The sequence below is a fragment of the Vibrio sp. 10N.222.47.A9 genome, from assembly GCF_963872585.1.
GTDB lineage: Bacteria > Pseudomonadota > Gammaproteobacteria > Enterobacterales > Vibrionaceae > Vibrio > Vibrio splendidus.
On sequence record NZ_CAWNBB010000046.1, the window covers coordinates 119,007 to 176,677 of the forward strand.

Sequence of the window (57,671 nt, forward strand, 5' to 3'; positions counted from 1 at the left end):
GTCTATTGATGGCACACCTTCCACCATAAAAGTGACGATTAACGGCACTAACGATGCCGCTACTGTCAGCAGCGCGACCATTGCCATCGATGAAACTGACAAAGCGGTAACAACCTCAGGCACGCTAACCAGTACCGATGTTGATAACCCAGACAATACGTTTACGCCGGATTCTATTGCAGGCACCAACGGCGACCTAACTGTTGACGCCAATGGTCATTGGGTCTTCACGGCCAATAGCGCGTTTAATCAACTGAACGTCGGCGATAAAGTCGAAGAAACCTTCACGGTGTCGTCCATCGATGGCACACCTTCGACCATTAAAGTCACGATTAACGGCACTAACGACGCCGCTACTGTCAGCAGTGCGACCGTCGCCATCGATGAAACCGACAAAGCGGTAACGACATCAGGTACGCTAACCAGTACTGACGTGGATAATACAGATAATACCTTCACGCCGGATTCCGTTGTTGGATCTAATGGTGACCTGACTATTGATGCCAATGGTCATTGGACGTTCACTGCGAACAGTGCGTTTAACCAATTGAATGTCGGCGACAAAGTCGAAGAAACCTTTACCGTCACTTCCGTTGATGGCACACCTTCGACCATTAAAGTCACGATCAATGGCACTAATGACGCTGCTACTGTCAGCAGCGCGACCATTGCCATCGATGAAACCGACAAAGCAGTAACGACATCAGGTACGCTAACCAGTACTGACGTGGATAACCCAGACAATACCTTCACGCCAGGTTCCATTGCAGGCACAAATGGCGACCTCACCATTGATGTCAATGGTCATTGGGCGTTCACCGCGAACAGTGCGTTTAATCAATTGAACGTTGGCGATAAAGTCGAAGAGACTTTCACTGTCTCTTCCATCGATAGTACACCGTCGACCATAAAAGTGACGATTAATGGCACCAATGATAAAGCTACTGTCAGCAGTGCGACCGTTGCCATCGATGAGACTGACAAAGCGGTAACAACCTCAGGCACCCTAACCAGTATCGACGTGGATAACCCAGATAACGCATTCACACCGGATTCGATTACTGGCACCAACGGCAACCTCACCATTGGTGCTAATGGCCAATGGACCTTCACCGCCAACAGCGCGTTTAATCAACTAAACGTTGGCGATAAGGTCGAAGAAACCTTCACGGTGTCGTCTGTTGATGGCACACCCTCGACCATCAAAGTGACGATTAATGGCACTAATGACGCAGCTACTGTCAGCAGTGCGACCGTTGCCATCGATGAAACCGATAAAGCGGTAACTACCTCAGGCACGCTAACCAGTACTGACGTGGATAACCCAGACAATACCTTCACGCCAGATTCCATTTCAGGCACAAATGGTGACCTCACCATTGATGCCAATGGTCATTGGGTGTTCACCGCGAGCAGCTCGTTTAATCAGTTAAACGTCGGCGATAAGGTCGAAGAGACCTTCACTGTATCGTCTATTGATGGCACTGCGTCAACGATCAAAGTGACAATTAATGGCACCAATGATAAAGCGACGGTCAGTACCGCAACTGTAAGTGTGGATGAAATCGACAAAGCAGTAACTACCTCAGGCACGTTAACCAGTACTGACGTGGATAATACAGATAATACGTTTACGCCAGATTCCATTGCAGGCACAAATGGCGACTTGACTATTGATGCCAATGGTCATTGGATCTTCACCTCTAACAGCGCATTTAATCAATTGAACGTCGGCGATAAAGTCGAAGAGACCTTTACTGTATCGTCTGTTGATGGCACACCTTCGACCATTAAAGTCACGATTAATGGTACCAATGATAAAGCGACGGTCAGTACCGCGACGGTCAGTGTGGATGAAACGGACAGCGCTATAACAACTTCTGGAACCCTCACCAGTACCGATGTAGACAACCCAGACAACACGTTTACGCCGGATTCTATTTCAGGCACCAATGGCGACCTTATTATTGATGCCAATGGTCATTGGGCCTTCACAGCTAACAGCGCATTTAATCAATTAAACATCGGCGATAAAGTCGAAGAAACCTTCACTGTATCGTCTGTTGATGGCACACCTTCGACCATAAAAGTGACGATCAATGGCACCAATGACCAAGCCACGGTCAGCAGTGCGACCGTCGCCATTGATGAGACTGACAAAGCGGTGACAACCTCAGGCACCCTAACCAGTATCGATGTTGATAACCCAGACAATACGTTTACGCCGGATTCTATTGCAGGCACCAACGGCGACCTAACTGTTGACGCCAATGGTCATTGGGTCTTCACGGCCAATAGCGCGTTTAATCAATTAAACGTTGGCGACAAAGTCGAAGAAACCTTTACCGTCTCTTCCGTTGATGGCACACCATCGACCATCAAAATCACTATTAATGGTACCAATGACAAAGCCGTGATAAGCGGAACAAGTGCCGGCGCGGTCACCGAAGAATCTCAACTTCAAACCTCTGGCTTACTGACTGTAACTGATGTTGATGCCGGTCAAGCACACTTCTCCAATACCGATATTGCTGGGACTTTAGGCACCTTACACCTCACTAATTCGGGGACATGGACTTACGACTTAGATAACACCAACCCAACCGCTCAAGCGCTAGGTAAAGGAACAACCGCTACCGATACCATTACTGTTCATTCTGCTGACGGCACACCACATCAAATTACTATTACGGTTAATGGCACTAACGACAAGGCCATCATTGGCGGGACAAACTCTGGGGCAGTAACTGAAGAATCTCAACATCAGACGTCAGGTACACTGACTGTCACTGACGTAGATACTGGTGAAGCACACTTCTCCAACACTGATATTGCAGGCACATTAGGCACTTTACATTTAACTGATAACGGCACTTGGACTTACGATTTAGATAATACGAATCCACAAGTTCAAGCCTTAGGTAAAGGCGCGACAGCGACTGATACTATTACTGTCAACTCAGCAGATGGTACGCCGCATCAAATTACCATTACGGTGAATGGGACTAATGATACGGCTGTAATTGGTGGGACTTCTGCAGGCGCAGTGACCGAAGAAACGCAGTTACAAACCTCAGGCTCGCTGACTATTACAGATACCGATACCGGTGAAGCACACTTCTCAAATACAGATATTAAAGGCTCGCTTGGGACATTGCATTTAACCGATGCTGGGCAGTGGACTTACGATTTAGATAACACAAACCCAACGGTGCAAGCCCTAGGTAAAGGCGCTGCAACAACCGATACCATTACAGTTACTTCAGCAGATGGTACAACTCACCAAGTGACCATTGCCGTTAATGGAACTAATGACAAGGCTGTTATTACTGGTACAAATACGGGAGCAGTTACCGAAGATCAAGATTTAACAAATCAGTTGAATGTTCACCCAAACTACATGCTTACACAAGGCAAGCTATTCATTACCGATGTAGATACGAATGAAGCTACATTTCCGATGCAATCTGGCATTGTTGGCGACCACGGGATCGGCTCATTTACACTTATACCAAGTGGCATTTGGCTATTTTCCGCAGATTCAAAACAAGCGGCTGTTCAGGCTTTAGGTGTTGGTGAAACTTTAACAGAGTCGACAACAATAACCTCGGTTGATGGCACACAGAAAACTATTTTGGTAACCATCAATGGTACCAATGATGCACCTGTTATCACCCCTGTTGCGACGCAAACGGTAACCGAGGATGGCAGTAAAACCATTACCTTCCATGCAACGGATATTGATACGACGGATACGTTGACCCCGAGTGTGTCAGCGACACACGGTAGTGCCTCGCTGAATGCGCAAGGTGAAATCGTGTTTACGCCTGATGCTAATTACAATGGTCCTGCTACAGTTGTTCTTTCAGTGACTGATGGGCATACGACAACCAGTCAAACTATCAATGTTGATGTAACACCGGCAAACGATGCGCCTGTTATTAATTCGATTGTGCCAGTGAACGCCACTGAAGATGGTGCAGTAGTCACAGGTCAACTCACCTCAACGGATATTGATGCGGGTGATACTGCAACCTTCACAACCACATCAACACAGGGTGGATTTACACTCAATGCAGATGGTAGCTACAACCTAGACCCAACAGATGCAAGCTTCCAACACCTTAAAGCAGGTGAGATAAGCACGTTCACTATCCCTGTTACCGTGACCGATTCTGCAGGTGCAACAGATACTAAAGATTTAGTGATTACGGTGACGGGCACGAATGATACGCCGGTCATTAGTGGTGTCGATACGGGGGCATTAAAAGAAGATGTGAGCGCTAATCCTCAGAGTAATGAACTGACTGCGACAGGTAAGTTAGATATTGTCGATATAGATACAGGTGAAGGTAGCTTTGTATCCCATGGATTTAACAAAACGGCCCTACAAGGTCATTATGGTAAATTGGAGATCAGTCAAGATGGGAGCTGGAGTTACTCTGCCGATAATTCTCAAACAGCGATTCAATCCTTAGGCGAAGGTGAGCAGTTAACAGATACAATTAAAGTGACTTCGAAAGACGGTACAACGCATGATGTCGTGGTAACCATCAATGGCACTAATGATAAAGCCGTGATTGGTGGATCTAATACTGGCGCAGTAACAGAAGAATCTCAACTTCAGACCTCAGGCACACTGACTGTCACCGATGTCGATACAGGCGAAGCACACTTTGCGAATACTGATATCCAGGGCTCCTTAGGTACATTACATCTAACAGATAATGGCGCTTGGACGTACGACTTAGATAACACTAACCCAGCAGTTCAAGCGTTAAGTAATGGCGCAACCGCTACTGATACCATTACCGTTCATTCAGCCGATGGCACACCTCATCAAGTCACCATTACAGTGAACGGCACTAATGATAACGCTGTGGTCGGTGGAGTAGATACTGCAAGTGTCACTGAGAAAGCGGCTGGAGATAATATGTCGCCAGATCATGCTCAACCAGGTATGGCGACACTTCGAGTTAGTACACTCAACGCTAATGGACATTTATCTGTGGTTGATCCTGACTCTGGTCAGTCTGGCTTTGCTGATAATAATGTGGGGTATAATTATCACGGTACATATGGTGACTTAATATTAAATCCAAATGGCGATTGGAATTACTATGCCGATGCAGGAAGCCTCACTCAGATTGGTGGAAGGCCCACGACCAGAGGCTCCGCTATCGATAAATTAGGTGAGGGTGAAACACTCACAGACACTATCACCGTTCACACAAAAGATGGAACACCACATAATATAGTCATCACTATCAATGGTAGTAACGACAGGCCTTATTGCTCTTCAGAAGTACAACTCAACGCAGGTACTGAAGATACGAGACAAACCATTACAGCTGCACAACTGTTACAAAATTCAATAGATGTCGATAAAAATGACTCTGGACTGCTTACAGTAGCAAACCTTCATCCAGATCACGGCTCGATTTTAGATAACCAAAATGGTACATACACTTTCACACCAGAAAAAGACTATAACGGTAAAGTTCATTTCACCTATGATGTCAAAGATGCACATGGCGGTGTCACTCATACTGGAGCTACCAGCAGTTTAAGTGCAGTTGCTGATAAAGCGGTTATAAGCGGTAGTGATACCGGAACGATTATTGAAGATCATAATGTGGGTCACAGTTCATTACAGCCTGTCGTTGCATCGGGTTTGCTGAGTGTGACAGATCCTGATGCAGGGCAAGACCATTTTCAGGTCAATTTGTTATTAGGAGAACAGGCGATTTACGATCCCTTTGGTGGTTTTTTACGCATTACACCAAGTGGCGCTTGGGGATATGAAGTAGCCAATAGTCGCTTGCAATCATTAGCTGAAGGTGAAGTAGAAAAAGTTGTATATCGTGTTTACTCTGCAGACCACACTGCCCACGATATAACAATAACGGTGACAGGCACCAATGATAAGCCAACCATCACTGCGACGACACTGGCACATGGCACTGAAGATACACACTACCAAATACAAGCCAGTCAGTTTGGATTCAGTGATATCGACACAGGCGATACGTTACATTCCATAGCAATCACAGATCTACCATCAGCAACACAAGGTAAGTTTGTGCTTGATGGACACGATGTTACAACGGGACAACACATCCCTACAGCTGACATCAGTAAGCTTCAGTTCGTTCCTGCGCAAGATTTTAATGGCGATGTTCAGTTTAAATATACTGTTAACGATGGGCATACCGACTCTGCAGAGGCTACCAACACACTTCATATTGATGCGGTGGGAGATAAAGCCGTTATATCAGGTGTGGATACTGGCGATGTTTATGAAAACAGAAACCCTGATATGTCGCCAGACTTTGCCCAGTCAGGTATGGCGCATTTAACTAATAGTATGATTCATGTTGAGGGGCAACTAACAATCATCGATCCAGATACCGGCGAGAATAGTTTTGATTCTAAAGGTATTGGTTATACCTATCATGGAAAATATGGCCATTTGATTCTTAATACAGATGGTAAATGGTTTTATGGTGTTGCGACCGGCACTGCTGATGTAAATGGTGGATTAACAACAAATGTAGGATCGACGATTGATCAACTTGGTGCAAATGAGACACTCACTGATACGATAACGATACAAAGTAAAGACGGTACTACTCATGATATTGTTATCACCATTCATGGCGACAACGACCGTCCATACTGCTCTTCAGAAGTGCAGCTCAACAGCGGTAAAGAAGACCTCGCGCAAACCATCACGGCCACCGAACTCTTAGCAAACACTATAGACGTGGATAGCAACGACCTAGGCAAACTCACCGTTGCGAATCTTCACGCTGATCATGGTTCTATTCTAGATAATCAAGACGGAACATACACTTTTACCCCAACCAAAGACTATAACGGTCAGATTCATTTTAGCTATGATGTGACAGATGCGCATGGCGGAACGACTCATACAGGGGCGTCTACCACACTCACCGCTACCCCAGACGGCGCCATCATTTCAGAAGTGACAACTGACCACGTCACTGAAGATGGTTCACACAGCAGCCACAATGCAGGGGTTACAACTGAGCTCGCGAATGGAAGACTACAAGTTGTGGATCCAGATAGCGGGGAGAATAAATTCCAATACAGCCAGTTTGGTGAATCAGCAGTTCACGATCCGTTTGGTGGCATGTTACGTATTGATAGCATGGGCAATTGGGGGTACAGCGTTAATAATGCCAATTTGCAACACCTTGCTCAAGGGCAAACTGAAACCGTTATCTACCGTGTTCATAGTTATGATGGAACGGCATACGAGTTGCACATAGACGTTGTAGGCACCAATGATGCGCCAACCGTTACCCAAGTTGCGCTAAGTAACGGCACTGAAGACACGCATTATCAAATGCAAGCGAGTCAGTTTGGATTTACGGATGTTGATAGTGGCGATACGCTACATTCAGTTGCAATCACAGATCTACCACCAGTAACACAAGGTAAATTTGTGCTTGATGGACACGATGTTACAGCGGGGCAACACATCCCTACAGCTGACATCAGTAAACTTCAGTTCGTTCCTGCGCAAGATTTTAATGGCGATGTTCAGTTTAAATATACTGTTAACGATGGGCATGATGACTCACAAGAGGCTACTAACACTCTTCATATTGATGCGGTAGGTGACACAGCAGTAATCACTGGAACGACAACTGGCGATGTCGATGAAGGGCATGGTACCTATCATGATCGGTCACCAAACTACGCACAGCTTGGGATGGCTAAATTAACCAATGACCCTTTATATACTGATGGCAAGTTAGAGATTATTGACCCAGACGCTGGCGAAGCACAATTTGATACAAAAGGCATAGGCTACTCCTACCATGGCACTTATGGTCAATTAATACTAAATGCCGATGGTAATTGGCATTATAAGGTTACCGTTGGTAGTAACCAACAAAACGTAGCCACAAAGATCGATCAATTAGGCGATGGGCAAGAATTAACAGATACGATTACCATTTATTCTAAAGATGGTACTGCGCAAGACATAGTCATTACCATTCATGGTGATAATGATAGACCTTATATCAGTTCTGAAGTAACACTTTCCACAGGCACAGAAGATACAGCTCTTACTTTCACCATAGCTGATTTATTAGCCAATACTGTCGACGTGGATGCCAATGACGCAGGTAAGCTTTCCATTGAGAATCTGTTAGTCGATCACGGCTCTGTAGTCGATAACAAAGACGGCACCTACACTTTTACTCCAACCAAAGACTATAACGGCCAAGTTCATTTTAGCTATGACGTGACAGATGCGCATGGCGGAACGACTCATACAGGAGCAATCACAACCCTTGCAGCAGTTAATGATGCCGCCACATTTACCGGTGACTCAGGCAGCATAGGAGAAGATACAAACATTCACCACAACGCGCATATCACGGGGTCAGCAACTATTCCAGATGCCCTTTCTTGCCATGGGCACCTGATTGTTTCTGACGCTGATGGTCATGGCGAAGCTGCATTAGATCTTAAGGGGCAACCGAAAATATCTCTGGATGGAACCTATGGTCATTTCGACATCACTAGTACTGGGACATGGGTTTATAAAGCAGACAACAAGAGTACGTCGATTCAAGACTTAGACAATGGACAAACACTCACAGATAGCATTGAAGTCACATCAAAAGACGGTACCAAGCATTCAATTACCGTCACTATTAACGGGACTACTGACGCTCCTACTCTACACAGCCTCAGTGATTCTGGTGTTCAACATAGTGGTCCAGTTGAAGGGAATCTACTTACTGGCTCTGGGATGGATCAAGGATTGAGTGGTGCAGCAACAGACACCGATTCCAACGCACATCTGGTGTTGCAAGATATTCAAATAAAGGACCCCGTGTCAGGCTATGTCGCAGTAAGGCCTGGGCAACCACATACTATGGCCGGTATCGGTACACTCGCGATCGAAGCGAATGGTCATTATACCTTCACCCCGGAAGCTGGCTTTACAGGTAAAGTGCCAAGTATGGTTTATCGTGTCGGTGATGATGGGGGTAACCCAATAGGAGATTCTTCTCAAAACTCTCTCTCTATTGAAGTCACCCCTCCTCTACAACATGCGCCAACGGTGACAGGGCAAACCGTTTCTACAAATGAAGACATCACCAGAACCTTTACGACCAGTGAATTTGGTTACAGTGATCAAGATGGCGATGCGTTACAGTTCGTGACTATTAGCAGCATACCGAGTCATGGATTATTACTTCTAAACGGTAACGCCGTAACCGCCAACCAGCAAATCAGCAAGGCTGACTTAGACGCAGGCCATTTAACTTTCACGCCGAACAATAATGAAAACGGCGCCAACTATGCGCAATTTACATTTACTGCGAATGATGGCCATAAAAATTCGGCAGGCGCAACGATGGTAGTGGATGTCAATGCAGTCAATGATGCACCTATCGTTGGATCGAGTTTTATTAGTTCTTTAGAAGATAAACCTCATGCGTTCACCACCGCAGACTTTAAATATTCTGATATTGATGGAGATGCGTTAAACCACATCACGATTACCAATGTCGCCCATGGCGTGTTATCGCTGAATGGCACCACAGTGAATGTTGGTGATGACGTCAGCGCCTCCGACGTTTCATCACTCATCTTCACCCCAACTCACAACTACTTTAGTTCTGGTGTCAGCGGATTAGGAGGGGTGCAATTTACCGCAAACGATGGTCATCTTGATTCAAAAGAAGGGTCAATACTCATTAATATAGCGAGTGTCGCTGACCCTGCAACATTCAGTGGAGACTCCACAGGAGTGGCAAAAGAAGACATAACACTTCAAGCTTCAGGTACGTTGACGGCGAGTGACCCTGATGGAACAGCAGGGTTTACCGCGGTACAGGGTGGAGCTGGAATAGCCGGAAGCAAAGGCTATGGGCACGCTCATATCGATGTAAATGGTCACTGGACTTACGATCTTGACAACAACCATCCTATAGTTCAACAGCTTGGCGAAGGTCAGACAGACACTGAAACCATCACGGTTCAATCTGCAGATGGCACGCACCATGATATCGTGGTCACTATTACGGGAACCAACGACCTACCGACAGTTTCAGAGAAGCCACAAACAAGTCATGTTGTCGGCCAACACTCGGTCGATGAAGATTCAGGTCTTAACCCTGCGGGCCAACTGATCATCAATGATGTCGATGGTGATACCACCACCATAGCTCTAGATCCAGCTCACAGCGCCGCGTATGGCCATGTTGTTTTTGATTCGCATAGTGGCACTTGGGTTTATCACTTAGATAACAACAACCCCTCTGTAAATGCCCTTAACGATAACGACACGCTGCAAGACAAGTTCACTTTGCTTGTTGATGACGGGCACGGCCAAAAAGTACCACAAGAAATTACGATGACCATCAATGGCCATACCGATGCGATACCTCACGCAACATTACTTAACCCACCAAAAATATCAGGAGGTGCCGGACATCAAGATCTCCATGCAACCCTTGGTATACCACCCATTATTCATCAAGGCACACCAAGCTTGCTCACTGGTTGGGGGATTTCTGATGGGCATGGCCATTCCCTGTCTCACCTACAAGGCCAATTTGGAACGCTGAATGTGAATCCTGCAACTGGTGAACTCCATTATGACTATGCTCCGAGTTCTGGTGTCATCAAAACACATAGCGGGGGAAACTATGGTGGTACTGATGAAACTGACACATTTGTGCTAACACTCGGTGGCTCTCAAAACTCCCATGTTGAAGTTCATCTACATTTACACTCTCAATCGGTACACGGTCACAGTGGTCATCATATCGATCAAACAACCCTGACAGGAATGGATTTATCACCAATTTCGACTGCTCACCCTGCTCCCCCACCACCGCCTCCTGTTCAACATGACGAGCCAGACATGGCTTCGCAAGCCGACTTTACGGTCACACTAAGCGATGATAGCAATCTAGATTTAACCCAGCAGACCCATCAAGAACCCGATCAGAAAAGCAGTCACCATGGTGCAGCCGCTTATCTGGATGCATTGGGCATTAAACCCGATGCGACATCGACAACGGTTCACGATCAACCTGCGGATATGGATATCGTACTTGCACAAGTCGACCAACCAGATGCAGCAACACATGACCAAGCGCACTTGGATATGTCAGACGCGCTGGAACACCATGATGCAAACATCAACCATAACCAAGATGATGAGCACCACCACCACAACGATATCGATGGGTTACCGGACATAGATCCTAACTCATGACTTCAAGTGTAAGGTGCCTAATGCCTAGTGCTTAGTGCTTAGTGCTTAGTGCTAGTAACTTACCGCTTAAACTCTAGGCAAGCACAATCGGGAGCATTAATTGCTCCCGATTGTTTCTCTCTAAAGAACATACAAACTTGAAAAAACGACAATCAAAAAGGGAGCACATGATGTGCTCCCTTTTTATTATTTGCTGTTGTTATTCGTATACTCTCATCGACTAGTTAACGTAGCTACCTTTCACCAAATGCGACGCTCACGTTCGTGTAAATTGGCTTCCACAGGTATTGGAAAACGGACTTCTCACCGGTTGTAATATCTACCTCGCCCGTCATACCTGGCAAGATAGAAAAGCTCTCCGGATTATCACGGAAATAGGGAACATCCACCGAGACGACTACTTCATAATAGATTTCACCGCGTTCACTTTGACTTGTGGTCGGTGAAATACTCTCCACCGCCCCTTTTAGCGCCCCAAAGCGGCTGTAATCAAACGCATCAATCTTGATACGAGTCGGCTGCCCTACACTCACAAAACCAATATCTCTTGGCGACAAACGAGCTTTAAAGTCGGCTTTCCCACCAACAGGAACAATTTCAACCACTGTCCCACCCGGCTGAATAACACCTCCGTTCTGTGTACTTGGCAGGCTTTGCACCAAACCTTGTAGCGGCGACACCAACATGGTGTTGGTCAATTTAGCTTGGCTTGAACGAACTCTAGCATTCAATGCTGATAAGTCAGATACGGCTTTAGAACGATCATCGCTCACTTTAGCTTTCGCTTCCGCCAGAAGCTGTATGATTTTTTGGTCATTACTGTCAGCTTGTCTAATCAATACCGACTTCTTACCACGAGCTTCTTCGATTTTCTGTTCGATACTGGCCAATTTTTGTCGCATTTCAAGCACACGTAAACGTGAAATGTTACCCGCTTTGTAACCCTTCTCCAGTATGTTCAACTCTTGCTTAGTCGCATTTAACTCTTTCTCATAACTCGGCAAGGCCTTTTCTACGCTACGAAGCTGCTCTGCAATTTGCTCGCTCTCTTTCTCAAGCACCACACGCTTTTGGAAGTAGAGGGCTTTTTGCGCGTTCAGCTGCGCTTTTTGTTGGCTGACGATCTCTGGGTAATCGACCTCAAACTCAGCAAGGTTAGGCTCACGCTGCTCAAGCAGCGCATTCATACGTTCCACACTGGCTAGAAGCGTCACTTGTTGGGACTTTAGCTCTTCAAGGGCGGTACGCTGGAAAGTGGCATCAAACTCAACAAGCGGCTGGCCTTTCTCAACCAACTGCCCTTCTTTAACGAGAATTTGCTTTAACTTACCGCCAATCGCACTTTGTAATACTTGCTTCTCGCCTTCTGGAATCACAGCACCTTTGGCTTTGGCGATTTCATCAACTTGAGTGACTACAGACCAAGTGGCAAAAGCAATAACACATAAGGCAACCGACCATGTGGCCAGTGCCAATGTACGAGCCGTATTTTGTGATTCAACAAGTTCACCGTAGCGCTTGCCCTTCTCGATAGATTGTTTAGTCATTAGCGACTCCTTGCTTAGACTTTGATTGTTCTTGTTGGGCTGCATTTTGTTGAGCAGACGCCTCTTGAGTTGACGGCTGTAGCACTTGAGATAACGGTTGCTCAGATAACTGCGGTTCTTGAGAAACTTGAGGCTCTGAAGGCTGTTCCTGCTTCGAAGACTGCTCCGGCTCTACTGGGCCTGCATAAACTACAGCTCCTTCATTTAACACCACCACTTTATCGGCAAGCTTGATTAAATCCGGATCGTGGGACGTGTAGATCACCGTTGCTTTTCCTTTTTTCGACTGCACAAACTCACCAAATATACGTTTAGCATTTGGGTGAGCATCAGGCACAGGATTATCCATTAAGAACATTGGGTAGTCATAAACCAGCGCTTTTGCATCAATGAGGATCTGCGCGACGCTGCCAGACAACATGTCAAAAAGGCTGTCCGGTTGAATACTACTGATGGAGGTGTCTAGCCCACCTGACAATGTCTCGAACCAACGCTTTCCGCCGACCATTTCAATTGCAGAGATCATTTTCTGATCTTCGACTTTGTGACCGTCGTTTAGCCACTCTCGAATACTCAGCGTAAGCAAATCAGGATATGCGGCTCGAATGAAACACCAGTGGCGATAAAGCTGCGGATCGTATTGAACGAGGTTAACGCCTTCAAGCTCAACCATGCCGTTTTGGATAGGCTGCAAGCCAGACAGCACTTCAATTAATGTTGATTTACCGCTCCCAGAAGGGCCGGTAATCGCGACAATTTCACCGGCTTCAATATCAAAACTCACACCATTCAAGGCAGGGCGACTCTGTTTGGGATAGCGCAGTGTCACTTGGTCTAATTTCAAGTTAGGCGCTACCACAGGTAACGGGTGATGCTGGTAACTGAATTCACGCTCAGACGGCTGAGACAAAATACGGTTCACTTGCAGCTTGGATTGATTAAAGCTATTAAAACGCATCGCGCTGTTTGCCAACACCTGAGCTGGGCCAGTCACCTTAGATATCAACATCATTGAAGCAATCAAACCACCGGGCGTCATCACTTGTTCAAAAATAAGTCCTATTCCTAACCCCATCACGGCGAGTGTCGACCCCACACCAATGAAATAGTAAATCGAGGTGTACCGGCTCTGGAGAACCGATTGATTAAAGGTCACTGTTGAAGCAAGAAGATTGGCCTTTTTGAAACGTTGAATCCAGTGCTCTGAGAATCCAGCACTGCGAATAAAGGCAAGCTTGGATGACAGCTCATTAGTCATGTTTTGACGATTCGTACCTGCCACTGTCGATTGCATAGAGCGCTTGCTGCTAGAGCGTATCGAGCGTTTTGCTAGCAAGTAATAAAGGATTAAAGAGACGACTGGAACCAGTACCAACCATCCGCCTAAAACACCTATCGCAAGTACAAAAATAAGAATGAATGGTAGGTCAAACAGCGCATTTCCTAATGGCCCCGATAGCACACCTGAAATACGCTCCGACAGCATCACTTGGTTTTGCTGACTAGAAGAAGCTGTTTGCTGATTTTGAGCATAGCTATTACGAAGCAGACGCTGCACGAGGGATTGAGAAATCTCACGACTTACTCGGTTGGAAACTGAAGCAAACACTCGGCTACGTAATGTTCTCAACCAACCCATCATCACAAACAACAACGCCGCGCCAATGGCGATACCTTGCAACTCATGCCCTGCGTCACCGCCAATCACATGGTCATAAATCGACATCGTGATGAAGGGAACAGCAAGCGCAAATAAGTTAGTGATAAAGCTGACCAACAACAATTTAGGAATGATGGGACGAAACGCATGTAACCTTTCGCCAACCCAATCAGGAGAGGCCTTCTCTAATGGTGGCCCTTCGATAACAATACAAAACTGAGGGACATCGGTGATGTCGTCATTGGCATTAAAGGCAACAAATTGCTTGGATTCTAAATGACCAGAGACCAGCTCATGTTCACCAAGTACCAGTAAGACCAATTTATGTTCACCAACTTCATCTAGGTTGGCAACCAAGCGATAAGGCAGTGCAAGCCTGTCGAACAAGGCAAACATATCGTCGATTGATTCAATGCCATTTTCATCGACCCATTGATGTGCGAACAACTGGATATTAGCATTAACTTCCAATTGCTTAAGAACGGAAAGGCTCTCGGTTTCTAAATGGTTCATCACCTCTTGTCGAGCGCTGGTATCTGCACAGTTGTTCATACCTGAAGGGTTACCAATATCTAAACGATTCATACGACGGCCTCCTGATTGCTCTCGCTGTCGACCGTAATAGCTCGACTTTCCACTGTAATGATTCGATTAGCAAATTCGCGAAGCTTCGAATGGTAGCTCACCATCAGTATCGTGCGTCCTGCCGTTACTTCTTCTTCCAACACCTTAGCTAGATTCCCAAGGGCGTCTAAATCAAGTGAAGAATCCGGCCTTTCCAACATGATTATGGGTTTATCACTTGCCAATTGAGCCGCGATATTGAGCATTTTCACGTTACCCATACTCAACAAAGAAGCACTCGTATGGCCAATTTGTGTCTCGAGCCCATCGGGTAATCGAGTAATCTCTTTGGTTAAACCCAAACGCTTTGCATAGTCACTGGCGCTTTGCGTTTTCTCAGGGTCAAAGCCACACAAGTTGTCGAGAATAGTACCCGACACCAACTGCCCTTTAACGCCACAGTAGGCCACAATATTGGTTACGGATGCGATTGAAACTGCAGCTCCGTTAATGAAGCACTCACCCGCTTTTAGATCATCAATACCTGCAATCGACGACAATAAATGACTGTTGGTGTGGCGATCTTCACTCTCTAACAATACCAACTCACCTTTATTCAGTGTCACATCTGCATGAGAGAGTTCACCATACCTTTCAACGGTCGCTTGCTTGATTTCCAACGTATCAAAGTCAGATAAGTGGTTCTCAGCATGCTCAGAATCTGAAGATTCCGATAGTGATAAGTCACTCAATTTTTCTATTGCCTGATTGGCACTGTGTATTGAATTAAGCTTGATTCTAACCCCAACCAGAGCACTCAAAGGCGCAACCGCTCTGCCAGATAAGATAGAACATGCTGCCAAGCCACCAGTAGTTAACTGACCATCCAACACCCATAAGCTGCCAGTGATCACGAGTAAAACTGACGTGGCTAATGCAGCAAGCTGAATACATTCTTGGGCGAAGGCGTTCTGTTCTTCTTCTCTCGCTTTAGACTGAGAGCGAACATTATTGAGGGATTTAAACTGATTGAAGATTCGAGACTCAACAGCCTGGCGTTTGATTCCCTGAATGGTTTGGCTCAGTAAAATCAAGAACGCTTTTCGCTCCTGCTCATCTTGGGAAGCTTCTTCACTTAAGCTTTTAACGCGAATAGAAGATAACCAAACGATTCCGAGAGTAATCAGCCAAACTGCCAAAGGTATCGCCACCAGCTCACCGCCGATGTAAGCCACCAAGCCCAAGAAGATCAAGGCAAAAGGCAAATCAATAAAGCCTGCAATCACACCACCGGAATACCAATCTTTGACTTTGGATACAGAACCAAGCCCCTCTTCCACGCCGCCAACACCAATTTGGCGGAGATGGCCTGATGAAGCCGTTGTTACTCTTTCAACCAAGGTTTGATAGGTCGCTTTCTCGGTATTGCTGGCCGCGGCTGACAAAAGCCAAGTACGCACAAACCGGATCAATGCTTCCATGGCAACAGCCAACGCTGCACCCGCCAACAACAAAGTGGCAGTACCGTAACTTTGGTTAGGTAAAATACGATCGTAAATTTGTAAAACCGTTAACGGAACGGCGAGAGAGAGAAGATTTATGAGTAAAGAAGGCAGTAGGACTTTCCCCACCACCCCTTTGTTTTTCATTGAACTTGCGGGCATACACAATCCTTATCCATGCTTATGAAATAAGATTGGTACACCATATTGAGTATTGCAAGGTAACGGACTGATTTAACGTGTTTTTCAATATAAATATGACACAGATCTTTCTATACAAATCTGTGGCTATACCTGTACCTTAAAAACGCTCGTTACAAGCGCTCCTTACAAACAATTGTCGTAATCCGTTATCGCCTGCTTTAACTTTGAAAAGTCTGAGTTACATAAATACGGTTTCAGCGCTTCAAATTTATCTGAGGGCCACTCGTATATTTTGAATGACATGAGTTCGTCAATAACGGACTCACCAAAGCGGTATTTGACGACTTTAGCTGGAGAACCACCGACAATGCTGTATGGAGCGACGTCTTTAGTCACCACACTATTCGCTGCAACCACAGCGCCTTCGCCAATCGTCACACCGGGCATCACCATCGCTCTCATGCCTAACCACACCCCATCTTCAATGTGAGTGTCACCTTTGCCAATGTAGGCATCGTCGATGACATCCATAAATGGATACAGCGAAAACCAATCAACTCTGTGGGTATGGTTGCCACCCATCAAAATCACGACCTCTGCACCAATACAGACATAATCACCGATATAGAGTTCGTCGATTTCCCATCGAGGCTCCCACTGGCGGCTGACTTCGTCGCCGTGTAAATAACGCACTACAGATTGCTCGAACCCATTATCCCAGCAATCGCTGTAATAACTGTGTTGGCCTTTTACGTGAATATTGGGGTTGGTTACGACTTCATGCAGCAACTCGAATTTGGACCAATGCTTCTTTTGCATTTTTACCTCTGAATGATCTATTTAGTTTTATTCGTTAACTATCAAAATGTTCGACGATGCAAATCCAAGGTGCACAAACTAACGCCCTATAAACACAGGGTTCACTGGGATGAATAGTGAGTATCACGCTTAAATCATAGCAATGTCGCTAAAACTAAAGAGACGTCAGTGGATTCGAGGTTGCTTAAGAAGAGGAAGTAGTTTCAAAGTTTGCTCAGTTTTTATTGATAACTTGGTTGGATAATTTACAGGCGTAGTGTATCTGTTTAGTCGCACCAATTTGACAGGAAGATGTGATTAATAAGGTTTCAAATTTCGTTTCGTGGAATACGGAATGAACAAGAGCCTGCGCGATTACACAGGCTCAAACTTAGACTCTGCTATAAACTTCGGAGCTCGCTTGGAGCTAGGATCAGCGACTACATGCGAGCAAGCTGTGCTTTTCTGTCTTTATTCACCACGCAAAAATTACCGCGCTTAGTACGACATTTAGAGCATCGTTCGCATTCAACAGGGCTTCTATCCCCTTCCTTCCAACGCTTAACTAAATGGGGTTCAGAAAGCAGCGGTCTTGAAAGCGCGAAGTACTTAATGCCCGTGTTGTTTGCAATCGCTTCGATAGCATCAAAATCCGTTAGGCCACCTACCGTGATCACTGGGATGTTAACGTCTTGGCTGATCGCGTGACCATACTCATGGAAGTAGCCTTCAGCTTGAATGGTAAAACCATCGTGCGACTCGCCAATCATAGTGTCTGCTTTACCATGAATATTACCTGACACGACAATGCCATCCACGCCCACTTGTTCAAGCTTTTTACACACAATACGTGTTTCCTCAAAGGTGACGCCACCTTCAAAAAACTCCGAAGCTGTAAGCTTAACTAAGATAGGGAAATCATCACCCACCAGCTTGCGCGTCGCGGTATAGATCTCTAACAAGAATCTCATGCGGTTTTCTAAGCTACCGCCGTATTCATCTTCACGTAGGTTGTAATAAGGGCTTAAGAACTGGTTAATCAGGTAAGTGTGAGCGGCATGAATTTCAACGCCATCAAAACCTGATTTTTGTGCTCTCAAAGACGCTTGAGCAAAGGCGTCAACAATGTAGTCGATCTCGTCTTTGGTCATCGCTTTGCCTAGAGTTTGAGTTCCTTTCTCTGGAACCTCACTTGGTGCGTAGATCACTCGTTCGCCAAGATCATGCGTGGTTTTGGTGCCACCATAAGCCAATTGCATCACGATTTTAGAGTCGTTGTCGTGAACAAGTTGAGTCAGCTTTTTGTACTCTTCAATGAATGAGTCGTTATACATCCCCATCATGCCCGCATTCGGCTTTTCTTCTTCAACGATGTTCGCGTAACCCGTCACGATCAGGCCGACTTCACCTTGAGCCAACTCTTCGTAGATAGCGTACAGTTTATCTGTCATATGCCCATCTTCGGTGGCCATATTTTCCCACGTTGCACTTCTCATAAAGCGGTTCTTTAGTGTCATCTTGCCAATGTGGGTTTCTGTAAACAAAGTGCTCAAGTGTCTTCCTCTCAAAATCGTATTGCGCGAGTTACCCATTAAGCATGGGCACTGATTCAGGCGGATACTACAGAGAATAAACTAGGGAAAACTTAATCTAGATTAAGAGAGCGCCACTCTCATCTGAGAAAAAGTCAGAAAGAGACAGCAAAAGATCAGAAAGGCAGGAATTAGAGAAAACAAAGGAAGCAAACAAAAGCCGCTTAGTTTAGCTAAACGACTTCAGGGATTTATAAGCTTTATAGATTTATAGCTTGAAGGCTTTACTAAAAATCAGACTTAACAGCGTTATCCATATTGAACCGTAGGATCAACACACTGATAGATCTGCCCAATGCTCGCTTCATTGGTTAACAAGGCTTCAATAAGGCGCGCCACTTCTTGTCTGTAAATCACACCATGAACTTCGACTTGCTGGGACAGCTCACCGTTGCCAGTCTCCTCGCCGTCTAACAAGCCACCCGGACGTAAGATGGTGTAATCCAGAGAACTCGAGGTTAGCCAAGCTTCGGCCAACGACTTTTCACGAACCGCTGCGCCAAACCCTTTTCGAGATCGCTCCGACAAATACTGCCAAGAGTCACCACAACCTAACGACGTTACCAGCACAAATCGAGCGATACCATTGGCTTCAAGCGCATCAGTCAGATGTCGGTGTCCAATGTAATCAACGGGAACATCCGCTCTGAAGCTACCCATACTAGAGACTACAAGCGCAGATTTAGGTAACTGAGCGACCACAGATTCAACCTGTTCTTTATCGGTAGCATCACAACGCAGTGTGGTGATACCAAGTTCAGCCAAGCGCGTGTTCTTCTCTGGGTTTCTCGCAATCGCTATCACTTGATAATCTTGTTTGTGAAAATGCTCAACAATTGCAGCACCCAGTCCACTTCCTGCTCCCCATACAACGACCGTACTCATAAAAAACCTCATAATATTCATGTTGTAGTGATACTAACCAGACAATTTAAACCGTTCCTTTATCGAGATCAACAAATGAGAATAAGTCTCAATGTTATTTTTATTTTTTTGCTGGCTCTCACTAATCCGCTCAAAAGCACGACCACTTATCATAATTAGACATTGGTTAATTGAATTGCCCAAACATGTCTACTAAAGTAATTTTAATACAATGACTTAGTCTCGGTGGTTATGAAAAAAGAACGCATTCAATACTCTTTCGACGTGTGGTTATTTATTCCTGATGAAGACAAACTCATCATGAATGATGAAGACGTGATCATCGACAATCGCTTGTCCAAGCTACTCAACTTTTTCTGCCAAAACCCTAAGATCGTATTCTCACGAGATGAGCTGATTAATGAAGTCTGGAATGGCTCAATCTTGACGGATCAGGTGATCACGCAAGCTATTTTTGAACTGCGCAAAATACTCAAAGCGGCTGAACGACATTCAATGGGACACATCATCACTGTGCCCAAACGCGGTTATAAACTGGATGTTGATGTCCACAAAACCATCTTAGTACCTGCAAGTGTCACCACAAATACCGTGTCAGTTGCAGACATGAATCATGCACCTAAAGCTTTTGGTTCCTTTCCTTCAACTCAATCAGACGCACCAGATACATCGCCAGTTTTGGATGAGGATAAAAAACAACAAGTTGAACCAAAAGCAGAATCGGTTACTGGTGAGAACCTAATAAGCGATCAAGGCTCAGAGGCCAAAACCGTACTCGAAGAATCTGAAGAGAGTTCAATCGATGCAACCTCAGAAAAACCTGCTTCACAAGAGCCTATTCAGCCTGTCGATCAGCAACCTAGCGATCCGCAACCTAGCGCTTCGAGACCTAGCGATTCGAGCTATGTCGATCCAAGCCATACCGATTCGAGTACAGTACACACCATTCAACAGTCACCTGTAAATAAGACGGCTAACGACAAACAAGCGCCTATCGCAGAAAATAAACCTCAGAAAAGAACGTCTCGTGCTGTGATCTTTGGGGGCGCTATAGTTATTGCGCTTGGACTTATTTGGTGGACGTTAAAACCGACCAGCCCTACATCGGACGCCTTCGATTTGAGCAGTTTAAATACCGCCGCTAATGAATCAAACCAACCACTCGCTGACTCAAATCAATCAACGGAACAAAATCGTCTTAATCAAACAGCAGACAGCCAAAACCCAGAAGTCCACAAAGCACACGAATCTGTGCACTACTTGTCTTTAGAACCTAGATACATCTACGTAAGTATCGATGACAACTTGAAGACGGATGCCTTTAAGCGTGGGATCATCCATAAGTTAATGAGCTACTTGACCACCTATCGTGATTTCCGTGTCGTAGTCGATGAAACCTTGGTGCCGAATTCAGCCAACGTGATCAGTTTCAAGAGTGAAATTGATGGCGACAGAGAATACCTTGATATCACCTACTTCAACCGAATTTCTAATTTCAGACACCTAGGTCGAGATTACCTGATTGACCCGGCTTCACTCCACACGACCATGCGTTCAATGCTCGATGATCTATTGGATTCATTTAATTTGGATATTCAAAAATCGATATTGAAGCAGCAAATCTCTGAGTTACCCAAACAAGAAGAAGCCTTAAAGCTCACCCTTGAAGCGCTCGGGCTCACCTTCATGACGTTAGACAGAACCGACACCTTGTCTAAGATCGCCCAAGCCAATGAGCTAGAAACCGACAACCACTTCGTTATGTCGAACCGTTACATGTATGAGCTTGCCGACATTTTTATAATGAGATCGAAGAATAAGAATAAGAATAAGCAGGTTGAAGCGCTCAATAAGAAATTCAAAAAACAGTTACTCAATGCTCAGAACAATGCTAACTCTTATCGAGTCTATGACGCGTTAGCAGCCTACTTCCTCACTGAAGATAACCCTGACCAAGCCGAATACTATCTGAGCTTGATTCCGAGGAATGAATACAGTGTGATGTCTATGATTATCTTGGCAAAAATTGAAGAATCTCAAGGCAACCCTTCAATGGCGGAAGAGTATTACTATGAAGCGATATTAGAATCTGGCCACCCCGTGGTTTTGAAAGTCGCTCAAACACTGTTTTTCAAAAGTAACATCACCGAGATTGAATCCAAATTAGGTATCAACCAATGATTAACAGCTCTTAACTATTGGCTATTAACTATTAACTATAGGCTATTAGCCGTTAGCTATTAATATAGCAAACACACCGCTTACTCAGGCGGTGTGTTTTTGGGTTCTCCCTGAAATCGTTAATCGCTTAATCGCTTAATCGTTGATAACCAAGCAATAACAGTTATAACAGCTACAACGCATTGGTTAGCAGAATACCGACACCAATTCTTTCACTGTTGTAGTCATAATCAATCAAGCTTTCTCCATAGCCTTTGTAGTACTGGACATACCCTTAAAGCCGGCCATACAGAGGAAAGCTGAGTGATGTCTGTATTCCACCATACCCGGTTTGAAAGTTGTAGCGACCCAATGCTGAAACCTCAAAAACATCCCATTTGTAGGCGCCAGACAATTCGTAGTGACCGAGATAATCTTGAATATCAGGGTTGTCATCGCTACTGCTCGATTCTGGGATTCGGTACCAAGGCTGGAAGTAAATCGCAAAATCATCTTCGGTATACCCTAGCCCAACATAAGCGCGGTTCCAGCTGCGACTAAGCTCTGCCGTTCGTCCGTTAGATTCATGCTCTAAACCTAAGCGCGAGAACCAAACACCATCAGCTGACTCGATATTCAAAGGCGTTTCGTAAAAGATCTCAGGGCGATAGTTAGTCTCTCTAAACGGTGCCGAGATATCAGAAGAGTACGCCTGCCAAAATGATTTGAGCGTAAAACCAAAATAGATTTTGTCCGCTTGATTAAAAACACCATCATCAACCACTGGGATTTTTAAACTTAACTGCAGTTTGATCTCTTCATCGCTGAGGTCATCCGCTTTACCTCCGAATCGCTCATCTCCATAGGGCTGTGTATTCACGTTGGTCATGTGAGTCACTGGCAAAATGTAGTTCAAACGATAAGGCGTTATAACAAACGGGTTATCTTCAGTTGTGTACTCCATCTTCAATCGCGGGACTTTAGACTCCAGTGCACTTTCGCTGATGGAGTCTAAACCGTCTTCGCTGGTTTCACCCGACAACTTATTCTCGGGTGTTTTGTTTGATGTAACGGCTTCTTGGGATGCGCATTGCTGCTTTAACCACTCAATACTTTGTTGATTGGTTGCTTTGGCCAATGAAGACAAAATACATTGCTCATAGCTTGCTCGTTCATCAACACCGCTAGTATTGGCATACGCTGAAGCATTCACAACGAGGCCAATAGCCATTAGAGCAAGCGTGTTTTTGTGTCCAGCTAGCCTTTCACCAACCCCAAGGCGTTTACTCGCGCTGTTCTGTTTACGAGCTCGCATAACTCTACCCTTGGTCTTTATCTTGGTAAGTCACTTCAAACGCAAAGTCGACCGCTTGCTGAGTAATTTGCTCAACATTTTTATCAAGCATCTCGATGGTGATTTCTGATTTGTCGTTCTCAAGTACGCCATTATCGTTCACGACGAAAATACGGCGACCAATGAGCTGAGATGAATCATGATCTTTCAGATCCACACTCGCCAATATACGAATAGAGCGATCACGAGTACCTGCTGCGTATTTTACAGCGCCGATAACCGAACCTACTGGGATAAACTCAGTCACACGCATGTCTTCAGGAATGTCATTGATATCATATAACTTCACGCTAATATCAAGCTCCTTGTTCTCCAAAACTACGTTCTTGTAGCCCTGTAATTTCTCAGCCAACTTCTCATCCATTTTCTTATGGATCTGTGCTTTAAATTGAGACTGAACCTCCTTTGATACATGCTGATCAACACCCGAGCTTTTCATGCTAACGGTTGTAAATTCAAATTGATTAAAGTGAAGTGACGCGCTGTCTTTCGCTATCCAAGAAACGCCTTTCCTATCATCATCAAACTGGCTATCAATAAAATAATGGTTTGAGTCGACGCTCTGGATTTCTTGTTTATCTGGCATGTTGCTTGAACAGCCAGCAGTGAATAAAACGAACAATGGGAATAGGTAATGTAGTTTCATGTGAACCTCTAGTTTTCTAAATTTTGAGTGCACGAATCCCTGAGCGATAAGGCTCATAAAACGGGACTCGTGTTGATTAAACTTCTATGTGTATTGGCCGCGTAAAGTAAGCAGCCAAATAACGGACTAAACTTCTTGCTCTTGCCCGCGGTGATCCGCAGCCAAGTAGGTGTATATCGTTGGCACAACGAACAGGGTGAATAATGTGCCCACCGACATACCAACCGTGATGACCAAACCAATCGAGAAACGGCTTTGAGCACCCGCTCCGCTTGCTATGAGCAGCGGTACGACGCCGACAACCATCGCAGCTGTGGTCATCAATACTGGTCTCATTCGAACAGTCGCTGAACGAATAGCGGCCTCGCGTCGGCTGCATTTCAATTCCTGTTGCATTTGGTTAGCAAACTCCACAATCAGAATACCGTGCTTACTGATTAAGCCTATCAAGGTCACCAGCCCCACTTCGGTGTATATATTGAGCGTATCAATGCCCAAATACAGTGGCATCAGAGCGCCAAAGATAGACAATGGCACACTGGTTAATACCACTAGTGGGTCTCGCAAACTTTCAAACTGAGCCGCCAGCACCAAGTAGATAATCACAAGCGCTAGGAAGAACGTCGTAACCAGTGAAGAGCCTTCTTGTAGGAACTGTCTCAATTGGCCCGAAGTATCCGTCGTATAAGAATTAGGCAATATCTTCGCCGCTCCTTCTTCCATCACTTTGTAAGCTTCGCCGATGCTGATTCCTGGCATCATTTTGGCTTCAATCATGGCGCTGTTAAGCTGTTGAAATTGATCGACTTTCGATGGCTGTACTGATTGGCTAATTTCAATCAATGACGCCAGTGGCACCATCTCATTGGTGTTAGAGCGTAAGTGGTAGTTCTTTAAGTCATCCCAAGAGTTACGGTTCTCGTTAGGTACCTGAGTGATAACTTGGTAGCTGCGCTGATCCATCGAGAAGTAATTCACGAAGCCTTCACTGATAAAGCGAGACAACACGGTACCAATATCTTGTGCGTTCACGTTCATCTGAGCAGCTTTATCGCGGTCGATGCGAATCTCTACCTGTGGCTTATTAAAATTCAGGTCGTTTTGCACATAGATGAACTTGCCACTCTTCTGCGCGTACTCTTTCAGTTTTTCAGCGTACTGATAGAGATCCTGATAAGAACCCGTTGGCGTTTTCAGAACCATCTGGAATGGCAAGCCTTGCGGTGTGCCTGGCAAGTCCGGTGGAGAGAAGGTGTACACCTGCAAACCCGGTAATACAGAACTCTCTTTTTCGAAACGTTGCATTACTTCTTTTGCCGTTGCGTCACGCGAATCCCAATCTTTCAATACACCCAAACCAAAGAATGCATTGTTGTTCATGTAACCGTTATCTAGCATGGTCATTTCGACTTCATCGTTCTTGCTGATAGAGTCAATCAGAGCCGGAGTAAAGTGGCGAATGTAATCAGTATTCGCTTGTGCAGGACCTTGTCCCATCACAATCATCACGCCCTGATCTTCTTCAGGTGCCAGTTCAGATGAAGTATTCATAAACATGAACACCAGACTGATCAGTAACGTTCCTACCACTGGCCAAATATAAACACGGTTGTTCAACACATGTTCGAGCACTTTTCGGTAGCGCTCTGTTACGCCTTCAATCACTGCATCGATCTTCTTAACCAGTTTTCCGTCGAGAACCGATTTATTAAGCAGTTTTGAACACATCATCGGCGTTAGCGTTAAGGCGATGAAACCCGAAATGAGTACTGAACCCGCCAAAGTGAATGCGAACTCAGTAAACAGCTTGCCGGTGAGTCCTCCCATGAAACCAATCGGCGCATACACTGCGGCCAATGTAATGGTCATCGCAATAACCGAGCCTGCAATTTCACGAGCACTGTCTATTGCAGCCTTAATTGGGCTGGTGCCATCTTCTAAGTGACGGAATGTGTTTTCCACAACAACGATGGCATCATCAACCACCAGCGATATTGCTAATACCATGGCAAGCAGCGTCAACAGGTTAATACTGAAGCCCATGCTCAACATGAAGAACATAGAGCCAATCAATGACAAAGGAATCGTTACAAGTGGTATCAACATCGCTCGCATTGAGCCCAAAAAGGCGAAGATAACGATGACTACGATCAGTGCGGCTTCTATTAAGGTTTTCGCTACTTCATCAATTGAGGTTTCGATAAACTTAGTCGAGTCATAGATTACATCCGCTTTAATACCTTCAGGTAAGCCTGCTTGGATCTGTGGAAGCAATTCGTAAATGCCTTCAACAACGGTCAATGGGTTCGACGTTGCCGTATTGCTGATCGCCGTTGATACGGTAGTCACACCATTGAACTCAACGTCTGAGTCATAGTTTGCTGCGCCTAGTTCAACCGTCGCCACATCTTTTAAGTGCACAAGTTGCCCGTCATGCGCTTTCAAAGCCATGTTCTTGAAATCGTCTACCGAACTTGAATCGGTATGAGCGTTAATATCAACTTCGATATAAGGGTTTTGCAACTTGCCCGCCGCACTCACAATGTTATTTGCACGAAGCGCGTTTTGAACATCTTCAGCCGTCAGACCATATGAAGCCAGTCGTTGAGGGTTCAGCCAGATTCGCATTGCAAAATCTTCTTGCCCCAATATGTCGACCTTTGAAACCCCCTCAACAGTAGAGAAAGTCGGCTTAACTACGCGGCTCACATAGTCCGAGACTTGCTCCGTCTTCAATGTGTCACTCGAAAATGAAACATATAAGATCGGAGATTGAGACGTCGATTTAAGAATGCTCGGGGCCAATACACCCGACGGCAGCTTATATTTCACTTGCTGCACGAGAGACAAAATCTCAGTCAAAGCACTATCAGACGGATACCCTAGCTTCAAATAAACCGTGATAACCGACTTACCCAGAGCACTATCCGATGTCATGTAATCAATGCCCGCTGTTTGAGCAATTTCTGCCTGCAGTGGCTGCGTCACATACCCTTGAACGCTGGATGCACTGGCACCTGGATAACTCGTTGTAATGGTAATAACGCCCGTTTCAATTTCTGGATATTGGCGCACTTGCAGTGAGGTGAAGGCTTTAAGGCCTAACACCAACAGTACAAGGCTTAATACCGTAGCCAAAACTGGACGTTTGATAAATACATCAGTAAATGTCATGGGAGTTTCCTAGTTACTTTGCTTAGTACTTTTGTCAGTAATCAACGGATGTTGGTTATTAACCAGAACCCATCCACTATTCTTGAGTTGGTGTTGGTTTGAAGTCACAACAACATCCCCCTCTTTCAAGCCCGAAACCACACCAACATAACCGCCTTGTTTGGGGCCGACTTCAACAGTGCGCTGCACAACCTTGTACTCGTAAAATGGTGATGTATCGTTGCTCGAATGTTCGCTGGCCTTTTTAGTCGACGTATCCAACACAAACACGGTGTTTCCGTATAAGGTGTAACTGATCGCAACAGAAGGTACTGCCACGATAGTGTCCGATTCTGATGTGATTAACGTAGCGTCGACATACATACCCGCCTCTAACGGCACGGCTTGGTTAGCCATGGCTCTCAATTCGATATTGTGCGTGTTGCTGTCTGAGCTCGGTTCAATGGCAGAAATCGTGCCGTGAAAGACTTCATCGTTCGTTGCTTCTGAATAAAACTGTAAATCTTGCCCTACCTTCACATCGTGTAAATAAAGCTCTGGAATAGAGAAATCGACATATTGCTTTGATTTGTCTTCTAGCTCGACAATCGCTGTGCTTGAATTAATAAAATCTCCCACATCGATATTACGAATTCCAACGCTACCAGAAAATGGCGCTTTCACTTTCATGTAGTCAATTTGCGTAGCAATATATTCCAGCTTTGCACCTTCAGCATTAAATTGAGCTTGTAGCTTATCAACCGAGTTTTTTGAAACACTGTTATTTCTAAGGAGCAATTTATTTCTCATCAATTCGACTCTTACCAATTCAACTTTGGATAGCTGGCTCTTATAGTTGGACTTCAATAACGCATCATCCAATTTAATAAGAACATCACCCTTATTTACTTGCTGACCTGAAGTAAAGAGAATCTCTTTTACTTGGCCTGACATTTGGCTCGTCACATCAATAGATTGATTAGAATGAATATTACCAATGACTTTTAAACTTTTATCCCAAGTATCTTGATTTACTTTTTCCGTTGTTACAGATATAGCTGGCAATTTAAAATTAGCGACCTTCTCTTTGATCATTTCACCTTTTACATAATGAAAGCCAAATACAAAAGACAGTAATATAAAAAGAGCTGACCCGACAATAACGCCTTTATACTTACTCATGTGTTCACCTTGTTTTTTAAGTCTGGTCATTCTATCTATCGACACTGCCAATAAATCAAACTCATATAACATCCACCCAATCTTATATAAAATAAAAATAAAACCCTAAAAATCAAATACTTAAGATAAAAGTATCAATCGGCACTCAATTTTTGTTTTATTGCTATTTTATTTGAACATGATTTATCTATTTTCCCGATCGATATAATTCTCATCGTTCCTTAAACAAATAAACGAGTTAACTATGTCGAATAAAATTAATCACACTAAAGTCGCTATTAAAGAAAAGATGAAACGTATATATGGAGAAGATGTTACCCATAAACATAATAAAGACCATTTAGAATATAGAGAACATCAACCCTCTCATTCTGGTCAACATGGTGGCGACCCAGAAGGTCATAAGCATTTAGTCAATCACCATTCTGATGGTCATCATGATAAACATCACAAAGATAAAATTCATGACCATAAAAAATCATCGCGACTGTATCATAAAAAGTAGAAGACTGGATGAATCCCAGATTATTAAAAATAAAGCATTAGATCAGTTCATCAACCAAATGTTGATTAATGCTTAATCAAACATTAAACCAAATTAAAAAATGAAATAGCGAGTCAATGATGATGCTATTTCATTCAAGGATTACTATGTCATTTATTATTGAACAACTTAGAGACTATCCGTTTATAGCGCTCTTTTTATCACTCGGTCTCGGTTACTTAATCGGTAAAATTAAAATCGGTAAGTTTGAATTAGGTGGAATCGCAGGTTCACTGCTTGTTGCTGTAGCACTTGGTCAGATCGGCGGTATCGCGATCTCTAACGAAGTAAAAAGCATCTTCTTTGCTTTATTTATTTTTATGGTGGGTTACAACGGCGGTCCGCAGTTTTTCTCGTCATTCCGCCTTTCATCGCTAACACGCTTATTCGCTTCGTTTGTGATGACGTTTGTAGGATTAATCACGGTTGTGTTGCTCTCTAAATGGGCAGGACTAGATAAAGGTTTAGCGGCGGGCCTTGCGGCTGGTGGCTTAACCCAATCGGCAATCATAGGTACTGCAGGTAATGCTATCGATCAGCTGAACCTAGCGCCAGATGTCACCTCAACACTTAAAACAAACGTGGCTGTGGGTTACTCGATCACCTACATCTTCGGCTCTCTTGGTCCGATTCTAATGATGTCACTCATTCCAATGGTAATGGGTTGGAACATAACCAAAGAAGCGAAGAAGCTTGCGGAAAAAATGGGCGCAGGCAGCAAGCAGCTAAACGAGGGTGAATTCTCGGCATTGAACCGCGTATCTTCTCGTGCCTATCAAGTGACCGCGAACTCTATATTTGTTGGAAAAAGTGTTGTCGAGTTAGAAGAAGCATTCGATGCCGACCTCACAATTGAAGCTATTTACCGCTCACACGAAGACACAGAATCAACGTTAGATTTGGCGAAGAACCCTATTTTAGCGGCGGATGACAAAGTTTACCTTACTGGTCTGACTCAGGCATTTCCTAAAGTGACCTCGCTGGGTGTCGAACTCGGTGAATTTAGTGAAGAAAGCAATGTTGTCCAAACACAACAGAAGGTCGTACTCACGAATAAGAAACTAGCGGGTATTACGCTACGTAAGCTTCACGATGAAACGAACGCACGTATTCGTCGTGGTGTTTATATCACTCAGCTATCACGCATGGGCCATGATATTTCGACATTGCCAGAAACTGAACTGCACATTGGTGACGAAATCACCTTAGTTGGACAAAAAGAAGACATAGCTAAAGTCATCAAAAAAATTGGCTACAACAGCCCACTGCCTAGTGTTACTGACTTCGTAACAATGTCTTTCGGCATGGTGCTTGGCTATCTGATTGGCGAGATTGGTTTCACTATCGGTGGTTCTCATATCGCTCTAGGTTCAGGTTTAGGTTGTCTGGTTTCCGGCCTACTTGTGGGCTACCTAAGAATGCGTACACCTCGTTTAGGCAGTGTTAACCACGGCGCAGCCAACTTTATGCAGACATTCGGCCTAGCAGTATTTGTTGCGGTTGTTGGTATTAATGCAGGCGCTCCAGCGCTGACGGCAATCAAAGAGAATGGCGTAACGCTCTTACTGCTAGGTGTGTTGGTCACTCTAATTCCTCAAGTACTGACGTTCCTATTCAACTACTACGTACTCAAAATCAAAAACCCAGTAGAAGCGCTAGCGGTTATCGCGGGTAGCCGCAGTGCAAACCCTGCATTCGCATCGCTATTAGAAAAAACACAAAACAGCACACCAGTACCGAGTTTCACGATGACTTATGCGGTTGCCAATATCTTCCTCACCTTATGGGGTCCGATCATCATCAACCTAATTACCAAAATCTCGTAATCAACACCGAATCAGCCAATTGATGATTCAACTTATTCATTAACTACTTAACACAGTAGCTAGCCAAGCAGGCTAGCTGCTCAAAGAAATTAACTTACTTATCTATCCAACAAACTTGGATCTTAAACAAATTTAAAGAGAAACGACTATGAAACGCACAGATGAAAAACGCCTAGAAACACTAAGCCCATTCGAAGTAAAAAACACACTGATCGACCTTGCTCAGCATTCACATGAGAAAACTATGATCAACGCTGGTCGTGGTAACCCAAACTGGGTCGCGACAGCGCCACGTGAAGCCTTTTTCCAATTAGGTATGTTTGCACTAGAAGAATCAAAATCGAATTTCTCAGGGTATGAAGGCTTTGGTGGAATGGGAGTTCAACAAGATATTAGCCTGCGCTTTCTTCAGTTTTGTGAAAAATACGAAGACCAAGAAGGTGTGCAATTCCTCATTGAAGCCTTCCAGTTTATTACGGATCAATATCAGGTAGACGGTGATGCGCTTATTTATGAATGGGTTGAGGGGATTCTAGGTAACAACTACCCAGTGCCGGATCGCATGCTCAAATATTCGGAACTCATTGCTCGTAAATACATTGAGCAAGAAATGGCGGGCTCGCAGCCATTACCTGCAGGAAAGTTTGACTTGTTCGCCGTTGAGGGTGGCACAGCGGCCATGGTTTACATATTCAACACGCTAAAGAGTAACCGACTATTGAACCCTGGTGACACCATCGCGATTGGCGCGCCGATTTTCACTCCGTATATTGAAATGCCAGAGCTTGAAGATTACGCGCTCAACAAAGTAGAAATCATGGCGGATGAAGCGTCTGCGTGGCAAATTCCAGACTCTGAATTAGAAAAACTGAACGATCCAAGTGTTAAAGCTTTCTTCCTCGTTAACCCAAGCAACCCTGCTTCGGTTCGATTAAGCGATGAGACACTCTATAAGATTGCAGAGGTTGCTAACCGCCGCCCTGACCTCATCCTTCTTACAGATGATGTTTATGGCACTTTCGCTGATAACTTCACATCACTAGCGATGCTGGCTCCGAAGAACACGATTCTAGTGTATTCGTACTCTAAGTACTTTGGTGCAACAGGCTGGCGTTTAGGCGTGATTGGCGTACACGAAGACAATAATTTCGACCGCATGATTCGAGATCTTCCAGAAGACACTCGAAGCACGTTATCTCAGCGATACCAAGGCATTGCACTTGAACCAAGTAAGATTAAGTTCATTGACCGTTTGGTGGCAGACAGCCGTGCAGTGGCACTGAACCATACCGCCGGTCTTTCAACACCTCAGCAGATTCAAATGACAATGTTCTCGCTGTTGTCTTTGATGAAGGGTGGCGAAGAGTACAAGCGACTCGCGAAACAAATTGTGCGTCGTCGCTACCACACTCTAATGCAGAAGAACTTAGCCGCGCCAATCGTTTCTGAAGGCGATCAAACCGGTGCGTTCTATTACGTGGAGATTGATCTCAAAGAGATTGCTCAAACGATTCACAGCAACGATTTCTTCACATGGTTAGAAGAAACGTATGAGCCGCTTGATTTCTTGGTACGCCTTGCAGAAGAACATGGCGTGATTGTGATGCCGGGGGCAGGTTTTGATGCGCCAACGTGGTCTTTGCGTGTGTCTCTAGCGAATCTAGAGGAAGCACAATACGCAAATATCACTAAAGCGATGAACGCGGTAATGCAGAGCTATGTTGAACGTTACGAAGCGGCTTGCTAACACGACCTCAACACTAGAAAGCTCATAGAAAAGCGATAAATTCTGAGTGTAGATTCACTAAATTAGTGAGCCTACACTCAGTTCTTTTTATCTAAGACGATATATGAGAATAACTATTTGAACTCATAGGTGTAAGACGCACCAACACTGTTATTTTCACCAAAGTCATCCTCAGCAAAAATAGTGAAGAAGTTGAATGATTGAGCGTCACTCAACTTGTAGCTAGCACCGACGCCTGCCCAATACCCTGCATAATCATCAGACCCCATTGAACCGCCACCGAAGCCCATGATAGACCATTCATCAGTAATCGTTTTTAAACCAAACGCACCAATGTAGCCACCGTGTGTTGAGCTCGGCATCAATACATAGTCAGAACCAACATTATCGTCATCGAAAACAGCTACTTCGCCGTCATTATAGCTGTAACCAGCCATAGGGAAGATTTGCCAACCGAACGGCTCAATATCGAAATAGCTCAGTGGTATAAATGTGCCAATACTGTAGTTGTTCTTATAAGCATCGTTGTCATACTCAGAACGGCTAAAGTTGAAATTCACAATACCCATCGGCAACAGCCATGAACCGCCTAATCGCCACTCTTCACCGTCTGCATTGACACGAGCATTGATCATTCGCGCTTCATCTAAACCAATAGAGCCTGAGAACTGCAAATCTTCGTTATAAGCAACGCCCGCTTTGGTCACGATTTTAGTCGGATCATCAGGGTGCTTCTCTTCAGAAAAAGCACCCGTCGAACCAAGCATTGCTGCAGCAACAAGTAATAGATTACGTAATGTCATTAGAAGGTCGCACTAACCCCAACAAAGTGGATACGGCCGTCGAACGAACCATTAAGTAGGTTAGTACCTAAAGGCCCCTTTAAATCACGATTCATGTCAACTGAACCTAAGTCAGCATACTCGTAGAACACATCAATTAAGATGTCGTCCCAATAGGTAGATGCACCTACTGAGTAACGGTATTGCTCCCCTACCGGTAGATCAACCCACTGCATTGATGGATCGTCTTGTGGCGAGGTTTCGTAAGAGAAGCCGGCTTTTAAACGCCAGTCTGAATTCAATTGATAGTCAGCACCAACCGCAAACTTCCACACGTCGTCCCAATCGCGTTCAAGTGGAACACCACTAATTGTGCTTCCAGCAACACCAAAATCAAGAACTGTTGTATCCCACTCACTCCAACGATGTAATTGCACACTAGCCAATAAGTCGAGCTTTGGGTTAAGTGCGTAACTAGCGCTGATATCAACGATCTCTGGCAAAGCAAGATCCATAGCTAGAGAGTTAGAAAAATCTTCTACCCCTCTTAACTCATTATTAAACTCGTGCTCAAGCTTTGACCGATAGCTAGCACCCAACTTAAGTTTATCCGACGGCGTAAACATTACACCTAGGTTATAACCATAAGCCCAGTCAGTGTCTTGCTTTGCTGTAAAAACAGAGGATGACTGTTGTAACGCAGCCCAACTTAACTGGATACCGGCACCAACCGACCACTGGTCATTCAGTTGGTAGCTTAGTGATGGGTTCACTTGCATTGCGGTGAGAGTGATATCTTCTAGAAGGGCGGCGCCTGCCCATTCACTGCCGTAATCAAGGCTAGAACCACCAACAGCGCCAAGCGCGATACCAAGGTGTAATTTGTCTGTGACTTGATGCGCGTGGAAGGCGCCAAATGAAGGCATGACTGAATGAGCTTTACCATCTTGCTTGTCGCCGTTGTCTTGATATTGCATCTCAAGATCAAACGCCATGGTATTGATCGTGGTTTTGCTTTCGCCCATATGAGACATAGTGGCTGGGTTGGTCCACATCGCCGCAGCCGAACGAGTATAAACACCGTCACCGGCACCAGTAGTACCGGCATTGGCGACAACAGCTTCTTGTAAAAACAAACCACTTGCGAAAGCATTTAAGCTTGTAAAAATTGCGGTGGCAGCTAGCGAGTAAGTAAAAGTTTTGTTCATCAGATTGCTCATTTAGCCTTAGACATTAAATTGCTCTAAGGTTACCGCAAAGCCCCATAAACAAATGGAATATCCGTTATTCCTGTACAAACGCTATTTGAACTTTCTCGCGACGTATGAACGTGGCTTGTCTCGATGAATTTCACGTTGAGCAGCAATTGCTCTGTTCTTACCTAACCCTACCTTTATCTGATACCAGGTCTCGTAAAACACTGCCATGCCAGGGCTTGACCACCAAGTCTTGTTGTAGAGTTTCTTATTAGCAGCAACAACATCTGGCGACCGATTCGCACACTCAAGTGCCAACGCATAAGCTTCAGCGTAAGGGTCTTCGGCAATCTTGGTTACTAGGCCATAGTCTTTCGCTGTTTCACAGTCGATCTCTTTAGCGGTCATCGCCATTTCTAAGGTGTGATCTTTACGCATTAACTCTCGAAATGCGATGGCGCCTCCCATGTCAGGAATCAAACCCCATTTGGCTTCCAATATCGAGAAAGTCGCGTCTGGACTGGCCATCCTAAAATCACCACCACTGGCTAATTGAAGGCCGCCTCCCCAACAACGACCATGAATCGCAAAAATGACAGGACATGGGATCTCTCGCCAACCAAGCGAAAAGCGCTGCGCTGCATTGGGTAATATCGGTAACCATTTGAACAAGAGCTTCATCGCCCCTACTTTACTGTTCAATAACGATTTAACATCTAAACCAGAACAAAAATCTGAACCACTGCCTTTAACAATAACAGCTCGAATATCTCTGTTCTTCTTGAGCTCACTTATCATGTCATTAACGGCTTCAAACATTGCCATATCAATAGCATTGAGCTTATCGGGTCGATTCAACACAACCGTCGCAATTTGGTTTTCATCGATAGAACAAGTAATACGATCGAGGTTTGGCATGGTGGCTACCTTACAAGTGGTCAGACCTTTAGGTTATACATTTTATTAACATATGCCAAACTTGCACATTAAGAAGCGAGACCTGTGTTGCTTAACACCGCTCCCTTACACAAACTACATCAATAAAAAAGCAGTGATGGATCGCTCCATTCACTGCTTTTCATTCGTATCTTTTATTACCAATAGCTTTTGCCAGTAGTTTTTAATACCAATAGCTTTGATAATCAAGGATTCTCAGTTTTGGTAGAACCTATGTTCTTCGAGATTTCAATAACAAGAATATGAAGTAACTGCCACCAATAATTGAAACTAACGTCCCTGCTGCAAGCTGCGCTGGGAACACCACCACTTGCCCTAGCCAGTCTGCAAATAGCATGAGTGCTGCACCAATCAAAAACGACAAGATGATCTGCTCTCGAACCAAACGAGCCCCCACCATTGCAGCGATATGCGGAGCTAACAAGCCAACAAAAGCGACTGGCCCCATGGTGGTTGTCACGACCGAACATAAGATCGCAACAATACACAACAATGCCACGTAGGCGATATTGATATTCAGCCCTCTGGCACTCGCGAACTGTCGGCCAGTCGCAATTAAGGTCACCCAACGGCTCAGTAACAGAGCAACACCAATACAAGCCGTTATCACGACAGCCATTATAGTGGCAGACTCAGGCTCCACACGGTAGGTAGACCCTGCTAACCAAGCCAATAATGTGTATTTCCCTTCACCCACTCGCGTTAGAGAGAATTGCACCAAAGCTTCCAATACCGCGGTCAGCGAAATACCAGTGAGGATCAAAATCGATGGCGCGAACTGATGCTTCTTGCCAAGGAACAATAACAAACAGAGTGCAATCGCACTGCCCAGAAACGCAACCCACGGGCTTAGCGAGTGAATCGAATAGCCCATGAATAAGCTACTGAAAATCAACGCCAGAACCGCACCCGCCGACACACCAAGAATATCTGGGCTTGCGAGCGGGTTGTAGACCAATCTTTGTAAAATCACACCCGCCACCGCTAAGCCGCCACCAGCGAATATCGCGGTTAACATTCTAGGCCAACGAATAGACCATTCAAATGCGTCTGGAATCACAAAGTAGCCCATATCAGAAGAAGGCTGAGACAATGAACTCAACGCCAGCAACCCGAAAATCATCGTGCCCAATAAGAAGTAAGCCAAAGATGAAATAGACTTTGGTCCTTTAGGCATTGAGAAAAACAGCTGATCTTGAGCAGACATTTGCTTGCGAGCAATAATGATCAAAGCTGGAGCACCAATCACTGCGGTTGCCGTCCCTGTTGGAATCATATCCAAAGACCATTGCGCCAAGAAGATCGCCAAGCTGTCAGTGACACACAGCAGTAACGCACCTAATACACAGCTTGCGATGAGTTCAGATTTCGCCTTTAGAAAACCGAGATGCCTAGCAATGTTCGGAGCAATCAAGCCGATAAAGCTGATCACGCCCACTGAGGTAATCGACACAGACACCAACCAAACGCCAACCGCCATCAATACAAAGAATGTCGTTCCGATGTTAAGGCCACGCGCTGCTGCCCCTTCTGTGCCGATGGAAAGCAGAGTCAGAACTCGTGGCGCCAACAAGAATATGGCAAAAATCGGCAACAGCTTAGGCATCAACCACAGCACTTGTTCCCAGCCATTTTGCCCTAGGTCGCCCGCTCCCCATACAAACAGATTCTGTGCGTACTGGTCGTTGAGTAGAATAATCGCCGTTGCAAATGCCCCTAGCAATAAGTTGACCGCCATACCCGCCAATACAATTGGCAAGCCGCTCATATTTTTGATGCCAACAATGGAAACGATAAGCCCCATCGCAAGCAGCGCACCAATTAGAGCAAACCAAACTGAATACTGAGCGACCAACATCGGCGCAACCACATTCAGAATAACCAGACCAAGCCATGCACCTGACGATGTACCTAAGGTTAGCGGCGACATCATGCGATTTTGTGTCAATTGTTGAAACAAGCTGCCGATGGTTCCAAGTGTTCCGCCAACCAAGATTGCCATCACCAAGCGAGGTAAGTTGACATAGGCTAACGCCATCAACTCGAATGAATCATCGACCATTGAGTTGAATGTAGTGATATCACTGATCTGTGAGACTTGCTGGAGCAACTCACTAATAGGGCCAAATTCCGACTGCCCTAACCACAAATGAACAAGGGCAGCGCAAAACAGCGCAGCCCCCATCATAAAACCACTGGATTTCATTACTGCTCCGCTACCGTCAATAGCGATTTCGCCATGGCTTCTGCGTTATACAAGATCGACATGGCACCGCCGTAGCTCCAACTTGCCGCTACTGGGCTAAATTGACCATTGCGAACAAAGGGCATGCTCTTCCAAACCGGAGAACGGTCTAGCTTGTCTTGATATGGGAAAGGTTCAAAGTAAAGCGCAATACCGTTCTTCACGTTCTTAAGCTCGGTCATGCGTTTTTGACTGATGCCCCACTGACTTGCAGGAAGATCCATCGCATTCTCAAAGCCTAGCTGTTCAAGTGCGTATTGTGGAATAGAGTTATCGCCGTAAATGAACACCGATGTGGTGCTCGCAAAACGGAAAGAGGTCACTTTCGGTTTGTCGCCCGGATACGCTTTATCCAGTTCAGCCTTAAGGACAGCGATACGCTCATCCATTGCGGCCAGCTTTTGGTTCGCTTGTTCTTCTTTACCAAGCAACTGACCTATCTTCTTGAAGTTCTCGATAGCAGCCGCTGCATTGCTGTGTTGTTCGCTGTATGTTTGGTAGTAAAGCACGGGCGCAATTTCAGAAAGTCGTTCCTGAAGATCTTTCTGAGGAGAAGCGATAAGAATCACATCAGGGTTTAACTTCTTCAAAGCAGAGAAATTAGGCTCAGTTCGAGTGCCAATCTCCGCCACGCCTTCTGGAATCGCAGGTTGAACAACCCAATCTGTATAGCCAGCGATATCAGGCACTGCCACTGGTGTTATACCGAGTTCAATCACTTGTTCGGCTATGTCCCAGTTCAACGCAGCCACTCTAACAGGCTGAGCTTCAAGGGTTTTAACACCCTCACTGTCTTCAACTTGAAAGTTGGCCATCGCTTGAGCTGATAACAACAAGCTCAATGAGACAATGAACGAACTCACTTTAGGAAAACGAGAAGTAAAATAGTTGGCTTTCATATAATCACTGTCACTTTTTAAGTGTTTATTTAACGACAAAAGCAGCCTACACAGGCTGCTTAGATTTATGTATTCAAATGAATTAGAACTCGTAGTTCACGCTGAGCTCTACAGACTGCTCAGCACCGAACCAACAGTTCGATTGGTCGTAGCAGGTGTAGTACTCTTCATTAAACAGGTTATTAACGAGCAAGTTAGCCGTTGCACCTGACAGAGTTTCACTTGCTTCCCCTAGGTCATAACCCACAGAGATATCAACGACAGTGTAAGACGGCACTTTCCCTTGAGTATTGGTTGCATCCATCTCCATGTCACCCATGTAACGAGCGCCAGCACTCCAACGCGTTCCTGCTAAAGCACCACCGTACACATAGTAGTTACTCCACAAATTCGCAGCGTGTGTCGGTACGTAAATTGGTGTCGTGCCTTCTAGATCCGGGTTTGCATCTTCCGTTACTTCCATATCGACGTATGTATAGCTCGCGTTCACATCCCAATCTTCCGTTACAAACCATCGGCCTTCAACTTCCATACCTTGAGAGCGCACTTCACCTAACTGAATCTTAGAGCGATACGTTGGATCCGATGGATCGGCAGCAATTGAATCTTTCTTAGTAATGTAAAAGTATGATGCTGTAAGTTGCTGTGCCATATCAGCAGACAGGTATTTCACACCGAATTCGACTTGCTCACCCAGCTGAGGTTTCAACGAGTTACCGTTAATATCGGTACCAGCAGCTGGTTCAAAACTCGTCGCGTAACTTACAAATGGAGAGATGCCATTATCTAACTCATACAAAGCACCTACGCGGTAAGAGAACTGATTGTGATCCGCTTTTTCTGTGCCATCGCTTGTTGGATAAATGCTCGTTTTTTCGTCACTCGCTTTGAACATGTCGTAACGTCCACCAGCAAGTAAAACCAGCGCGTCGTAGCGAACTTGATCTTGGAAATATAATCCTAACTGCTCGGTAGTAATGTCGTGGGATTCACGGTAATTCTCTTGAAGCTGACTTTTATCCAAAAGGTCGTTATTTGGATTGTATGCGTTGAAATCACCGAAACTACTGTTTGCATCAAACTCTTTGTACAAAGAGTCACCTGTTAGCTTTAGGTAGTCGACACCGAATAGTAAATTGTGCTCTAAGCCACTAATTTCGACGCGGCCTGAAACTTGGTTATCGATAACAAAGCTTTGAGAGTCTTCATCCGTGCTATACACATTTCGAATTAAGCTACCAGTTGCGGCGTTAAAATTCGTACCACGATGGTAGGTGTTTTCTTGATATAGCGACGCATCGGAATAACGAGCGTTCTGAAGGAAAGTCCAGTTGTCATTGATTTGGTGGTTAATTTTGTAACCTAACATCAAGACTTCACGTTCAAAGGTACTCCAGTTCTTGTCGCCCATGGACACAGATGGATCACTTGCCTTCAGCACTTCAAGCGGCATTGCAGAATTAGTACCCATTGACGGGTCATTCTGATAGTAAAGATTGAAGTTAATAAGTGTTCTATCAGATACCTGCCAATCTAGCGATGGAGCAATCACATAACGCTCTTCTTCAGCGTTATCAACTTGGCTGTCTTGTTTACGAGCGAGTGCAACTAAACGATATGAAAAGTCACTGTCACCTAACTGACCTGAAGTATCAATTGACGCTTCCATCAAGTTTCTTGAGCCTGTAGATACACCCACTTTTGTCGACCCGTCTTCTTGCGGTACCTTCGCGATCATGTTGACCATACCCCCCGGCGGCATCGATCCATACAACACAGACGTAGGGCCTTTAAACACTTCAACTTGCTGAATCGCAATAGGGTCGATCTGAGGTTGCAGGTTCCATCCAGTCAGGAACGGCAGAATCAAGCCATCGTAGTAACTCTGATTGTTACTAAACCCACGAATCGAGAACGTATCGTACATGGTTACTGATGCGCCCTTTTGCTCAGTCACAACACCCGGCGCGTATCTAAGCGCTTGGTTAAGAGACTTTACACCTCGTTGATCTAACTGTTCTTCATCAATGACTGTAATACCTTGAGGTGTTTCTTCTGGCTCAAGTGCCGATTTAGTTGCTGTATTACGATACGCTTTACCCATAACTGTAATAGTTTCTACATTCGAATCTGCCGAAGTAGCGGTATCTTCCGCGAGTGCTTGCGCTGAAAACGCAGTCAGCAACGCGACTGCCAATGATGAATACTTAAAACGAGTGTGAGTGGTCATAATTCCCTCGGTACCAATGCTTAATATAAATAATAATAAATCTCATTTGCATTGTATGTATCTAGAGGTGGGATAATTAACAATTTGGTGCAAATTCAAAAAGAACTTGACCTATTTTTAGTAGAAAACGGTCAATTGGTGATTAAAAAGACAATTGACCCTATTAATAGGAAGGCTTTGCTAGAAGAGAGTGAGCGGGAATATGACTACGATTTAATAATAGGAACCCAGTACTCCATTTCAGCGTCAGAGGCATGTGCTTGATAGGCAAACGGGTACACTTCAAGCTCATATCCATCGACGCCACGATAACCTGAACTTGGCATCCAATTCAGCACAAACCAACTCAAGGTGTGTCGTAAATTCTCAATTGGACCACAGTGCTTCACTACAGCATAAGTTTGCTTAGGAACCGTCAGTACCTCTAATCTTTCAGAGATAATACTCGGTAATTGCGGGATTGAAATTCCTCCCTGAAGTTCTACCCCTGCCCAATAGTGAATATTCGTCCCGTCAAAGCAAGACTGAGTCAGGTCAACCACGCCAATGAACTGGAGCACGTTGTCGTCAGGGATCTCAACTTCACCTTCTAAACGTGACCATAGCTGAGGGACTTTCTGAGCGAAGTCTTGCGTGAGTGAAAACAAACCACTGATTTCTGATGTTATACCTTTCACTAGGAAAGACTCTCTTTCATCAATGCGCACTTCCACAAAGCTTAACGCCCCTTTTTCAGAAGTACTCGCTGTTTCAGATACTTGTATCGGCTTTCTTAGTCCGACTCTTTTGCCTGCTTTTCTATACTGACTTGGGCTAGACCCAAACATCTGCTTAAACGAGCGGCTAAAGCTTATTTCTGAATTGAACCCGAGCCCAAGAGCAATATCTATCACGCGTTCTTTTCCATCAAGCAGGTGTTCTGCAGCTTGGCTTAATTTTAGCTCTCGCACATAATTCGCCACAGTAAGCCCAGTCTCGGCTTGAAACACTCTTTGAAGCTGCCAACGAGACCAACAGCTTTGTGTCGCAATATCTTCTAACGATAGCGAGGAGCTAAGGTTCGAATGGATATAGGTCAAAACGCGACTGATACGACTAAATGCAGGTGTGTTCATATTTAAGCTTTCATATTCTCTATAGTTGGCAGCGACATATTCGATTCACCAATACTTTTATCATTTAAAACGGCTTTTATCACTCAAAAAAAGAAGCGCTCATGTGTGTTCTATAAAATGACCAAAAGACAGAGGCACCGAGTAGATGCTCCATTTTGTATGGTTATCCTCGATTATGTCCGTTATGATAACGCTACTGATTCTCATTTAATGGTTTATGATGCTTTCCCAGCTGCACAATATTATCACTCGTCGGAGAGCCCCGTCTCTACATCAGAAAATCTTCGCTCACTCAAAACAAGTGACACCTTATTTAAGTGGAAGCTTTGGTGTTCTGCATAGCAAGAGCATTGCAATAACGAATGATGATAGCCATAAAGAAATCAAACACGTTTACGATGGCCTTGCGCAGAGCCACCCTGAAGCAGGCAAAGCCTATTGGTTAACCCGAACGTGGGATCTGGTTTGCTGGCAACCAATCTACGTGACCTTTATATCTATCTACGGCCTTCACTCACTGCCTGATATTAAGAATATCGGCCAGTTTAGGTACAAAGAATTTGTCACAGGCTACCGTTTCTTTAATGGTGATCATGAACACGGTTCACCAGAAGAACTGATTCCACAAGCGGGCGAAGCTATTCTTGCACTCACAGAGTTTTATCGTAGCCAGATTAGTGAATGGACACGTATTCGTCCGGGGTTTACCAATCATCTACTTGCTGATCTGTTACTAGGCAGCTTGATAAAACTACAGCAACACGAACCGAGCCTAACCAACGATTATATCACTGAACAAGCTAAGCTCTGGTTAGAAGCATGCCAGTTATCTGAAAATCATGTAGACAGCCTTAAAATAGACGCTGATTCAGGGATGCTAAAACTGATCAGAATCAGCTGCTGCTTAGTTTATAAGTGCGACTCTAGAAAGTATTGCGACGATTGCCCAAGACACCCCGACAACAAAAAAACAGCTCAATAACACCCTCTATTTTTAAAAGCCAATAAAGCTCGTTTAATTTCACTGAAGCGCTTTATTGGTCTAGGCACAGGACTGACATGTTTCAGCTTTCAAACATCAAAATTGTTCGTGATGAACGAACGATTCTCTCAATTGAAGACCTCACGATTCCGACCAACGAACTGACCGTCGTTCTTGGCCATAATGGTTCGGGTAAATCTACACTCGTTAATTTGCTCTCAGGGCAGATGTCACCAGATCATGGCAGCGTGGAACTAGATGGCGCTTCCCTCTCTTCATTCAAAAGCAAAGACTTAGCCAAGCAGATTGCTTATTTACCGCAAAAGCTCCCAGCCTCTGCTGGCTTAACTGTCGAAGAACTGGTTCGTTTAGGGCGTTTCCCATGGAGAGGCGCACTAGGTCGTTGGAATTCAGAAGACAAATCGATTATCCAACAAGCGATGGAAAGAACCGGTGTCACTGAATTCTCACAAGCTTTGGCGGATGATTTGTCTGGAGGAGAACGTCAACGAGCATGGGTCTCTATGTTACTGGCTCAGCAGTCACCGGTATTGATCCTTGATGAACCGACCTCTGCATTGGATGTTCATCATCAGTTTCAGCTAATGGGCTTACTGTCTGAACTCAACAAAAAAGAAGATGTTGGGGTGATCGTTATTTTGCACGATTTGAACCTAGCGCTTCGTTACGCGACGCACATTGTCGCCCTGAAAAAAGGTCAGATTGCGTTCGAAGGCAGCGCGGATAAGTTACTCGATGAAGAAGCTTTGTCAGCACTGTATGAGTCCCCTATCCGATTGATCGATCATCCAGTTCCAGCTAATACTGCAGCAAGTGAGAAGGTTGCAGTCGTCTGTGAATAGTTCGGGCATTTCAGTTTAAGTCTAAGCGTTAGGCTCTAAGTTCTAAGTTCTAAGTTCTAAGTTCTAAGTTCTAAGTATAATTAAGGCCATTGAAATCATAAACTTCAATGGCCTTTTCGTTTTTCGCTCGCTCGCTAGCTAGCTAAATAATAAATAATTAAATAACCAGATAACCAAATAACTAGCTAAGCTGAGACTCTCTCGCTTCTTGGCTACTGAAACCACGTAAAATATTAAACAGGGTAATCAGTGTGAACAACATGATGACAAGCGATAGATGCCACGCTTCTCCTAGCCCTAACTGAACCAGCCCCATACTCACCATTGAAGACACCACCATCTGCCCTCCGCCAGACATCGCAGCAGCCGCGCCAGCGTTCTTCTTATAAGGCAACATCACCAAGGCCTGAGCACAAGGTAACGCAATACCATTGCCAAGAATCATCAAGAACTGGCCAAGCATTAAATACAGTGGCTCAAGTGGACAAAAGAAAAGCCACAACGCTGCAGCAACATGTAATACAGGTGTGCATAACAGAGTTTTCTTGTTACCCAGCATAGGGCGAATACGGTTACATAAGCTTGTTCCGCCCAGCATACCTAATGCAGGAATCACCGCCCACATCGCGTATTCATCAGACGTCATGCCAATCTGGTTTTGCATAATAAATGGCATCACTGATACGGTGGTGATCATCAAGCTAAAGTTAAGCCACCCGATACTCGCAAAGCTCATAAAATAACGAGAAGTAAGTAACTCTTTATATTGAGAAACCATTTTCTTCGGTGAAGGGATAGCCGAAACCTGAGTGACGGTTTCCTTAAACTTGAACGCCAACACCACCCAAGCCAATGAGACATAGCCAAGTAGTGAGATAAACACCATACTCCAGCCAAAGTGGAAGTTAATAAACCCACCGATAACAGGCGCGATCAAAGGTGTTATAGACGCAACCATCGCAATATAAGACATAGCCAAAGGCAAGTCTGCGCCGTTGAATCTATCGCGCGTCGAGGCACGTGCAAGTACAGCACAACAGCCGGTTCCTAGGCCTTGCAGAAATCGCCCCATCACCATATTGGTAAACGAGTGGCTGAAGAAAATGATCATCAATAGTCCCAGCATGGCGATTAATAATCCGCTCAGCAGCACTTTCTTTCGCCCAAGAGCATCGGAAATAGGGCCATAAATAAACTGGGAAGGCCCAAAACCTAATAGGTACACGCTTACCAATAGCTGAGCTTGCTCTAGTGATACATCGAAGTCTTTGGCGATCCAAGGTAGTGATGGAAACACAAGCCCCATACTGAGCTGACCGATACTGATGACCAAACACGCAAGTAAGATCGATTTAAAATCAAACCGACGACTCATCGTTTAATACGTCCGTTCGAAGAAAAAACGTGCGTACCTAAGCCGCAACATAAAAACAGAGAAAATAGCGGAAACGCTGCTGGCGAGTTGTTCATAATGCTCCGACTGGATCAAATAGAGAAAGGCACAGTAAACATACGTGAGCTTGTATAATCATACAATAGGCGTTCAACTAAATATGTGAATAGTCACTTTTCAGCAACCTCAGCTTTCCGCCTGCCCACGACAAGCGCTAGACTAACACTAGATGCTCATAATCAAGGGACTTCAATGAACACTCATCACCGTATTTTTTCATGTGCTTTGGCGCTGCTTGCCCTTGCTCCTACAACGTCAGCCTTTGCGTGGCAGGCAGAGAAGATCACCGACGGACTCATGATCCCTTGGGGGTTGGCTTATATCAACGACAACTCCATGCTAGTAACAGAAAAATCAGGCGTCATTAAACACATTGATTTAAAGACCGGCGATCAAAACACATTGTTCAGGCTGCCAAATGTTTGGGCGAAAGGCCAAGGTGGATTATTGGATATCGCACTCTCCCCTTTTGAAAACGGAAAGTTCTACGTCACTTATAGTAAAGAGGTCGATGGTGAAGGTGTAACGACACTGGCTTCTGCTAATTACAGTAATAATGAAATCACGAATTGGACAGACGTGTTTGTGTCGAAATCCAAAACGGACACAGGGCGTCACTTTGGTAGCCGTATCACCTTTGATGAGAGCCACCTGTATTTTTCAATCGGCGATCGTGGTGACAGGGACAACGGCCAAGACACCATGACTCATTCAGGCTCAATATTGCGATTAAATGCCAATGGAAGCACACCAAGCGATAACCCATTCACTGATAACAACAAAGTACTCAATGAGATTTGGAGCTATGGCCATCGTAATCCACAGGGGCTGTTCTATGATGCTCCGACTCAAAAACTTTGGTCGATTGAACACGGCCCGCGCGGTGGTGATGAAATCAACCTAATAAAAGCAGGCGCCAACTATGGATGGCCAGTCACATCACACGGAAAAGAGTATTGGGGCCCAATTAACGTTGGCGAGTCTAAAACCAAAGATGGTATTGAAGCGCCTAAAAAAGTCTACGTTCCTTCAATCGCTCCGGGGAGCTTGATTGTTTACCAAGGCGATAAATACCCAGAGTTAAAAGGAAAGTTGCTGGCTGTCGCACTTAAGCTTACTCACATTAATATTGTGACAGTCAATGAACAAGGTGAGGCAATCAAGGAAGAGCGTATTTTAGAAGACTTAGGCGAAAGGATAAGAGACATCGAAAATTCACCAAGCGGCGACATCTTTTTCAGTACCGATAATGGCAACCTGTACCGCTTGAAAAAGTAGTCTAGTTCTCGTTCAAGTAAAGACATTTTCCTTACAACGACAGTGATAAATATAAGCCGTTAAAAGTGGGCTCAACACCCAGTTACCGGCTTCTAATTTGCAAAAATAAATGCGCTAAAACAGTGCATTCACTCCAAATTCGTCATCAATTTCGACCACCATTTTCACAAAAATGACAACAAATCACCATACAACTGTAACTCCATGATATTTAAGGAATGCAAAGTTTGACTACCCCCAAGTTTCTGCAACCTTTCACTATGGATTCGATTGACTATCCCCTGATTTGATTTAGACTTCATCTCGGCTAGAAAGAAAGTTCTTTGTATATAAACATTTCGTTGGATTACTAGTAACCCCGTTGTGTTGTACGCAATAGCAATAAACTTTTCCGCGCTATCAGTGCCACAATTGGCTCATAATAAAAATTTAATTTTAGGATATCATCATGTCTAACACAGTTACTGGTAAAGTAAAATGGTTCAACGAAACTAAAGGCTTCGGCTTCATCGAGCAAGAAAACGGCCCAGACGTATTCGCACATTTCTCTGCAATCACAGGCGACGGTTTCAAAACTCTTGCTGAAGGCCAACAAGTTGAGTTCACTGTATCTCAAGGTCAAAAAGGCCCTCAAGCTGACAGCATCAAAGTACTTTAATTTAGTATTTTAAAGCTTTCTAAAAATAGCCAGCCTCTGCTGGCTATTTTTTTACCCTCTATTCAGAGATTTAAGGTAATATTCCCCCCTCACTATTTCTACCTAAGACACCCCCTCAATGGCTCTTAAACCGACAATCTACAAGTTTCGTATCTCTTTAACCGATATGAATCGCGACTATTACGACTCTTTTAATCTAACGGTTGCACAACACCCTTCTGAAACAGAGCAGCGCATGATGGCGCGTATCATTGCTTTCTGTATCAATGCATCTCCTGAACTTGAGTTCACTAAAGGGTTGTCTAGTATTGAAGAACCCGATTTATGGCAGAAGTCGTTAGATGACCAAATCTTAGAGTGGATTGATGTGGGTGAACCCGATCCAGAACGCGTTAAGAAAGCGACTCGCTTATCTAAGTCTGTGAGCGTGTTCAGCTTCAACACTAAATCGAATGTTTGGTGGGAACAAAACAAAGGTAAGTTCGGTTACCTGAAAGCTCAAATCGTTCGTCTAGACAACGATGGTATTGAGCAACTAGCAGCGATGACACAACGTACGATGGACCTTTCAGTAATGCTGTCGGGTAACTCTGCGTTCGTAAACAGCGACACGCAATCTGCAGAAGTGACGTGGGAAGAGCTACAGAGTAATGACTGAGATCCAAACTCAGACTGAACCTCAGCGCCAAACTAAGCTCGAAGCGTGTTTGCAGCTCTCAGGCCTCGATTCAGTCAAAGCGCTGACGACTGGCTATGAAAAAGAGCTATCGTCATTTATTGATGAAAACCATGCTCTGTTTAAGCACGCTTGCGAGAACAAGCCGGACAACTCTGCACGTCAGACGTTGCTTGGCCTGTTAACCAAGGTACATATCGATGCAAGCTATCGCTTTGAAAGTAATAAAGAAGCGAATGAAGCGATGCAAAATGTATTCGATAATACAGTGGGGACTGAGCACAGCGATAAGTTTCAAAACTCTAACGCTCAGCAGTTACAGTTAATCACTCATTTGTGGTTGTTCATTCAAGGACGACTAGGAATGGATTACAGCCTTGCTAATGATCATGCTGCTGTAGCCGCTACTCTGTTGTCTCGCATATCGAGAAGCAGTGATGATGAGATTCGCATAGAGTTTATGGCCAGTTTTTATGATGGTTTAAACCTCTATCAAGCTGAGAATAAGCCGTCCGGTTTTGTTCACCACTTTAAGCGTTTGTTTAATCTTACTTAAGCATTCCACCAGCTGCTGTACCCAAATTTGCGCTTTATAGATTCTGTAGAGCGCATCTAATTTCCGGTCCAACCAACCCACATCGAAAATGCAGATTCCCTATTACGCTCGTTCCTCACTTTAGGGAATGACGAAAGTAACTAAGTCACTCATTCTGCAAGATCATCAGTGTTTGCTTCTAATAGGCTGGCGTAGAATACACTCTGAACCCCCACCCTCGTATTTTACCTCACTCGCCGTCATCCTCGAGAAGGAGGAACGACTGAGTCGGGGATCTCCCGCTAACCACACTAATAAACGCCTAATCAAAACAGATTCCCTATTACGTTCGTTCCTCACTTTAGGGAATGACGAAAGTGAATGAGTCGCTCATTCTTCACTCTAGGTAATGACGACATTTGTAGTCATTACAATTAACTTCATTACAGGCGTAAAAAAGCCCCGCAGAAAGCGAGGCTTAGAATATTTTCAACGAACATCAATTTACAGAGGCTAAATCGCGTTCATCCAGTGACGACACGTATTAACGCAGGCCGTGTAAGAACTCGTGGCGCGTTGCTGGGTTTGATCTGAAGATACCGCCCAATGCTGTTGTTGTCGTTTCGCTGGTTGCGTCCATTACACCACGAGATTTTACGCAGTAATGAACCGCATCCATGGTTACAGCAACATCATCCGTTTCTAGTAGCGTTTGCAATGCTACAAGGATTTGCTGTGTCATGCGCTCTTGAACTTGTGGACGCTGAGCAAAGAAACGAACGATTCTGTTGATCTTCGAAAGACCAATGATCTTACCTTGAGGAATGTAAGCGACTGCGGTTTTACCATCAATGGTCACTAAGTGATGCTCACATGTGCTGGTGACGGTAATGTCTTTTACACGAACCATTTCACGAACACCCATCTTGTTTTCGATCACGGTGATTTTAGGGAAATTGGCGTAATCCAAACCAGAGAAAATCTCATCCACATACATTTTTGCAATACGTTGCGGTGTTTCTTCCAGACTGTCATCTGCAAGATCAAGTTCAAGGAGAGTGAGAATCTCACGCATATGGTGTTCGATTCGTTCCTTTTTCTCTTCTCGGCTAACCTGATTAGGACGCATTGGTGTCTCTAATCCGCGGCTTGCTAGCGCATCTTTAACCAACTTCGCTGATTCGCTAAGACCTGACATTGAACTTCCTCTTTTAATACCCCTTCTGGATGGCAAACAAGGATACTCGGAATTTTGAATAAATACACCCATATTTTAAGGGAGGTCATTATTTACGGGGCTTAAACTATGCTAAAGTGGCTGCAATTTCGTTGGCGAACAACCGTGATTTGATAATTATTGAGCCACCATTGCCAACCACTAAATCAAAATAATAACGACCAAAGGATTTCAATTATGGGCTGTTGCGACGCTCCGGGCTTGATGCCAATTGAAGAAGCACTAGATAAGCTGCTATCGCCAATTAAACCTATTCAAACGACCTTATCATTGCCATTAGCAGAAGCATTGGGTTACGTACTTGCTGAAGATATTCTGTCCCCTATTTTCGTCCCTCCTTTTGATAACTCAGCAATGGACGGCTATGCACTGCGCTTAGCAGACTTAGAGAACGGTAAAGTTCTTCCATTAGCAGGCAAGTCTTTTGCGGGCCAACCGTTCGAAGGTGAATGGCCAGCAAACACCTGTATTCGCATTATGACAGGCGCAAAGATCCCGGAAGGTTGTGACGCCGTAATCATGCAAGAAAATACGGCCGAAACTGAGGCTGGTATTGAGATTCAACAAGACGACATCAAGCCGAACAATAACATTCGCCCTACTGGTGATGATATCAAGCAAGGCGATATCGTACTTAGCCGTGGTGAGCGTTTAACACCTCGTGACATCCCAATGATTGCTTCATTAGGTGTGAGCCACGTGACAGTGTTACATAAACCTAAAGTCGCTTTCTTCTCTACTGGCGATGAGCTAAAGCCATTAGGTCAACCGCTTGAAGACGGTCAGATCTACGACAGTAACCGTTACGGTATTAAACCATTAATCGAAGCATTTGGTTGTGAAGCTATCGACTTGGGTATCATCCCAGATTGCCCTGCAACGCTTAAAGAAACGTTCGAGAAAGCACAGCAAATAGCAGACGTGGTTGTGACTTCTGGTGGCGTGAGTGTTGGTGAGGCGGATTACACCAAAGATATTTTGGAAGAGATCGGCCAAATCGGCTTCTGGAAACTGGCAATTAAACCGGGCAAACCGTTCGCATTTGGTGAGTTGGATAACGCGTGGTTCTGTGGCTTACCGGGTAACCCAGTGTCGGCGATGATGACCATGTATGTTTTGGTTCAGCCTATGTTAGCTAAATTGGCTGGTCACGCAGCATGGACAGCACCAGAGTCGATTCCTGCTATCACTAAATCTGCATTCAAAAAAGGCCCAGGCCGTACTGATTACCAACGTGGTATCTACTCGATTGAAAACGGTCAGTTTGTAGTAGAAACAACAGGTAACCAAAGTTCAGGCGCTTTCCGCTCAATGAGCTTAGCAAACTGTTTTGTGGTACTAGAGCGTGAACGTGGCCGTGTTGAAGTCGGTGAAACGGTTCAGATTCAACTGTTTAACTCGACGCTTTACTAACGAGGCTTGATGATGGAAATACTGTCTGATGCTGAGATGCTTCGCTACAACCGTCAAATCATTCTTAAACAGTTTGATTTTGAAGGCCAAGAGGCGCTGAAACAGAGCTCAATCTTGGTACTGGGTGCCGGCGGCTTGGGTTGTGCCTCTGCGCAATACCTTGCGACCGCGGGTATTGGTAAGCTGACACTGATCGACGATGATATTGTCGAGCTTTCAAATTTACAGCGACAAGTACTTCACACCGATGCTGATATTGGTAAGAAGAAGGTCGATTCTGCCGCTGAATCGTTACAGATACTGAACCCTCACCTGACGATTGAAACTGTTGACCACAGGCTTGATGACCAAGCACTTGGCAAGTTGATTGAAGCACATTCACTTGTTCTTGATGCCAGTGACAACGTTGAAACGCGCAATCAACTCAACCGCTTGTGTTACGCCTCTAAAACGCCACTCGTATCAGGTGCAGCGATTCGCATGGAAGGTCAGATTAGTGTGTTCACTTATCAAGACGCAGATGCACCGTGTTATCAGTGCTTGAGTGCTCTATTCGGCAACGCTGCTCTAAGCTGTGTTGAAGCTGGTGTGATGGCGCCTGTTGTTGGCATGGTGGGCGCGGCTCAAGCTTTGGAAGCTATCAAGGTTATTGCTAAGTTTGGACAACCAAAGCAAGGCAAGCTTTTAATTCTCGATGCCATGTCTCATAGCTGGCGTGAAATGAATTTAATGAAGATGCCTAATTGTTCGGTGTGTGGATAAGCTAAGTCCTATCCCCTCTTATCGAAAACCTAAGCCTTGACTAAAAGTCAGGGCTTTTTTAGAGCTCAACATCAGCTTCTCAAATCGATTTATCAATTTGAAAGACTCTATGAGAGATTAATTTCATTTGAGTTCTCATTTTGAGAATACAATAAAAACCCCAGCACCCAAAAATATAAACAATAAAAATCAATAGCTTAAAATTGGCACGTAACTTGTAAAAGTATCTAGACCTTCCATGACAAGGATGTAGATATGAGAATTACAACGTTAAGTTTGCTATTAAGTGCGCCCCTAGTCGCCAACGCAGCGCCATTCGATACATGTCCAAGTAAGGCGTACCTCTTTCAATCCACCCCAGTGCAAGTTTGGGGCGTTAATCTAGTGACAGGTTCAACCACCCTGTTAGAAGACGATACAGGTATGAATGCCAACATCAATGGTGTCGGTTTCGACTTTCAAGACAGATATATTTATGGCTATGACACCACCAACAAACGCTTGGTGCGCCTTGGACAGGATTTCCAAGCTGAAGTCATCAATACCAGTGGATTGCCCACCGATCACACCTTTTATGTAGGTGACGTATATGATCACGTTTACTACTTATACCGTACAGGAAAAGGGCTATTCACCGTTGACCTATCTCCTTTAGATACCGACCCAAACGCGACCGTTACGGTTAACAAAATAGCTGGTAGCCCGGCAACCGTAAAACTGACCGATTTTGCTTTCCACCCAAGTGATGGATCTTTGTATGGTATTGATAACAACTCGGGTGGCCTGTACAGCTTCAACCCCACTACAGGCGCAGAAACCTACATTGGTGACACCGGAGAAACAGGTACATTCGGCGCAGGTTATTTCGATGTAAACGGCTACTACTACGTATCTCGAAATCAAGACGGTAAGATTTACCGAATCAACTTATCTCCTGACAACGCGACCAATATCGCTGCTGGGATTGTTCCGGCGGTTGAATTTGTATCGAATGGCCCAGCTTCTGGTCAAAACGATGGTGCTCGTTGTGCTAATGCACCTGTTGTTGATGAAGACTCAAACATCGACTTCGGTGATGCTCCAGACAGCTACCTAACGTTACTGGCGAGCAATGGCCCTCGACATGAACTCGATGGCATCACATGGTTAGGTACAACTCCTCCAGATGCGGATCTAGATGGTTATGTCACACCTCAATCAGATGAAACTGTCGGGGTGGATGATGAATGGGCCAACGGTGGTATCGGTTTTGTTACCGCACTTGAAGCCGGACTTGATTCAAAAGTTGTGATTGAAGCTTCAACAACCGGTTACCTTTCAGCTTGGATAGACTGGAACCAAGATGGCAGCTTCGATGGCGCCAACGAGCAAGTGTTTACAGATTACGCGCTCGATGCTGGTGAAAACGATCTGTTCCTTAATGTTGATATCAACGCACTAACCGGTACTACGTGGGCTAGATTTAGATTCAGCCAACAAACCAACCTAAGTTATTTTGGCGGTTCAACCTCTGGTGAGGTGGTCGATATTCAAGTCGATGTCCTTAACGATGGTGCCACCGCTCGTTACTTCCCAAGTGCTTCTGGCTACGCAACGCTCGCGTACGAAGATAACTGGCCATATAAAGCCGACTACGACATGAACGATGCTGTTCTTATGTATCGCATTACCGAGATCCTTAAAGATGGAAAGGTCGTTAAATCCACCATCGACGGACGCTTAGCTGCTGTCGGGGCATCGTACAGAAATGGGTTTGCTGTTCGACTTCCTAACCTAGACCCGAGCTTGGTGAGTAGTGGTAGCTCTTACATGAAACACAACGGTGTATTCACTGACTTTGACCTAGAAGATGGACGTAGCGAAGCAATCTTTGTTATCGCCAATGACCTGACAGAAAAAATCAGCACTGGCTGTACCTTCTACCGCACCAGTAATGGATGTAAAGAGGATGAGCAGTTCTCATTCCAAATTGGTATTACTTTAGCCGGTGACGGTGTGAGTACTGGCAGTTGGACCGATATGCCTTACGACCCGTTCATTTTTGCAACGCCTGGGTATTATCACGGTGAAAACCTACCTCTACATCCAGGGCGCAGCTGGGAGGTTCACTTGCCAGACCAAGCTCCAACCGAGGCATTTGATACCACTAACCTCTTTGAAGCTGGATTAGGCGTCGATGACAGTAATCCATCAACAGGTAAATACTTCAAAACAGCAGAAAACCACCCTTGGGCTCTCATAGTAACTTCGGATGACGAATGGGAGTGGCCTCTAGAGTACGTCGATATTGTTACCGCTTACCCAGAGTTTAAAGAATACGCAGAATCCGGCGGTGACACGAACCAAACATGGTACCAATCACCTGCAGACAACCAACATTACGAACCATAAGGAGAGACGTTATGACTATTCACACTAAACAATATCGAGACAATCATTGCGTTGATTCAAGCCGCAATCTCTCTGAGGAAGAACGTATGTCTGTACAAAGCACTTGGAACATGAAGAAGTCACTAGCCGTTATTTTAGCTACAGCTCCATTGGTATTAGCCGGTTGTGGGGGCGGTGGTGGTGGCGGCGGAAGTGCATCTACTCCATCGCCATCGACACCCTCGACACCTGCAACCCCGTCGACTCCGGTAACAGCAACGACTCCGGTAACAGCAACGCCTTCGCCGTCTCCCGCGACAAGTGCGGTAGCAGCGCAAAGCTATACGATGAGTGATTTGGTGGTACCTGACGGGTTTGACTACAACTCTGTTGAACAGTTTGATCTCGACATCGACATCAGCAGCATTTCGACAGATCGTTCTTTTGTGACCGTTTATAGCCGATTTAGCACAAGAGATGACTCAACCTTGAAGCCGGATTACTCCAGCAAGGTCATTGCAGGCCCACTAGATAATGGTGTGTTCGCCTCGAACTTTGCAGCCCCAGTAAACCATGAAGCACTCTTGATAGAGATTTGGTTCTACGATGGTCAACCACCATTACAACAAGTAGTTTCTGGCGGTGACTCTCAGATTGTCTGGCAGTAAGTCGTTTAACAGCAAGTAACATGTCGTTAGCGAGATCTCTGACGAAACAGATTCAAAATGGATTGTTTGTAAGTAGAAAGTGAGCAGAAATGCTCACTTTTTTACTTTCGTCGAAGAGCAGTTAATTCAGCTTTCTTAGCGAGTAGCATTCACTTTACCACCAATCTCACTTATATTTTCAACATAACCTTCAAAGACTTACTCTCATGAAACAGTTAAAAATAGGTCTATTTATCTTAATGTGTGGCGTAGGCATGTTAGTTGCCCTTGCCTATTTCCCGCTAACATCAGAGACAGGACAACGCATTCAAGCCAAAGTAATTTCGAACACGCTGACTCAATCCTTAGATGGACACAGGCGTTATCTTACGGTTCAGACAAAAGATAATGACGTATTTCGCGTCTCTATTGCTCCAACCACAGACTGCCCTATTGATTCTGTGGTCGCGCTTGATACATTAAACAATCAAATAACCGGACAAAGCAGTTATCAGTTCATCCACTGTCGAGCTGCACAGTAACGGGCTATACAACAACGGTATTCGTAAAAACGACAGTAACCTCTCTAACAACAAGAATCGCTCTAACACTGTATTAGCTAAAACAGTAGTAATGCATAACAACAATAATCGCTAAAACAACAAGAATGGATATAACAATAATGAATCAGCCACTCATCTCACCACAACAACTTCAACAACGTTTGCTAGCAGAAGACAATATCATCCTCCTCGACGCCAGTATCGAGTTTCAAATTCCAAGCGAGTCAGAGAAGATCAAAGGACAAATGATTCCTGGGGCTATTCGTTTTGACTACGACAAAGATTTTTGTAACAAGCACACTCTGCTTCCTCACATGTTCCCGACCGAAAAACACTTCAACACAAGTGCACAAGAAATTGGCATCAATCAAGACAGCACGATTGTGGTTTACGATAACGCCGGAACCTTCGCTTCGCCCCGTGCGTGGTGGATGTTTATGGCAATGGGACACAACAACGTATACATCTTAGATGGTGGTTTACCTGCGTGGATCGAAGCTGGTTACGCGACAGAGACTGACTATCGAACCGAAGTGAAAACGGGCAACTTTGAAGGCCATATTCAAGACAACTATTTTGTCAGTGCTCAGCAGATTGAAAGTTGCTCAACTGATAAGAGCGCAAACATTGTAGACGCGCGTTCTCAAGCTCGCTTCGATTCAGAAGTTCCTGAACCACGTGAAGGCTTACGTAGTGGCCACATCCCAAACTCAGTTTGCTTACCGTTCGCTCAAGTACTAAATGATGGCAAATTAAGAACTCAACAAGAGTTAATTGAGATATTTTCCACCATAGAGATCACCCCTTCTCAACCTATGTTCTTTAGCTGTGGCTCTGGAGTAACAGCCTGCATCATATTATTGGCCGCTAAACTCGCTGGCTATACAGGTGAAATGGGCGTTTACGATGGCTCATGGACTGAGTGGGGCGCTAACGAGAAGCTACCTATCGCCGTAACTGAAAAGTAATTCAACTTCACTTAGTGCTACTGTTAACCATACTGCTAGAACATACGACGTGCGCATAACAAGCTTATTCACAGTGAGAATAAAACCTCATGGAGTAAGCTTTTTACTCTGTAGCTAACGGCTACCTCCGCTTGAAGCCAGAGCTCGATTAGCGTTACTGCTATAAACGACGACCGTTTGCTAACTATAAACTGTGATTAACCATGGGTTATTCGTTATCAAAATTCTGAATACTAATATTTCGCTCAAGAATCTCTGCTCGTAGTCGTTACACTATTTAATCATTAATACTTTCATTATTGATATTTGTATCCTTCGTTGCATGAATCACGCTGACAATCCACTAGTTTGTCACTTGCTCTCTGTTTAAGTAGTAATTAACAAAAGGCATCTCATGGCTCTATTTAAGAAAAATATCTGGTCGCTGTATGTTCTGATCGTACTGCTTACCCTGATACTTTTCGCTGTGTTGGGCGTAAGCAAGTGGCAAGCAAACAGAGATGACTTTACGGAGCAACAGCACATTCAGGTAGAACTTTTTTCTAGCTCTGTTAGCTCGCTGATGACCAGCCAAGAAGCACTACTTGAAGTTGTAGGGCACCAGTTAGCCCAACAATCTGATTTTACTCGCACGGCTTCTATCCAGATTCGACCAATATTAGATAAGCTACTTGATACTCACCCCGCGATAGCCGCATTTGGGTTACTTAATCCTGAAGGTGATTACCTTGCAATTAGCTCAAACCTACAGCTGTCCGATCAGCATAATTTGCTTAACGACTCATACACCAGAGATTCATTTCTCGAGGCCATATCTAGCGAAAAAATGGTGTTGGGACGTACCTATTTCCAGGACTCACTTAACAGCCTAGTAATTCCACTAAGAAAGTCGATTTCAATCGATGGCAAGCATGTCGATGCGGTCATGACTGCGGGTTTGCGTTTGGACAGTACGATCGTATTTGAAAGCAACGCACACGCAGGTAGCTACAACACGTTAACTTTGCTTAGAACAGACAACTATCGTCAGTTCTTTTCTAGCGACATCGAATCTCTTGACGCCTATTTGAAGCCTGTTGCTAACGACCTGATGAAGCGCATTACCAAAAACTTTTTAGAACAAGTGAATGTCAGCGTCAAAGGAGCAAAAACCGGTAAAGACACGTACTCTTTCAGTATCAGTGACGACACATACCACTCGCTCGTTAGCGCTCAATACATTCCAGACTACAAGCTTTGGGTTGTCGGCCGCACAGATCT

General features: G+C 44.8%; 36 protein-coding genes and 1 pseudogene (1 of these 37 only partly in view). 18 read left to right on the plus strand and 19 right to left on the minus strand.

Annotated elements, in window-relative coordinates; all coding sequences use genetic code 11:
• The first annotated feature begins 31 nt into the window (after nucleotides 1–31).
• The gene (locus AACT19_RS14400; RefSeq protein ID WP_207551967.1) at nucleotides 32–11,278 is read left to right on the plus strand and encodes a VCBS domain-containing protein; all 11,247 of its coding nucleotides are present in this window, start codon (nucleotides 32–34) and stop codon (nucleotides 11,276–11,278) included.
• A gap of 233 nt (nucleotides 11,279–11,511) precedes the next feature.
• Here AACT19_RS14400 and AACT19_RS14405 read toward each other — a convergent pair whose 3' ends face one another.
• The 6 genes from AACT19_RS14405 to AACT19_RS14430 form a co-directional block, all read right to left on the minus strand.
• On the minus strand, nucleotides 11,512–12,825 hold the full coding sequence (locus tag AACT19_RS14405; RefSeq protein WP_017077554.1) for an HlyD family type I secretion periplasmic adaptor subunit: 1,314 nt from the start codon (nucleotides 12,823–12,825) through the stop codon (nucleotides 11,512–11,514).
• Nucleotides 12,818–15,070, minus strand: a complete 2,253-nt coding sequence (locus AACT19_RS14410; RefSeq protein WP_076646897.1) for a peptidase domain-containing ABC transporter — start codon at nucleotides 15,068–15,070, stop codon at nucleotides 12,818–12,820. Before AACT19_RS14410 ends, AACT19_RS14405 begins: the two co-directional genes overlap by 8 nt.
• Nucleotides 15,067–16,713 carry an ABC transporter transmembrane domain-containing protein gene (locus AACT19_RS14415; protein ID WP_017103750.1) on the minus strand — a complete coding sequence of 549 codons (1,647 nt, stop codon included), beginning with the start codon at nucleotides 16,711–16,713 and terminating at the stop codon, nucleotides 15,067–15,069. Before AACT19_RS14415 ends, AACT19_RS14410 begins: the two co-directional genes overlap by 4 nt.
• Nucleotides 16,714–16,878: 165 nt before the next feature.
• Nucleotides 16,879–17,514 (minus strand): CatB-related O-acetyltransferase, encoded by a 636-nt coding sequence (locus tag AACT19_RS14420; RefSeq protein ID WP_065605615.1) that lies wholly within the window; start codon nucleotides 17,512–17,514, stop codon nucleotides 16,879–16,881.
• Between the two features lie 419 nt (nucleotides 17,515–17,933).
• Nucleotides 17,934–19,046, minus strand: a complete 1,113-nt coding sequence (locus AACT19_RS14425; protein ID WP_076646899.1) for an NADH:flavin oxidoreductase — start codon at nucleotides 19,044–19,046, stop codon at nucleotides 17,934–17,936.
• 288 nt (nucleotides 19,047–19,334) lie between these two features.
• Nucleotides 19,335–19,970: an SDR family oxidoreductase gene (locus AACT19_RS14430; protein WP_004731508.1), complete on the minus strand. Its 636-nt coding sequence runs from the start codon at nucleotides 19,968–19,970 to the stop codon at nucleotides 19,335–19,337.
• A 231-nt stretch (nucleotides 19,971–20,201) separates the two neighbouring features.
• Between AACT19_RS14430 and AACT19_RS14435 the strand changes: the two genes are divergently transcribed.
• Nucleotides 20,202–22,151, plus strand: a complete 1,950-nt coding sequence (locus AACT19_RS14435; protein ID WP_076646901.1) for a winged helix-turn-helix domain-containing protein — start codon at nucleotides 20,202–20,204, stop codon at nucleotides 22,149–22,151.
• 172 nt (nucleotides 22,152–22,323) lie between these two features.
• On the opposite strand, the pseudogene AACT19_RS14440 reads toward AACT19_RS14435, so the two are convergent.
• From AACT19_RS14440 to AACT19_RS14455, 4 genes and pseudogenes are all read right to left on the minus strand, one after another.
• A pseudogene (locus AACT19_RS14440) lies at nucleotides 22,324–23,445 on the minus strand (phospholipase A).
• A 4-nt stretch (nucleotides 23,446–23,449) separates the two neighbouring features.
• A complete protein-coding gene (locus tag AACT19_RS14445; RefSeq protein WP_017081484.1) occupies nucleotides 23,450–24,130 on the minus strand; it encodes a DUF3313 family protein in 681 nt (226 codons plus the stop codon).
• A gap of 126 nt (nucleotides 24,131–24,256) precedes the next feature.
• Nucleotides 24,257–27,304 carry an efflux RND transporter permease subunit gene (locus AACT19_RS14450; RefSeq protein ID WP_076646903.1) on the minus strand — a complete coding sequence of 1,016 codons (3,048 nt, stop codon included), beginning with the start codon at nucleotides 27,302–27,304 and terminating at the stop codon, nucleotides 24,257–24,259.
• Between the two features lie 9 nt (nucleotides 27,305–27,313).
• The gene (locus tag AACT19_RS14455) at nucleotides 27,314–28,465 is read right to left on the minus strand and encodes an efflux RND transporter periplasmic adaptor subunit (protein WP_228607423.1); all 1,152 of its coding nucleotides are present in this window, start codon (nucleotides 28,463–28,465) and stop codon (nucleotides 27,314–27,316) included.
• Between the two features lie 244 nt (nucleotides 28,466–28,709).
• On the opposite strand from AACT19_RS14455, the gene AACT19_RS14460 reads away from it, so the two are divergent.
• The 3 genes from AACT19_RS14460 (at nucleotide 28,710) to AACT19_RS14470 (ending at nucleotide 32,582) form a co-directional block, all read left to right on the plus strand.
• A complete protein-coding gene (locus tag AACT19_RS14460) occupies nucleotides 28,710–28,970 on the plus strand; it encodes a hypothetical protein (RefSeq protein ID WP_076646907.1) in 261 nt (86 codons plus the stop codon).
• 146 nt (nucleotides 28,971–29,116) lie between these two features.
• Nucleotides 29,117–30,835, plus strand: a complete 1,719-nt coding sequence (aspT, locus tag AACT19_RS14465) for an aspartate-alanine antiporter (RefSeq protein WP_076646909.1) — start codon at nucleotides 29,117–29,119, stop codon at nucleotides 30,833–30,835.
• A gap of 148 nt (nucleotides 30,836–30,983) precedes the next feature.
• Complete coding sequence (locus AACT19_RS14470) at nucleotides 30,984–32,582, plus strand: bifunctional aspartate transaminase/aspartate 4-decarboxylase (RefSeq protein WP_076646911.1); 1,599 nt, start codon at nucleotides 30,984–30,986, stop codon at nucleotides 32,580–32,582.
• Between the two features lie 113 nt (nucleotides 32,583–32,695).
• Here AACT19_RS14470 and AACT19_RS14475 read toward each other — a convergent pair whose 3' ends face one another.
• The 7 genes from AACT19_RS14475 to AACT19_RS14505 all read right to left on the minus strand — a co-directional run bounded on the left by AACT19_RS14475 (nucleotide 32,696) and on the right by AACT19_RS14505 (nucleotide 42,006).
• Nucleotides 32,696–33,385 (minus strand): hypothetical protein, encoded by a 690-nt coding sequence (locus AACT19_RS14475; RefSeq protein ID WP_076646913.1) that lies wholly within the window; start codon nucleotides 33,383–33,385, stop codon nucleotides 32,696–32,698.
• The gene (locus tag AACT19_RS14480; protein WP_076646915.1) at nucleotides 33,385–34,572 is read right to left on the minus strand and encodes an OmpP1/FadL family transporter; all 1,188 of its coding nucleotides are present in this window, start codon (nucleotides 34,570–34,572) and stop codon (nucleotides 33,385–33,387) included. Before AACT19_RS14480 ends, AACT19_RS14475 begins: the two co-directional genes overlap by 1 nt.
• 93 nt (nucleotides 34,573–34,665) lie before the next feature.
• Nucleotides 34,666–35,478 (minus strand): crotonase/enoyl-CoA hydratase family protein, encoded by an 813-nt coding sequence (locus AACT19_RS14485; RefSeq protein WP_076646917.1) that lies wholly within the window; start codon nucleotides 35,476–35,478, stop codon nucleotides 34,666–34,668.
• Nucleotides 35,479–35,728: 250 nt separating this feature from the next.
• On the minus strand, nucleotides 35,729–37,723 hold the full coding sequence (fhuB, locus tag AACT19_RS14490; RefSeq protein ID WP_076646918.1) for a Fe(3+)-hydroxamate ABC transporter permease FhuB: 1,995 nt from the start codon (nucleotides 37,721–37,723) through the stop codon (nucleotides 35,729–35,731).
• Nucleotides 37,723–38,661 carry an iron-siderophore ABC transporter substrate-binding protein gene (locus AACT19_RS14495; RefSeq protein ID WP_076646920.1) on the minus strand — a complete coding sequence of 313 codons (939 nt, stop codon included), beginning with the start codon at nucleotides 38,659–38,661 and terminating at the stop codon, nucleotides 37,723–37,725. Before AACT19_RS14495 ends, fhuB begins: the two co-directional genes overlap by 1 nt.
• Before the next feature lie 82 nt (nucleotides 38,662–38,743).
• Nucleotides 38,744–40,891: a TonB-dependent siderophore receptor gene (locus tag AACT19_RS14500; RefSeq protein WP_076646922.1), complete on the minus strand. Its 2,148-nt coding sequence runs from the start codon at nucleotides 40,889–40,891 to the stop codon at nucleotides 38,744–38,746.
• 206 nt (nucleotides 40,892–41,097) lie between these two features.
• A complete protein-coding gene (locus tag AACT19_RS14505; protein WP_076646924.1) occupies nucleotides 41,098–42,006 on the minus strand; it encodes an AraC family transcriptional regulator in 909 nt (302 codons plus the stop codon).
• 220 nt (nucleotides 42,007–42,226) lie between these two features.
• Here AACT19_RS14505 and AACT19_RS14510 point away from each other — a divergent pair, with 220 nt between their 5' ends.
• Entirely contained in the window at nucleotides 42,227–42,988 is a 762-nt protein-coding gene (locus tag AACT19_RS14510; protein ID WP_076646926.1) for a siderophore ferric iron reductase, read from the plus strand.
• A 77-nt stretch (nucleotides 42,989–43,065) separates the two neighbouring features.
• Complete coding sequence (locus AACT19_RS14515; protein ID WP_017077534.1) at nucleotides 43,066–43,851, plus strand: ABC transporter ATP-binding protein; 786 nt, start codon at nucleotides 43,066–43,068, stop codon at nucleotides 43,849–43,851.
• Nucleotides 43,852–44,032: 181 nt separating this feature from the next.
• Here the strand turns inward: AACT19_RS14515 and AACT19_RS14520 are convergent, their stop codons facing one another.
• Nucleotides 44,033–45,226, minus strand: coding sequence for a multidrug effflux MFS transporter (locus AACT19_RS14520; protein ID WP_004731540.1), 1,194 nt, complete (start codon nucleotides 45,224–45,226; stop codon nucleotides 44,033–44,035).
• 270 nt (nucleotides 45,227–45,496) lie between these two features.
• Between AACT19_RS14520 and AACT19_RS14525 the strand changes: the two genes are divergently transcribed.
• The 4 genes from AACT19_RS14525 to AACT19_RS14540 all read left to right on the plus strand — a co-directional run bounded on the left by AACT19_RS14525 (nucleotide 45,497) and on the right by AACT19_RS14540 (nucleotide 48,472).
• Nucleotides 45,497–46,582 carry a PQQ-dependent sugar dehydrogenase gene (locus AACT19_RS14525; protein WP_076646928.1) on the plus strand — a complete coding sequence of 362 codons (1,086 nt, stop codon included), beginning with the start codon at nucleotides 45,497–45,499 and terminating at the stop codon, nucleotides 46,580–46,582.
• A gap of 448 nt (nucleotides 46,583–47,030) precedes the next feature.
• On the plus strand, nucleotides 47,031–47,240 hold the full coding sequence (locus AACT19_RS14530) for a cold-shock protein (RefSeq protein ID WP_004731543.1): 210 nt from the start codon (nucleotides 47,031–47,033) through the stop codon (nucleotides 47,238–47,240).
• Between the two features lie 118 nt (nucleotides 47,241–47,358).
• Nucleotides 47,359–47,898 (plus strand): YaeQ family protein, encoded by a 540-nt coding sequence (locus AACT19_RS14535; protein WP_004731545.1) that lies wholly within the window; start codon nucleotides 47,359–47,361, stop codon nucleotides 47,896–47,898.
• Nucleotides 47,891–48,472 (plus strand): hypothetical protein, encoded by a 582-nt coding sequence (locus AACT19_RS14540; protein WP_076646932.1) that lies wholly within the window; start codon nucleotides 47,891–47,893, stop codon nucleotides 48,470–48,472. The genes AACT19_RS14535 and AACT19_RS14540 overlap by 8 nt, the downstream gene beginning before the upstream one ends.
• A gap of 523 nt (nucleotides 48,473–48,995) precedes the next feature.
• Here the strand turns inward: AACT19_RS14540 and folE are convergent.
• Nucleotides 48,996–49,649: a GTP cyclohydrolase I FolE gene (gene folE, locus AACT19_RS14545; protein WP_004731548.1), complete on the minus strand. Its 654-nt coding sequence runs from the start codon at nucleotides 49,647–49,649 to the stop codon at nucleotides 48,996–48,998.
• A 216-nt stretch (nucleotides 49,650–49,865) separates the two neighbouring features.
• Between folE and moeA the strand changes: the two genes are divergently transcribed.
• The 7 genes from moeA to AACT19_RS14580 all read left to right on the plus strand — a co-directional run.
• Nucleotides 49,866–51,101: a molybdopterin molybdotransferase MoeA gene (gene moeA / locus AACT19_RS14550; protein ID WP_076646934.1), complete on the plus strand. Its 1,236-nt coding sequence runs from the start codon at nucleotides 49,866–49,868 to the stop codon at nucleotides 51,099–51,101.
• 12 nt (nucleotides 51,102–51,113) lie between these two features.
• Nucleotides 51,114–51,863 carry a molybdopterin-synthase adenylyltransferase MoeB gene (moeB, locus tag AACT19_RS14555; RefSeq protein ID WP_029222137.1) on the plus strand — a complete coding sequence of 250 codons (750 nt, stop codon included), beginning with the start codon at nucleotides 51,114–51,116 and terminating at the stop codon, nucleotides 51,861–51,863.
• 255 nt (nucleotides 51,864–52,118) lie between these two features.
• Complete coding sequence (locus AACT19_RS14560; RefSeq protein WP_076646936.1) at nucleotides 52,119–54,254, plus strand: LruC domain-containing protein; 2,136 nt, start codon at nucleotides 52,119–52,121, stop codon at nucleotides 54,252–54,254.
• Between the two features lie 11 nt (nucleotides 54,255–54,265).
• Complete coding sequence (locus AACT19_RS14565; protein WP_076646938.1) at nucleotides 54,266–54,901, plus strand: hypothetical protein; 636 nt, start codon at nucleotides 54,266–54,268, stop codon at nucleotides 54,899–54,901.
• 206 nt (nucleotides 54,902–55,107) lie between these two features.
• Nucleotides 55,108–55,422 (plus strand): hypothetical protein, encoded by a 315-nt coding sequence (locus tag AACT19_RS14570; RefSeq protein WP_076646940.1) that lies wholly within the window; start codon nucleotides 55,108–55,110, stop codon nucleotides 55,420–55,422.
• Between the two features lie 140 nt (nucleotides 55,423–55,562).
• Nucleotides 55,563–56,411: a sulfurtransferase gene (locus AACT19_RS14575; RefSeq protein ID WP_076646942.1), complete on the plus strand. Its 849-nt coding sequence runs from the start codon at nucleotides 55,563–55,565 to the stop codon at nucleotides 56,409–56,411.
• 394 nt (nucleotides 56,412–56,805) lie between these two features.
• On the plus strand, nucleotides 56,806–57,671 hold part of the coding region annotated (locus AACT19_RS14580; protein ID WP_242658951.1) for a putative bifunctional diguanylate cyclase/phosphodiesterase (this coding region is incomplete at its 3' end). Its footprint extends 1,457 nt past the window's final position; 866 of 2,323 annotated nt are visible.

Excerpts from the sequence above, each read along its gene's own strand:
- AACT19_RS14405 (WP_017077554.1), bottom strand. The coding sequence starts at position 12,825 with ATGACTAAACAATCTATCGAGAAGGGCAAGCGCTACGGTGAACTTGTT.
- AACT19_RS14410 (WP_076646897.1), bottom strand. The coding sequence starts at position 15,070 with ATGAATCGTTTAGATATTGGTAACCCTTCAGGTATGAACAACTGTGCA.
- AACT19_RS14415 (WP_017103750.1), bottom strand. The coding sequence starts at position 16,713 with ATGCCCGCAAGTTCAATGAAAAACAAAGGGGTGGTGGGGAAAGTCCTA.
- AACT19_RS14420 (WP_065605615.1), bottom strand. The coding sequence starts at position 17,514 with ATGCAAAAGAAGCATTGGTCCAAATTCGAGTTGCTGCATGAAGTCGTA.
- AACT19_RS14430 (WP_004731508.1), bottom strand. The coding sequence starts at position 19,970 with ATGAGTACGGTCGTTGTATGGGGAGCAGGAAGTGGACTGGGTGCTGCA.
- AACT19_RS14435 (WP_076646901.1), top strand. The coding sequence starts at position 20,202 with ATGAAAAAAGAACGCATTCAATACTCTTTCGACGTGTGGTTATTTATT.
- AACT19_RS14445 (WP_017081484.1), bottom strand. The coding sequence starts at position 24,130 with ATGAAACTACATTACCTATTCCCATTGTTCGTTTTATTCACTGCTGGC.
- AACT19_RS14450 (WP_076646903.1), bottom strand. The coding sequence starts at position 27,304 with ATGACATTTACTGATGTATTTATCAAACGTCCAGTTTTGGCTACGGTA.
- AACT19_RS14455 (WP_228607423.1), bottom strand. The coding sequence starts at position 28,465 with ATGAGTAAGTATAAAGGCGTTATTGTCGGGTCAGCTCTTTTTATATTA.
- AACT19_RS14460 (WP_076646907.1), top strand. The coding sequence starts at position 28,710 with ATGTCGAATAAAATTAATCACACTAAAGTCGCTATTAAAGAAAAGATG.
- aspT (WP_076646909.1), top strand. The coding sequence starts at position 29,117 with ATGTCATTTATTATTGAACAACTTAGAGACTATCCGTTTATAGCGCTC.
- AACT19_RS14470 (WP_076646911.1), top strand. The coding sequence starts at position 30,984 with ATGAAACGCACAGATGAAAAACGCCTAGAAACACTAAGCCCATTCGAA.
- AACT19_RS14475 (WP_076646913.1), bottom strand. The coding sequence starts at position 33,385 with ATGACATTACGTAATCTATTACTTGTTGCTGCAGCAATGCTTGGTTCG.
- AACT19_RS14480 (WP_076646915.1), bottom strand. The coding sequence starts at position 34,572 with ATGAACAAAACTTTTACTTACTCGCTAGCTGCCACCGCAATTTTTACA.
- AACT19_RS14485 (WP_076646917.1), bottom strand. The coding sequence starts at position 35,478 with ATGCCAAACCTCGATCGTATTACTTGTTCTATCGATGAAAACCAAATT.
- fhuB (WP_076646918.1), bottom strand. The coding sequence starts at position 37,723 with ATGAAATCCAGTGGTTTTATGATGGGGGCTGCGCTGTTTTGCGCTGCC.
- AACT19_RS14495 (WP_076646920.1), bottom strand. The coding sequence starts at position 38,661 with ATGAAAGCCAACTATTTTACTTCTCGTTTTCCTAAAGTGAGTTCGTTC.
- AACT19_RS14500 (WP_076646922.1), bottom strand. The coding sequence starts at position 40,891 with ATGACCACTCACACTCGTTTTAAGTATTCATCATTGGCAGTCGCGTTG.
- AACT19_RS14505 (WP_076646924.1), bottom strand. The coding sequence starts at position 42,006 with ATGAACACACCTGCATTTAGTCGTATCAGTCGCGTTTTGACCTATATC.
- AACT19_RS14510 (WP_076646926.1), top strand. The coding sequence starts at position 42,227 with ATGCTTTCCCAGCTGCACAATATTATCACTCGTCGGAGAGCCCCGTCT.
- AACT19_RS14515 (WP_017077534.1), top strand. The coding sequence starts at position 43,066 with ATGTTTCAGCTTTCAAACATCAAAATTGTTCGTGATGAACGAACGATT.
- AACT19_RS14520 (WP_004731540.1), bottom strand. The coding sequence starts at position 45,226 with ATGAGTCGTCGGTTTGATTTTAAATCGATCTTACTTGCGTGTTTGGTC.
- AACT19_RS14525 (WP_076646928.1), top strand. The coding sequence starts at position 45,497 with ATGAACACTCATCACCGTATTTTTTCATGTGCTTTGGCGCTGCTTGCC.
- AACT19_RS14530 (WP_004731543.1), top strand. The coding sequence starts at position 47,031 with ATGTCTAACACAGTTACTGGTAAAGTAAAATGGTTCAACGAAACTAAA.
- AACT19_RS14535 (WP_004731545.1), top strand. The coding sequence starts at position 47,359 with ATGGCTCTTAAACCGACAATCTACAAGTTTCGTATCTCTTTAACCGAT.
- AACT19_RS14540 (WP_076646932.1), top strand. The coding sequence starts at position 47,891 with ATGACTGAGATCCAAACTCAGACTGAACCTCAGCGCCAAACTAAGCTC.
- folE (WP_004731548.1), bottom strand. The coding sequence starts at position 49,649 with ATGTCAGGTCTTAGCGAATCAGCGAAGTTGGTTAAAGATGCGCTAGCA.
- moeA (WP_076646934.1), top strand. The coding sequence starts at position 49,866 with ATGGGCTGTTGCGACGCTCCGGGCTTGATGCCAATTGAAGAAGCACTA.
- moeB (WP_029222137.1), top strand. The coding sequence starts at position 51,114 with ATGGAAATACTGTCTGATGCTGAGATGCTTCGCTACAACCGTCAAATC.
- AACT19_RS14560 (WP_076646936.1), top strand. The coding sequence starts at position 52,119 with ATGAGAATTACAACGTTAAGTTTGCTATTAAGTGCGCCCCTAGTCGCC.
- AACT19_RS14565 (WP_076646938.1), top strand. The coding sequence starts at position 54,266 with ATGACTATTCACACTAAACAATATCGAGACAATCATTGCGTTGATTCA.
- AACT19_RS14570 (WP_076646940.1), top strand. The coding sequence starts at position 55,108 with ATGAAACAGTTAAAAATAGGTCTATTTATCTTAATGTGTGGCGTAGGC.
- AACT19_RS14575 (WP_076646942.1), top strand. The coding sequence starts at position 55,563 with ATGAATCAGCCACTCATCTCACCACAACAACTTCAACAACGTTTGCTA.